The organism is Corynebacterium efficiens YS-314 (genome assembly GCF_000011305.1).
In the GTDB taxonomy this organism is placed as follows: domain Bacteria; phylum Actinomycetota; class Actinomycetes; order Mycobacteriales; family Mycobacteriaceae; genus Corynebacterium; species Corynebacterium efficiens.
The window spans coordinates 1,260,613-1,318,283 of sequence record NC_004369.1 but is presented as its reverse complement, the minus strand read 5'-3'; the positions used below and the strand labels follow the sequence as shown (position 1 = coordinate 1,318,283).

General features: G+C 60.1%; 55 protein-coding genes, 1 pseudogene and 1 other annotated feature (2 of these 57 only partly in view). Of the genes and pseudogenes, 23 read left to right on the top strand and 33 right to left on the bottom strand.

The genetic code is table 11. The annotated features are described in order from the left end of the window. The 3 genes in view from putP to CE_RS06325 are tightly spaced (at most 58 nt apart) and all read left to right on the top strand, a layout consistent with a single transcriptional unit that may run on beyond the window. Window positions 1-28, top strand: the 3' end of a protein-coding gene (gene putP, locus CE_RS06335; RefSeq protein WP_143758436.1) for a sodium/proline symporter PutP. It extends 1,550 nt beyond the left edge of the window; only the last 28 of its 1,578 coding nucleotides appear in the window; the start codon falls outside the window, past its left edge; its stop codon occupies window positions 26-28. A gap of 58 nt (window positions 29-86) precedes the next feature. After that, a complete protein-coding gene (locus CE_RS06330) occupies window positions 87-638 on the top strand; it encodes an HNH endonuclease family protein (protein WP_006769221.1) in 552 nt (183 codons plus the stop codon). Window positions 639-692: 54 nt separating this feature from the next. Then, complete coding sequence (locus CE_RS06325) at window positions 693-1,166, top strand: hypothetical protein (RefSeq protein WP_006769220.1); 474 nt, start codon at window positions 693-695, stop codon at window positions 1,164-1,166. Between the two features lie 266 nt (window positions 1,167-1,432). Here CE_RS06325 and CE_RS06320 read toward each other — a convergent pair whose 3' ends face one another. Further along, the gene (locus CE_RS06320; RefSeq protein WP_006769219.1) at window positions 1,433-3,643 is read right to left on the bottom strand and encodes a DEAD/DEAH box helicase; all 2,211 of its coding nucleotides are present in this window, start codon (window positions 3,641-3,643) and stop codon (window positions 1,433-1,435) included. A gap of 366 nt (window positions 3,644-4,009) precedes the next feature. Between CE_RS06320 and CE_RS06315 the strand changes: the two genes are divergently transcribed. Further along, window positions 4,010-5,407, top strand: coding sequence for an amino acid permease (locus CE_RS06315; protein WP_006769218.1), 1,398 nt, complete (start codon window positions 4,010-4,012; stop codon window positions 5,405-5,407). A 71-nt stretch (window positions 5,408-5,478) separates the two neighbouring features. Further along, on the top strand, window positions 5,479-6,423 hold the full coding sequence (locus tag CE_RS06310) for a formimidoylglutamase (RefSeq protein ID WP_006769217.1): 945 nt from the start codon (window positions 5,479-5,481) through the stop codon (window positions 6,421-6,423). Window positions 6,424-6,561: 138 nt separating this feature from the next. Here the strand turns inward: CE_RS06310 and CE_RS06305 are convergent, their stop codons facing one another. The 3 genes from CE_RS06305 to CE_RS06295 are packed head-to-tail and all read right to left on the bottom strand — an operon-like array spanning window position 6,562 to window position 7,994. Next, complete coding sequence (locus tag CE_RS06305; protein WP_006769216.1) at window positions 6,562-6,801, bottom strand: hypothetical protein; 240 nt, start codon at window positions 6,799-6,801, stop codon at window positions 6,562-6,564. Beyond that, window positions 6,798-7,061, bottom strand: a complete 264-nt coding sequence (locus CE_RS06300; protein WP_006769215.1) for a ribbon-helix-helix domain-containing protein — start codon at window positions 7,059-7,061, stop codon at window positions 6,798-6,800. Before CE_RS06300 ends, CE_RS06305 begins: the two co-directional genes overlap by 4 nt. A 42-nt stretch (window positions 7,062-7,103) precedes the next feature. Beyond that, complete coding sequence (locus CE_RS06295) at window positions 7,104-7,994, bottom strand: patatin-like phospholipase family protein (protein ID WP_006769214.1); 891 nt, start codon at window positions 7,992-7,994, stop codon at window positions 7,104-7,106. A 240-nt stretch (window positions 7,995-8,234) separates the two neighbouring features. Here CE_RS06295 and CE_RS06290 point away from each other — a divergent pair, with 240 nt between their 5' ends. The 8 genes from CE_RS06290 (at window position 8,235) to CE_RS14875 (ending at window position 15,231) form a co-directional block, all read left to right on the top strand. Next, window positions 8,235-9,752 carry a cytochrome ubiquinol oxidase subunit I gene (locus CE_RS06290; protein WP_006769213.1) on the top strand — a complete coding sequence of 506 codons (1,518 nt, stop codon included), beginning with the start codon at window positions 8,235-8,237 and terminating at the stop codon, window positions 9,750-9,752. A gap of 4 nt (window positions 9,753-9,756) precedes the next feature. Further along, window positions 9,757-10,779, top strand: coding sequence for a cytochrome d ubiquinol oxidase subunit II (gene cydB, locus CE_RS06285; RefSeq protein ID WP_006769212.1), 1,023 nt, complete (start codon window positions 9,757-9,759; stop codon window positions 10,777-10,779). Window positions 10,780-10,792: 13 nt separating this feature from the next. Then, a complete protein-coding gene (locus CE_RS15620; protein WP_011075366.1) occupies window positions 10,793-12,325 on the top strand; it encodes an ABC transporter ATP-binding protein/permease in 1,533 nt (510 codons plus the stop codon). After that, entirely contained in the window at window positions 12,294-13,862 is a 1,569-nt protein-coding gene (cydC, locus tag CE_RS06275; RefSeq protein WP_011075365.1) for a thiol reductant ABC exporter subunit CydC, read from the top strand. Before CE_RS15620 ends, cydC begins: the two co-directional genes overlap by 32 nt. 30 nt (window positions 13,863-13,892) lie before the next feature. After that, the gene (locus tag CE_RS15790) at window positions 13,893-14,186 is read left to right on the top strand and encodes a hypothetical protein (RefSeq protein ID WP_006769209.1); all 294 of its coding nucleotides are present in this window, start codon (window positions 13,893-13,895) and stop codon (window positions 14,184-14,186) included. Window positions 14,187-14,352: 166 nt separating this feature from the next. Continuing rightward, the gene (locus tag CE_RS06265) at window positions 14,353-14,751 is read left to right on the top strand and encodes a transposase (RefSeq protein WP_006769208.1); all 399 of its coding nucleotides are present in this window, start codon (window positions 14,353-14,355) and stop codon (window positions 14,749-14,751) included. Further along, window positions 14,748-14,933 carry a transposase gene (locus tag CE_RS14880; protein ID WP_011075362.1) on the top strand — a complete coding sequence of 62 codons (186 nt, stop codon included), beginning with the start codon at window positions 14,748-14,750 and terminating at the stop codon, window positions 14,931-14,933. The genes CE_RS06265 and CE_RS14880 overlap by 4 nt, the downstream gene beginning before the upstream one ends. 1 nt (window position 14,934) lies before the next feature. Beyond that, window positions 14,935-15,231, top strand: a complete 297-nt coding sequence (locus tag CE_RS14875; protein ID WP_006769206.1) for a transposase — start codon at window positions 14,935-14,937, stop codon at window positions 15,229-15,231. A 122-nt stretch (window positions 15,232-15,353) separates the two neighbouring features. Here CE_RS14875 and istB read toward each other — a convergent pair whose 3' ends face one another. The 7 genes and pseudogenes from istB to CE_RS06225 form a co-directional block, all read right to left on the bottom strand. Beyond that, complete coding sequence (gene istB / locus CE_RS06260; RefSeq protein WP_006769205.1) at window positions 15,354-16,022, bottom strand: IS21-like element helper ATPase IstB; 669 nt, start codon at window positions 16,020-16,022, stop codon at window positions 15,354-15,356. Window positions 16,023-16,084: 62 nt separating this feature from the next. Further along, a pseudogene (gene istA / locus CE_RS06255) lies at window positions 16,085-17,539 on the bottom strand (IS21 family transposase); the annotation flags it as partial. A gap of 18 nt (window positions 17,540-17,557) precedes the next feature. After that, window positions 17,558-17,986: an integrase core domain-containing protein gene (locus CE_RS15420; protein ID WP_231295125.1), complete on the bottom strand. Its 429-nt coding sequence runs from the start codon at window positions 17,984-17,986 to the stop codon at window positions 17,558-17,560. A 35-nt stretch (window positions 17,987-18,021) separates the two neighbouring features. Further along, window positions 18,022-18,645, bottom strand: a complete 624-nt coding sequence (locus CE_RS06245; RefSeq protein ID WP_011075361.1) for an IS3 family transposase — start codon at window positions 18,643-18,645, stop codon at window positions 18,022-18,024. A 267-nt stretch (window positions 18,646-18,912) separates the two neighbouring features. Beyond that, window positions 18,913-20,099, bottom strand: a protein-coding gene (locus CE_RS06240; protein ID WP_143758376.1) for an IS3 family transposase whose coding sequence is annotated in 2 segments (ribosomal slippage) — window positions 18,913-19,826 and window positions 19,826-20,099 — 1,188 coding nt in all. Because the reading frame shifts where the segments join, the coding sequence is not laid out codon by codon here. A 38-nt stretch (window positions 20,100-20,137) separates the two neighbouring features. Continuing rightward, window positions 20,138-20,746 carry an ATP-binding protein gene (locus CE_RS06230; RefSeq protein WP_011075359.1) on the bottom strand — a complete coding sequence of 203 codons (609 nt, stop codon included), beginning with the start codon at window positions 20,744-20,746 and terminating at the stop codon, window positions 20,138-20,140. Continuing rightward, window positions 20,743-21,624, bottom strand: coding sequence for a Mu transposase domain-containing protein (locus CE_RS06225; RefSeq protein WP_049783610.1), 882 nt, complete (start codon window positions 21,622-21,624; stop codon window positions 20,743-20,745). Before CE_RS06225 ends, CE_RS06230 begins: the two co-directional genes overlap by 4 nt. Window positions 21,625-21,919: 295 nt before the next feature. Between CE_RS06225 and CE_RS06220 the strand changes: the two genes are divergently transcribed. Further along, a complete protein-coding gene (locus CE_RS06220; RefSeq protein ID WP_006770550.1) occupies window positions 21,920-23,149 on the top strand; it encodes an IS110 family transposase in 1,230 nt (409 codons plus the stop codon). A 30-nt stretch (window positions 23,150-23,179) separates the two neighbouring features. On the opposite strand, the gene CE_RS06215 is transcribed toward CE_RS06220, so the two are convergent. Next, a protein-coding gene (locus tag CE_RS06215; RefSeq protein WP_173362560.1) for an IS3 family transposase occupies window positions 23,180-24,381 on the bottom strand; the annotation gives its coding sequence in 2 pieces (ribosomal slippage) (window positions 23,180-24,087 and window positions 24,087-24,381; 1,203 coding nt in all). A 24-nt stretch (window positions 24,382-24,405) separates the two neighbouring features. Next, a complete protein-coding gene (locus CE_RS06205; protein ID WP_011075357.1) occupies window positions 24,406-25,218 on the bottom strand; it encodes a DDE-type integrase/transposase/recombinase in 813 nt (270 codons plus the stop codon). 443 nt (window positions 25,219-25,661) lie between these two features. On the opposite strand from CE_RS06205, the gene CE_RS06195 reads away from it, so the two are divergent. Next, a protein-coding gene (locus CE_RS06195) for an IS3 family transposase (RefSeq protein WP_143758376.1) occupies window positions 25,662-26,848 on the top strand; the annotation gives its coding sequence in 2 pieces (ribosomal slippage) (window positions 25,662-25,935 and window positions 25,935-26,848; 1,188 coding nt in all). Here CE_RS06195 and CE_RS06190 read toward each other — a convergent pair. Together CE_RS06190 and CE_RS06185 are read right to left on the bottom strand one after the other, a co-directional pair. Next, on the bottom strand, window positions 26,755-27,570 hold the full coding sequence (locus CE_RS06190; RefSeq protein ID WP_011075355.1) for an ATP-binding protein: 816 nt from the start codon (window positions 27,568-27,570) through the stop codon (window positions 26,755-26,757). The two genes, CE_RS06195 and CE_RS06190, sit on opposite strands and share 94 nt — an antisense overlap. Next, a complete protein-coding gene (locus CE_RS06185; protein ID WP_011075458.1) occupies window positions 27,567-27,920 on the bottom strand; it encodes a hypothetical protein in 354 nt (117 codons plus the stop codon). Before CE_RS06185 ends, CE_RS06190 begins: the two co-directional genes overlap by 4 nt. Before the next feature lie 52 nt (window positions 27,921-27,972). Between CE_RS06185 and CE_RS06180 the strand changes: the two genes are divergently transcribed. From CE_RS06180 to CE_RS06170, 3 genes are all read left to right on the top strand, one after another. Further along, window positions 27,973-28,284, top strand: coding sequence for a transposase (locus tag CE_RS06180; RefSeq protein ID WP_006770565.1), 312 nt, complete (start codon window positions 27,973-27,975; stop codon window positions 28,282-28,284). Beyond that, window positions 28,245-28,373: a sequence feature (AL1L pseudoknot), on the top strand. Its footprint overlaps the gene before it by 40 nt. Then, window positions 28,335-28,712 carry an IS3 family transposase gene (locus CE_RS15840; RefSeq protein WP_011075354.1) on the top strand — a complete coding sequence of 126 codons (378 nt, stop codon included), beginning with the start codon at window positions 28,335-28,337 and terminating at the stop codon, window positions 28,710-28,712. Its footprint overlaps the feature before it by 39 nt. Window positions 28,713-28,736: 24 nt before the next feature. Beyond that, a protein-coding gene (locus CE_RS06170; RefSeq protein WP_173362560.1) for an IS3 family transposase occupies window positions 28,737-29,938 on the top strand; the annotation gives its coding sequence in 2 pieces (ribosomal slippage) (window positions 28,737-29,031 and window positions 29,031-29,938; 1,203 coding nt in all). A gap of 30 nt (window positions 29,939-29,968) precedes the next feature. On the opposite strand, the gene CE_RS06165 is transcribed toward CE_RS06170, so the two are convergent. Then, window positions 29,969-31,198: an IS110 family transposase gene (locus CE_RS06165; RefSeq protein ID WP_006770550.1), complete on the bottom strand. Its 1,230-nt coding sequence runs from the start codon at window positions 31,196-31,198 to the stop codon at window positions 29,969-29,971. A 295-nt stretch (window positions 31,199-31,493) separates the two neighbouring features. On the opposite strand from CE_RS06165, the gene CE_RS06160 reads away from it, so the two are divergent. After that, the gene (locus CE_RS06160) at window positions 31,494-32,015 is read left to right on the top strand and encodes an IS3 family transposase (RefSeq protein WP_162096718.1); all 522 of its coding nucleotides are present in this window, start codon (window positions 31,494-31,496) and stop codon (window positions 32,013-32,015) included. 3 nt (window positions 32,016-32,018) lie between these two features. Here CE_RS06160 and istA (CE_RS06155) read toward each other — a convergent pair whose 3' ends face one another. Both istA (CE_RS06155) and CE_RS14850 read right to left on the bottom strand, forming a co-directional pair. Next, entirely contained in the window at window positions 32,019-33,356 is a 1,338-nt protein-coding gene (gene istA / locus CE_RS06155) for an IS21 family transposase (protein WP_011075351.1), read from the bottom strand. A 70-nt stretch (window positions 33,357-33,426) separates the two neighbouring features. Further along, the gene (locus tag CE_RS14850; protein WP_081462110.1) at window positions 33,427-34,881 is read right to left on the bottom strand and encodes a DEAD/DEAH box helicase; all 1,455 of its coding nucleotides are present in this window, start codon (window positions 34,879-34,881) and stop codon (window positions 33,427-33,429) included. Window positions 34,882-34,912: 31 nt separating this feature from the next. On the opposite strand from CE_RS14850, the gene CE_RS06150 reads away from it, so the two are divergent. Further along, entirely contained in the window at window positions 34,913-36,127 is a 1,215-nt protein-coding gene (locus CE_RS06150) for an IS4-like element ISCef4 family transposase (RefSeq protein WP_011074783.1), read from the top strand. Between the two features lie 173 nt (window positions 36,128-36,300). On the opposite strand, the gene CE_RS15225 is transcribed toward CE_RS06150, so the two are convergent. The 4 genes from CE_RS15225 to CE_RS06145 all read right to left on the bottom strand — a co-directional run bounded on the left by CE_RS15225 (window position 36,301) and on the right by CE_RS06145 (window position 41,433). After that, entirely contained in the window at window positions 36,301-36,645 is a 345-nt protein-coding gene (locus tag CE_RS15225) for a hypothetical protein (protein ID WP_143758433.1), read from the bottom strand. A gap of 23 nt (window positions 36,646-36,668) precedes the next feature. Then, window positions 36,669-37,604, bottom strand: coding sequence for a hypothetical protein (locus CE_RS15220; protein ID WP_011075349.1), 936 nt, complete (start codon window positions 37,602-37,604; stop codon window positions 36,669-36,671). After that, window positions 37,594-39,615, bottom strand: a complete 2,022-nt coding sequence (locus tag CE_RS14845) for a hypothetical protein (protein WP_006769823.1) — start codon at window positions 39,613-39,615, stop codon at window positions 37,594-37,596. The genes CE_RS15220 and CE_RS14845 overlap by 11 nt, the downstream gene beginning before the upstream one ends. 393 nt (window positions 39,616-40,008) lie before the next feature. Further along, entirely contained in the window at window positions 40,009-41,433 is a 1,425-nt protein-coding gene (locus CE_RS06145) for an alkaline phosphatase (protein ID WP_006769824.1), read from the bottom strand. A 358-nt stretch (window positions 41,434-41,791) separates the two neighbouring features. On the opposite strand from CE_RS06145, the gene CE_RS06140 reads away from it, so the two are divergent. Further along, window positions 41,792-42,994 carry a pentapeptide repeat-containing protein gene (locus tag CE_RS06140; RefSeq protein WP_006769825.1) on the top strand — a complete coding sequence of 401 codons (1,203 nt, stop codon included), beginning with the start codon at window positions 41,792-41,794 and terminating at the stop codon, window positions 42,992-42,994. A 70-nt stretch (window positions 42,995-43,064) separates the two neighbouring features. Here the strand turns inward: CE_RS06140 and CE_RS06135 are convergent, their stop codons facing one another. The 6 genes from CE_RS06135 to CE_RS06110 form a co-directional block, all read right to left on the bottom strand. Beyond that, entirely contained in the window at window positions 43,065-44,372 is a 1,308-nt protein-coding gene (locus CE_RS06135) for a plasmid pRiA4b ORF-3 family protein (protein WP_006769826.1), read from the bottom strand. Between the two features lie 135 nt (window positions 44,373-44,507). After that, a complete protein-coding gene (locus CE_RS06130) occupies window positions 44,508-45,179 on the bottom strand; it encodes a YczE/YyaS/YitT family protein (RefSeq protein WP_006769827.1) in 672 nt (223 codons plus the stop codon). 278 nt (window positions 45,180-45,457) lie between these two features. Beyond that, window positions 45,458-46,861: an NAD(P)-binding domain-containing protein gene (locus CE_RS06125; protein ID WP_006769828.1), complete on the bottom strand. Its 1,404-nt coding sequence runs from the start codon at window positions 46,859-46,861 to the stop codon at window positions 45,458-45,460. 428 nt (window positions 46,862-47,289) lie between these two features. Beyond that, the gene (locus CE_RS06120) at window positions 47,290-47,604 is read right to left on the bottom strand and encodes a hypothetical protein (protein WP_006769829.1); all 315 of its coding nucleotides are present in this window, start codon (window positions 47,602-47,604) and stop codon (window positions 47,290-47,292) included. A gap of 137 nt (window positions 47,605-47,741) precedes the next feature. Then, window positions 47,742-49,328, bottom strand: coding sequence for a hypothetical protein (locus CE_RS06115; RefSeq protein ID WP_006769830.1), 1,587 nt, complete (start codon window positions 49,326-49,328; stop codon window positions 47,742-47,744). A 65-nt stretch (window positions 49,329-49,393) separates the two neighbouring features. Beyond that, complete coding sequence (locus CE_RS06110) at window positions 49,394-50,524, bottom strand: helix-turn-helix domain-containing protein (RefSeq protein WP_162096717.1); 1,131 nt, start codon at window positions 50,522-50,524, stop codon at window positions 49,394-49,396. 548 nt (window positions 50,525-51,072) lie between these two features. Between CE_RS06110 and metE the strand changes: the two genes are divergently transcribed. Further along, window positions 51,073-53,337, top strand: a complete 2,265-nt coding sequence (gene metE / locus CE_RS06105; protein WP_011075342.1) for a 5-methyltetrahydropteroyltriglutamate--homocysteine S-methyltransferase — start codon at window positions 51,073-51,075, stop codon at window positions 53,335-53,337. Here metE and CE_RS06100 read toward each other — a convergent pair whose 3' ends face one another. Together CE_RS06100 and CE_RS06095 are read right to left on the bottom strand one after the other, a co-directional pair. Further along, window positions 53,338-54,702, bottom strand: a complete 1,365-nt coding sequence (locus CE_RS06100; RefSeq protein ID WP_006769833.1) for a DHA2 family efflux MFS transporter permease subunit — start codon at window positions 54,700-54,702, stop codon at window positions 53,338-53,340. Window positions 54,703-54,705: 3 nt separating this feature from the next. Continuing rightward, complete coding sequence (locus CE_RS06095; RefSeq protein ID WP_006769834.1) at window positions 54,706-55,884, bottom strand: MFS transporter; 1,179 nt, start codon at window positions 55,882-55,884, stop codon at window positions 54,706-54,708. A gap of 224 nt (window positions 55,885-56,108) precedes the next feature. Between CE_RS06095 and CE_RS06090 the strand changes: the two genes are divergently transcribed. Continuing rightward, window positions 56,109-56,594 (top strand): hypothetical protein, encoded by a 486-nt coding sequence (locus CE_RS06090; RefSeq protein ID WP_006769836.1) that lies wholly within the window; start codon window positions 56,109-56,111, stop codon window positions 56,592-56,594. Window positions 56,595-56,600: 6 nt separating this feature from the next. On the opposite strand, the gene CE_RS06085 is transcribed toward CE_RS06090, so the two are convergent. The 3 genes in view from CE_RS06085 to CE_RS15785 are tightly spaced (at most 17 nt apart) and all read right to left on the bottom strand, a layout consistent with a single transcriptional unit that may run on beyond the window. Beyond that, window positions 56,601-56,999 (bottom strand): ATP-binding protein, encoded by a 399-nt coding sequence (locus CE_RS06085; RefSeq protein WP_231295157.1) that lies wholly within the window; start codon window positions 56,997-56,999, stop codon window positions 56,601-56,603. Window positions 57,000-57,016: 17 nt separating this feature from the next. Further along, window positions 57,017-57,346, bottom strand: a complete 330-nt coding sequence (locus CE_RS06080; RefSeq protein ID WP_006769838.1) for an STAS domain-containing protein — start codon at window positions 57,344-57,346, stop codon at window positions 57,017-57,019. Next, window positions 57,347-57,671 carry the end of a glycosyltransferase family 2 protein gene (locus CE_RS15785; RefSeq protein WP_143758432.1) on the bottom strand. Its footprint extends 548 nt past the window's final position, so only the last 325 of its 873 coding nucleotides appear in the window; its start codon lies beyond the right edge, outside the window; the stop codon is at window positions 57,347-57,349. It abuts the gene before it with no gap.

Genomic DNA, 57,671 nt, shown 5'->3' with positions numbered 1-57,671 from the left:
TGCCCAGGAGATCAAGAAGGGCCGGTAGCACAACCAAAAACCCCTGAGCGGGAACCCCTCGAGGACACGGCGAGTCTAACCAGGATGTGACAACATTTACCCGGTTACTCGCCGTTTTCACCTTTCTGCTCCTGCTCTATACCGCGCTTCCCTACCTCACCACCTCCGGAACCGAGCTCCCCGCCGTGGAGCCGGTACCGCAACGGGTCCGCATCATCGGATACGACCGCGACCAGATGTTCGGCACCTGGCTCCCGGGGGTCCGGGAGTCCATTGTGGAGGCCGCCGGAGCGACCGACCCCTACACCGGTGAACCCCTCGACCTCTCCACCGCCGAGGTCGACCACATCCTCCCCCTCAGTGCCGCCTGGGATCTCGGCGCCCACAGGTGGACCGCACTGGAACGCATCGAGTTCGCCAACGACCCCGTGAACCTCGTGTTGGTCAACAGAGCTGAGAACCAGCAGAAATCTGATCAGCTGCCCAGCCAGTGGCTCCCTACCGACCGCTCGGTCCGGTGCTGGTATGTGGGCAGACTCTTCACGGTGGCCGCGGCTTATGACCTCCCCCTGCCGGAGCCGGACATCCGGGCGGGCAGGCGGAGTTGCGGGTTAGCGATTCTCCAAACGCCTGATTAGGGTTAATTCCAGGTAAAAAGTCCATAACCCACGACCGAAAGGCACCCACCCCTCGTGACCACCGTTGTGATCATCCTGCACGTTCTCGCAGCCATCCTCTTCCTGGGTCCGGTAACGGTAGCCACCTCGTCCTTCCATGTCCGCGCAGCCGAAGCCCACACCGGTGACACCGAAGCCGCCGGGGCCACCAAGACCCTCTACAGGATCTCCCAGAACTACGGCGTCTTCTCACTCCTGGTCCCGCTCCTGGGTGTGGCCGTGATGTTCACCGATGTCGGGTACTACTTCCAGCAGTACCAGTTCCATGCCGCGATCGTCCTGTCCCTGTTGGCCTGGGCGGTGCTGCTGTTCCTGATCTTCCCCCGCCAGAAGACCATGATGGGTGCCCTCGGATTCCTGGAGCCCGATGAACTGGCCGCCAAATCCTACGAGATCGAGGACTGGGGCAAGGCCAGGAGCCAGTTGTCGATGTTCGGTGGCATCTGGGCCCTGCTGTGGGTGCTCACCGCCATCACCATGTTCCTCTGACCCCGGAAAAGCATCCCTTTCCTGTGGGAATCACCACAGCATGCGAGGCTCGTGAGGGACCGGATGGGCCGACAACCATGAACGTTTTCGTTGGTCTGTGCCGGGCATGCTGACGATTTCGGCTCTTTCCACCACAGAACAACGATTCTGTTCACACCACCGTCTGGCATACAGCCGACCCCCACATCGCCCAACACGACAACAAGCGACCCTCCTCCACCGGGGAGAAGGGTCGCTTGTTGTTGGTCAGTCAGCCTGGCGGGAAACTAGTCCCTCCAGCCGCCGCGTCCACCGCGATCATCACGGTCACGGCCGCCGCGGAAACCACCACGGCCACCACGATCGTCACGGTCACCACGGAATCCACCGCGTCCACCGCGATCATCACGGTCACGGCCGCCGCGGAAACCACCACGGCCACCACGATCGTCACGGTCACCACGGAATCCACCGCGTCCACCGCGGTCGCCGCCACGGTCATCGCGCTCGAAGCGACGTGGTGGACGTCCACCGGAGTCGCGTTCGATGTTGATGAGCTGGCCGGAGATACGGGTGTCACGGAGGTTGTCCAGGACACTCTGTGGCAGATCCTTCGGCAGTTCGACCAGGGTGTGGTCGGCTGCGATGGTGATGCGTCCGAAGTCCTTGGAGTTCAGACCACCCTCGTTGGCCAGGGCACCGACGATGGCACCCGGGCGGACGTGCTGGCGCTTGCCCACCGCGATGCGGTAGGTGGCCAGGTTCGCGTCGTCACGGTCGAAGCGGGACGGACGGTCGCCACGGTCACGGCCACGGCCACCACGGTCGTCGAAGTCGCGGTCACGGCGGCGGTCGCCACGGCCACGGTCGCGGTCAGCGGCCTGCTCGGTGAGGAAGAAGTCATTGCCGGCCTGTGCCTGGGTGGCCAGTGCGGCGGCGACATCCTCGAGGGGTACGTCGTTCTTCTCGGCATACTCCTTGATCAGGGTGCGGAAGAGAGCGACCTGGGGGTTCTCGAGTGCCTCGGTGATGGAGTCGGCGAACTTGACCTTGCGGTACTCGTTGACCTCGTCCACGGTCGGCAGTTCCATCTCCACCAGTGGGGCGTTGGTGGCCCGCTCGATGGAGCGGAGCATACGGCGCTCACGTGGGGTGACGAACAGGATGGCCTCGCCGGTACGTCCTGCACGGCCGGTGCGGCCGATGCGGTGGACGTAGGACTCGGTGTCGTTCGGGATGTCGTAGTTGAGCACATGGGAGATGCGCTCGACGTCGAGACCACGGGCGGCGACATCGGTGGCCACCAGGATGTCCAGGCGGCCATCCTTGAGCTGGTCGACGGTGCGCTCACGCTGGGCCTGGGCGATGTCACCGTTGATGGCAGCTGCAGAGAAACCACGGGCACGCAGCTTCTCGGCGACCTCTTCGGTCTCGTGCTTGGTGCGCACGAACATGATCATCGCCTCGAACTCGGTGACCTCGAGGATGCGGGTCAGTGCGTCCATCTTGTTGCGGTGGGCAACAGACAGGAAGCGCTGGGTGATGTTGGTGGCGGTGCGGGTCTCGGACTTGACCGAGATCTCCTGCGGGTTGTTCAGGTACTGCTTGCTCAGGCGACGGATGCCGTTCGGCATGGTCGCGGAGAACAGTGCCACCTGCTTGTCATCAGGGGTGTCGGCGAGGATGCGCTCGACATCCTCCTGGAAGCCCATGTTGAGCATCTCATCGGCCTCATCGAGGACGAGGAAGCGCAGACCGGAGATATCCAGTGAGCCCTTCTCCAGGTGGTCGATGATACGACCCGGGGTGCCGACGACGATGTGGGCACCGCGACGCAGACCGGACAGCTGGATGCCGTAGGCCTGTCCACCGTAGATCGGCAGGACGTTGAGACCACCGAGGTGGTCGGCGAAGGACTGGAAGGAGTCAGCGACCTGGAGCGCCAGCTCACGGGTGGGGGCAAGCACGAGAGCCTGGGGGCTGCGCACGGACTTGTCGATGCGGGAGAGAACCGGCAGCGCGAAGGCTGCGGTCTTACCGGTACCGGTCTGTGCGAGGCCGACCACATCGTGTCCGTCCATGAGGACGGGGATGGTCTGTGCCTGGATGGGGGAAGGAGTTTCGAAACCAACCTTGCGCACAGCGTCAAGAACCTGCTGTGGCAGTCCGAGTGCATCGAAGCCGGTGGAGGCTTCCGTAGAGGATGACTCGTGTGAAGACTGGGTTACGTCTTCCGAGGAGTCCTCATTCACATTCTCATTGATTACATTGCTCGCGCTGTCCGCTGCTTCGGCGGAGTCGGCGTCCTCAGAAATTTCCGCAACCCTGGTGATCTCTTCGCTACCCTCAGACACAGCGGTGCCTTCAACAGTGTTGGTGGGGGTGTCGAGAGCGAAGTCAGCTGCTGCTGAGTCACCCTGCGGGGTTTCCTGAGATTCCGACGAAATGACGTTATCCGGCTGTTCTACGTCGCCGTTGACGTTATCGGTATTTCTCATTGTTTCTCCAACTTACGCCACCGGTCGGAAAAACTCCATAGCCACCCCACGTCGACACGCGTCACACCCTGCACCATGAGCTGCGAAAATGAAACGCAGGTCACGCTTTTGTCCCAAAAATGCTTTTCGACGCCCACCCCACCGCCCCAATAACCCCCGAGAAGGTGACACCCATCACCGGGAGCATCCCAGTGGGACATTCCCTACTGCCCCGCCTATTAGTCTGATCATAGTATTCGTGCGTCCAGGGAGTAAGGTGGCTTTCGTTCAAATCCCGTACCGCTCGAGCCCCTTATACAGGTGATCCCTGACCGATCCCTGTCCGGCACGGCGGGAATGTCCCTTTGAAACGGAGACCGCATTTCCATGAATGCCTCCCCCACCGTGACTGATCAACTGGTGCAGACCAGAAAATTCAAGGGTCTGCGTGCTCGTCACATCCACTTCATCGCGCTGGGTTCCGCCATCGGCACGGGCCTGTTCTACGGTTCCGCCGGCGCCATCCAGGCCGCCGGCCCCTCGGTGCTGCTCGTCTACCTGCTCGGTGGCGCCGTGGTGTACTTCATGCTCCGGGCACTCGGTGAGATGTCGGTGCGCCACCCGGTCCGCGGCTCCTTCGCGGTGTACACCCGCGCGCACCTCGGCGGCTGGGCCGGGTACATCACCGGGTGGATGTTCGCCTTCGAGATGCTCATCGTCTGCCTGGCGGATCTCACCGCCATCGGCATCTACATGAAATTCTGGTTCCCGGATACCGCGCAGTGGGTCTGGGTGGCCGCCACACTGCTCATCGTCGGTGGTGCCAACCTGGCCTCGGTGCGCTGGTTCGGCGAACTGGAGTTCGTGTTCACCCTGATCAAGGTCACCGCGGTCATCGCCATGATCGTCGGTGGCGCCGCGATCCTCGCCTTCGGCCTGGGCAACTCCCCGGAGGTCTCCGGGATCTCCAACCTATGGGAACACGGTGGGTTCTTCCCCAACGGCATTGAGGGCATGATCGCAGCCTTCATCCTGGTGCTCTTCGCCTTCGGTGGCACCGAGATCATCGGTGTGGCCGGATCGGAGGCCGAGGATCCGGAGAAGTCCATCCCGAAGGCCGTCAACACCGTCCCGGCGCGCATCCTGCTGTTCTATGTGGGTGCCATCCTGGTCATCCTGGCACTGAACCCGTGGCAGACGATCACCGGTGAGGAATCCCCGTTTGTGCAGATCTTCTCCACCCTGGGGGTCAACTGGGCCGCCGGTCTGCTCAACCTCGTGGTGATCACCGCCGCGCTGTCCGCCATCAATGCCGACCTCTTCGGCGCGGGTCGCGTGCTGACGGGCCTGGCCAAGGAGAACCTGGCACCGAAGATCATGGGCAGGGTGGCCGGCAACGGTGTGCCGATCATGACCACCGTCATCATGATCATCGTCCTGATCCTGGGCGTGGTGCTCAATGTGATCCTGCCGGAGCGCGTCTTTGAGATCGTCGCCTCCCTGGCCACGTTTGCCACCGTGTATGTGTGGCTGATGATTCTGCTGGCCCAGGTCGCCTCCCGCCGCCAGATGAGTGCGCAGGAGGTTGCCGGTCTGAAATTCCCGGTGCCGTTCTATCCCTTCGGCCAGTACTTCGCCATCCTCTTCATCGCCTTCACCTTCGGCATCATGGTCTGGTACGACAACTACCACCTGGCCCTCGGAGTCGGTGTCGGGTTCCTCGTGGTGATGACCATCCTCTACTACGCCACCGGCCGGCCGAAGGCGATCGCTCCGGCGCAGTAGGCCCTTATCCGTTTCTACCGGATTCCAGCAGGGCTGACACCCCCACGCCCGCTTCCCTACCGTGGGCGGGCATGGAAAACGAAACGTTTGGCACTGAACTTCCCGACACCTGGGTGGGTCGCATCGACGGTGACAACCCCGAACACGCGCTGTGGTACACCACGGTGAGCCCCCTTCCGGAGCCGGATGAGGTGGAGGAGGGCGTCGTCACGCTTGGTTTCGCCTCCGACGAGGGCAACCTGCGCAACCACGGCACGGCAGGCGCGGCGCTGGGCCCCGACGCGATCCGCGGGGTGCTCGGCCTGGTCGCCGTCCATGACGCACGGCCCCGGTATGACGCCGGCACGATCCGGGTCGGTGGGGATCTGGAGCGCGGGCATGATGAACTCAGCGACGCGGTGGAGACCATCGCGCGCGCCGGCCACCTGCCGATCGTGCTCGGCGGCGGGCACGAAGCCGGGTTCGGGTCGCACCGCGGGATCTACCGGGCGCGGGGTTCTTCGCCTGCGATCATCAACCTCGATGCGCACCTTGATCTGCGCGCCGCGGAGCGCCCCACCAACGGCACCCCGTTCCGGCAGGTCCGCGAACTGGTCGGCGAGGAGTTCCGTTATTCCGTGCTGGGTGTTTCCGTCCCCAACAACACCGACTTCTTGTTCAACGCCGCCCGCGAGTTCGGCACGGAGGTCACCACCGATGATGAGATCAACGCGATGAGCCCGCAGGAGGCGGCCGACCACGCGCTTGCGCTCGTCCGGGACGCCGAGCACATCCACCTCACCGTCGACATCGATGTGCTCTCCGAGGCGCTCGCCCCGGGCACCGGCTCACCGGCAGCGGTCGGGGTGGAGCTGGGCCGCATCCGGGCCATCTGCACCGGGTTGGCTGCTACCGGGCGTCTCACGCTTGTCGACGTCGTCGAGGTCAACCCACGCCTCGACCACAACAATCAGACGGCGCGTGTCGCCGCCCGCCTCATCCACGAGATCGCCGAAGCCCATCTCAAGGCCACCTAGGAAATGTGCTCACAGGCCAACAGATCAGCCCTTCAGGCACCCCGCAACCACGACATCGCCCACAGATGTTGGCCTCTGAGCGTCTCTCCGCCGCTTCCGCGAGAAAGCGGATACCCACCCGAAGGGCGCAGGTTGATCTTAGGGGAGCAGATTTTTCATATGCGGCCGAGCTTTCATGGAATGGATGATCAACTCATTGCCACTATCAAAAACCAGAAGGACGATTTCAAGCAACCGCCCGCTCTGGTCAAAACCTAGTCTCAACTGACGCGCCGGGCTATCCTCGTCCAGATCTTCAATCCACAGCGCCCAGGTCGCAGCGTAGATGGAGTCCTCTTCGGGAATTCCATGCTTCAGAGCGGACTTATGGACTTTCACGCCGCAGTCTGGTGAAGAGCATCACGAATGATTTCGGAGCGGCTCTTACCCTCCCTTAGGGCACGGGCATCGAGCGCAGCAATTTCTGCGGCGGTCAGACGTAGGGAGATGACCTGGGAGGCGCTGGCCCCTCGACCAGGCCGTCCACGCCCGCGTTTCCGTAGCGCGTCAACGTCAAAACCCGCCTCGGCTTCTGCGGCCCACTCATCGATCATTTCCTCCGTGACGGGGACCCCATTGATAGTTTCCTTACTACTCATACGCATAATGTATTACGAAAATCAAGAGGCCGCAAGAGGTTCTCAGCCCCGCAGGAACTCCATGATCGCCGGCCAGTCACGCCTTGTCTGACGCATGCCCGCATCGAAGGTGGCCCGGAGTTTACCCAGGTTGATCTCGGTGTTCTGGATGGCCATGTCCTCGGAGAAGAACACATAGGCCTGGCCGGCCTTCTCCAGGTCGAGGATGCGCTGTTTGGTCTCGTTGTAGCGCGCGGGCCTGGATAGAGTCGCCTGCGCCACCGCCGGATAGCGCCTGAGCACGGCGGTGAGCAGACCGGGGCGGGTGAACTCCGATCGCCAATAATCCCGTGGCCTGGAGGAGAGCACCAGGAAGCGCTCGAAACCGGCATCCAGGGCGGGCTGCAGCATCAGTCCGCCGGTCTCGCCGATGGCGCCGTCGACATAGGGGGTGCCGTCGATGACCGGGATCGGCATGAACCCGGGCATGGTCGACGATGCCCGCACCCGCTTCATCAACTGTGAGAGTTCCGTGGCTGATTCCCTCCCCCAGTACACCGTCTCCCCCGTGTCGGCCCGCACCGCGGAGATCTGGAACGGCGTGGGATTGTTGGTGAAGGTCTCGAAATCATAGGGGTGCTGCTGATCCGCACCCGGGGCGATCTCATACATGTGCTCGGCGTGGAAATACCCCTTGCCGCGCAGGAACGGGCGGATCCCGGAATGCCTGCGGTCGGCGGCGAAATCCACGAAACTCGCCTTCGTGCGGAAGCGGTCCCCGGACAGGTAGTTGACCGTGTGTGAGGAGCCGGCCGAGACTCCCCCGACCCACCCGACGTGGATGTCATGGGCGATGAGCTGATCCACCACCGCAGCCGTATATGCATTGCGGGTGCCACCGCCTTCGATGATGAGGGCGACCTCCGGGAAGTACTGAGGTGAGGATAAAGACATGAGGATGAGTCTACGCGCGCCACCTCCCCCCACCGGACACCCAAACGAAAGCCGACATGCCGAAAACTGTGCCGTTGACCACAAAAACACACCATAACCGCATTTAATTCAACCCCGAAAGAGGTCAACCGGGAACCGTCCCGGGGTAGGTTACGACCATGTAGGAGATGACGGTTTCATCAAACCATTACACAAGGAGACCGTCGCACCCGATCACCTATTGAGGGGAAGTGTTTTCACGTGGATGTCATCGACATCGCACGGTGGCAGTTCGGTATCACCACCGTCTATCACTTCATTTTCGTCCCGCTGACCATCGGCCTGGCACCACTGGTGGCGCTGATGCAGACCTTCTGGCAGGTCACCGGCAAGGAGCACTGGTACCGCGCGACCAGGTTTTTCGGCACCATCCTGCTGATCAACTTCGCCATCGGTATCGCCACGGGCATCGTCCAGGAATTCCAGTTCGGCATGAACTGGTCGGAGTACTCCCGGTTTGTCGGTGATGTCTTCGGCGGTCCACTGGCGCTGGAGGGGCTCATCGCGTTCTTCCTAGAGTCGGTGTTCCTGGGGCTGTGGATCTTCGGCTGGGGCAAGATCCCCGGTTGGCTGCACACCGCGTCGATCTGGATCGTCGCCATCGCCACGAATATCTCGGCCTATTTCATCATCGTGGCCAACTCCTTCATGCAGCACCCGGTGGGTGCGGTGTACAACCCTGAGACCGGCCGCGCGGAGCTGACCGATATCGTCGCGCTGCTCACCAACCCCACCGCCCTGGCGGCGTTCCCGCATGCGGTGGCCGGTTCCCTGCTCACCGCCGGCACCTTCGTGGTGGGCATCTGCGGGTGGTGGCTGATCCGCGCCTCGAAGCAGGAAAGCCACCGCATGTTCCGCCCCGCCCTGTGGATGGGCTGGTGGACCACGGTCATCGCCTTGATAGCGGTGGCCGTCACCGGTGATATCCAGGCCAAGCTGATGTTCCAGCAGCAGCCGATGAAGATGGCCTCGGCGGAGTCGCTGTGCCACACGGAGACGGATCCCAACTTCTCTATCCTGACCATCGGCACCCACAATGACTGCGATTCGGTCATCCACCTCATCGAGATGCCCTGGGTGCTGCCCTTCCTGGCGGAGGGTCGGTTCACCGGGGTCACCCTGGAGGGTGTGCAGGATCTGCAGGCCAAGGCGGAGAGCCTGTACGGACCCGGTAACTATGCGCCGAACCTGTTTGTCACCTACTGGTCCTTCCGCGCCATGATCGGCCTGATGGTCGGGTCGCTGGCCATCGCCTTCATCTCCTGGTTGCTGCTGCGCAAGGGCCGCACGCCCACCGGGAGAATCGCCCGGTGGTTCGCCTGGGGCAGCCTGGCGGTGATCCCCATGCCGTTCCTGGCCAACTCGGCCGGGTGGATCTTCACGGAGATGGGCCGCCAGCCCTGGGTGGTGCACCCGAATCCGGAGTCGGTGGGTGATCCCCGCACCGAGATGATCCGCATGACGGTGGATATGGGTGTCTCCGATCATGCGCCGTGGGTAGTGTGGGTGACCCTCATCGGTTTCACCCTGCTGTATTTCATCCTGTTTGTCATCTGGTTCTGGTTGATCAGACGTGCCGTGCTGATCGGCCCGCCGCACGAGAGCGGGCCGGTGGGGGATGCGTCGCAAAGCAACCAGCCGGGACCGTCCGCCCCGACCGGCGCCGACCACCCGGCGCGCCTGGAACCTGTCCGTTTCACCGTCCGCGAGGAGGCATAACATCATGACCCAGCTGCCTGAACTGTGGTTTGTCCTGATTGCGGTGTTGTTCACCGGGTATTTCGTCCTGGAGGGTTTTGATTTCGGTGTGGGTCTCCTCCTGCCGTTCCTGGGCCGTGATGAACGCACGCGCGGCGCGCTGCTCAAGACGATCGGGCCGGTGTGGGACGGCAATGAGGTGTGGCTGATCACCGCCGGTGGTGCGCTGTTCGCGGCGTTCCCGGAGTGGTATGCCACCCTGTTCTCCGGGATGTATCTGCCGCTGTTTCTCATCCTGGTGGCCCTGATCCTGCGCATTGTGGGTCTGGAGTGGCGCAAACAGGTCAACGACGCAACCTGGCGCCGGTGGTGTGACGCGGCGATCATCATCGGGTCCTGGGGGCCGGCTCTGCTGTGGGGACTGGTGTTCTCCAATATCATCGCCGGCATGCCGATCCAGGCGGATTTCACCCTGGATTCCCTCGACGCCCTGGCCGCGATGCTCAACCCGTATGCCCTGCTGGGTGCGGCCGCCTTCACCGCCCTGTTCACCCTGCACGGTCTGGCGTTCATCCGCCTCAAGACCACCGGTGATGTCCGCGACCAGGCACGGAAGGCCTTCTGGCCGGTATTCGGGCTAGCGGCGGTCACCGCTGTCCCCTACGCCGTGTGGACGGTGCTGGCCCATGACGGGCAGTGGTGGATCGCCGGCATCGCGGTGCTCTGCGCGGTGGCGGGCATGGGCTTCATGCTGGCCAACCGGGATGGCCTGGCGTTCCTGTCCTCGACCATCTCCGTAGTGGCGGTGGCGGCACTGCTGTTCGTAGCACTGTTCCCCAATGTCATGCCCACCACCCTGGTGGATGGTGCCTCGCTGGATATCTGGAATGCCAGCTCCAACCCGTACACCCTGCGCATCCTCACCTGGACCGCGCTGATCCTCACCCCACTGGTGCTGGCCTACCAGGGCTGGACGTACTGGGTGTTCCGCAAACGCATCCGCGCGGACCGCATCGACGCGCCCGCGCCCGCCCTCCAGGAGGCCTGAGGGTGCGTGAGCTGTGAGTAAACCCCTCGATCCCCGGCTGGTGCGGTTGTCTGCGCCGACCCGCCGGTGGATCATTATCATCGCGATCCTGACCGCCGCGAAGTCCGTCGCCACGGTGGTCATGGGCGTGCTCATCGGTGTCACCACCGCCGGAGCAATCGAGCACGGCATCGAACAGACCACTCTGAACACACAAGCCCTCACCGCCCTGGTCCTCACCGTCCTCATCCGCGGTGCCCTCGCGTGGGCGGAGGCCCGATTCGCGGAGCGGGCGGCCAACGAGGTGGTGGTAGATCTGCGCGCCCGCACCCTGACACACCTGGCCCACTCCGATCCCCGGACGGTGGACCAGGGCCGGTGGCGTACCCTGCTGGGCCACGGCATCGAGGGCCTGGGTCCGTATCTCACCGGCTATCTGCCGGCATTGGCGGCCACGGTGATCGCCACGCCGCTGATGCTGGCGGTGGTGTGGTACCTGGATACCGGGTCCATGCTCATCGCGCTGGTCACCCTGCCGCTGATCCCGGTGTTCATGTGGCTGGTGGGCACGCTCACCGCGGGGCTGACCGAGCGTCGTCTGGCGGATCTGTCGGCCCTGTCGGATCAGCTGCTCGATCTCATCGCGGGGTTGCCCACGCTGCGGGTGTTCCGCCGGCACCGCGATATGGCGCGCGAGGTGGATCGTCTCTCCCACAACCACGCCACCTCCACACTCCACGTGCTCAAGATCGCGTTCCTGTCCAGTTTCGTCCTGGAATTCCTGGCCACGCTCTCCGTGGCGATTGTGGCGGTGACCATCGGTTTCCGTCTGCTCGCCGGTGAGCTCAGCCTGGTGGTCGGGTTGACGGTGCTCATCATCATCCCTGAGGTCTACGCCCCCATCCGCCAGGTCGGTGCACGCTTCCACGACGCGCAGGACGGGTTGGCGGCGTCCGGGGAGATCCTCGATCTGCTCAGTAGTACGCCCGCGGATACGCCCTCGCGGGGGGAGGTCGGGGCGTCGACAAGCATCCGGGTGGTCTTCGACCAGCTCACCGCCACCGGGCGCGACGGTGACCGCCCGGACCGTCTCAGCGGTGTGGCCGAACCCGGGCAGCTGACCGTGCTGTGGGGGCCGAACGGGTCGGGGAAGACGACGGCACTGCTGGCGGTGCTCGGCATTGCCACGGAAGGGGTGACCGGGCGCGCGGAGGCGCTCACCCCGGAGGGCCCCGTCACCGGTCCGGCACTGTGGGAACACTGCGTCTACCTGCCGCAACGCCCCGTGCTCGATCCCACGAGCATCGGCGATGAGGCCGCCCTGTCCCTCGGGCAGCGCCAGCTCGTCGCCTTCAACCGCGCGCTCGGGCGCTCCCCGCGCCTGCTGCTTCTCGACGAGCCGACCGCCCACCTCGACGCCGCCAGCGCCCGGGATCTGCTCGTGCGCGTGCGCGGGCTTTGCGACGCCGGTGCCACCGCCCTCATCGTCTCCCACGATCCCCTCGTGGCCGACTTCGCCGACAAGATTGTGGAGGTTGATTCCCGTGCAGCTCATCCGCACGCGTGACCTGGTCAGCCCTGTCCTGGCCGGAACACTGACCCTGGTGGCGTCCATCGCGCTCACCGTGGTGTCGGCGTGGCTGATCACGCGCGCCTGGCAGATGCCACCGGTGATGGACCTGACCGTGGCGGTCACCGCCGTGCGCGCCCTGGGCATCACCCGCGCGGTGTTCCGCTATATCGAACGGCTGGTCTCCCACGATGTGGCCCTGAGCAGTGCGGCACGCGCCCGCTCGGTGGCCTATGAACGGCTGGCGGGATCCGGGGCGTCGGTGGGGGCGATGTCGCGTGGTTCCCTGCTCACCCGGCTGGGCTCGGATATCGATGCCGTGGCCGATGTCATCGTCCGTGCCATCGTGCCCGTGGGTGTGGCGGCGGTGACCGGCGTGCTGTCCGTGAGCTTCGCTGCCCTGCTCAGCTGGGAGGTCGCACTCGTGCTCGCCGTGGGTCTGGTGCTGGCCGCCGTGGTGCCCTCCGGCCTGAGTGCGCGGGCGGTGCGACAGGCGGAGGCGTTGCGCGCGCGCAGCGTGGAGGCCTACACCGCAGCCGTGGACCGGGTGCTTGCCGACGCCGTGGCCCTCCGCGTCGGCGGCGGGATGGAGCCTGCCCTAGCTCAGGCTGATTCCGCGGCCCGCTCCTATGCCCGCGCCGGTGAATCCGGGGCCTCGGCCGATGCCGTCGGGGCGGCCAGTTCCCTGTGGATCCACGGGCTGACCATCACCGGTGTGCTTCTGGTGGCGGGTACGGCCTACCTGGATGGTGGCCATTCCCCGCAGTGGCTGGCGGTGCTGGTGCTGCTGAGCCTGGCGGCCTTCGAGGCGGTGTCCGTGCTGCCGAATGCGGCCGTAGCCTGGACCCGTGGTGCCGGTGCCCGGGCACGGTTGGAGGAGGTGCTGCGGGGGTCTGGTGCGTTGGGTGTTGTTCCGGCGGCTGGGGCTGTTGTCTCGGACGAACCCCGCCTGGTGGCCCGCGATCTCAGCTACGGCCGGGATACGGACCTGGGCGTGATCAACCTGGATCTGCCCTTCGGTGCCCGGCACGAGATCATTGCCCCCTCCGGGTCGGGTAAGACGACCCTGCTCATGACCCTGGCCGGCATTCTTCCTCCCCGCGGTGGCGAGGTGAGCGTGGACGGGTACTCCCCCGCTTCCGTGTCCGGGACCGTGGTGCTGTTCAGCGCCGAGGACGCCCACGTCTTCGCCACGACCGTCCGCGACAACCTCGCCCTGGGTGCCGCCGATGCCAGCGACGAGGAGATGATGGAGGTGCTGGAGGCGGTGGGTTTGGCGGATTGGGTGGCAGAACTCCCCGGCGGCCTGGACACCGTGCTCGGCAGCGGCGCGGCCAGCCTGTCCGGTGGCCAACGACGCCGCCTGCTCCTGGCCCGCGTCCTGCTCACCGACGCCCCCATCCTGCTTCTCGACGAACCCGTCGAACACCTCGACGCTGGTGGCGCGGCCGAGATGCTAGAGATGTTGAACCGCGACGCTTTGCCCGGCCGCCGGGCGCGACGAACCGTGGTGGTGGTGCGGCATCCGAGGTGAGCAGGTGGTGGTTTCGGTTAAGGTCGAATCATGGGCACCTTCACCGTCATCCGCTCCGCCGACCGCGACATCTGGCGGGATTCCGCCGTGATCTCCAGGCAGTCCTTCCCCGCCACCGGCAGCTTCGACCTGGAGGCCAACGCCTTCGGTCTGCTCATGGTGCACAACGATGACATCGTCTCCCCCGGCGAGGGCTTTGACATGCACTTCCACATCAAATGGCCCCTTCATGAATCCTTGACGTGTCGAAGAGGACTTCAAATCGAAAAACCTACGAGATATTTTCAACGAGATCGAACGTATGATTTTGATGTGCATCATTAGCGATTAGCGGTCCAATTTAACTCTCACCACAGCCTGCAAACTGTCATTTTCCACCGTCACCCCGTTAGATCCGTCCCACAAGCAAAAGATTAGAGCCCCCTCCAATTTCTTTGCATATGCACCTAGTACTTCGTTAACTCTTGTGGGGTGATCTTTGCGGGGCGTAATGTTTGATCATGAACACAAAACCACCACCCATACCCCAGGCGATCTCCAGGATTTCGTCGCCGAAATCTTCGCCTCCCTGGTCCGCAAAGACCAACGCGCCACCTCCAGCTACTACCTGCAGGAGTTGATGTTGGAGGGGCGCCGGAAATCCATGCAACCCATGGGCGAACGACTGGGTATTGATCACCAGCGACTCCAGCAATTCGTCTCCACCTCACCCTGGCCAGTCGAACCGGTCAGAAAATCCCTGGCCAACAGGGTAATTTCCCTTGTTCAGCCCGATGCCTGGGTTGTCGATGACACCGGTTTCGTCAAAGACGGATCACCCCTCACCCGGAGTCGCCCGGCAATACTTAAGGCACACTGGGCAAAGTCGGCAATGTTCAGATCGGGGTGAGTGTGCACGCCGTGACCGACGTGGCGTCGTGTCCACTTAATTGGCGGTTGTTTCTCCCCGCCAGCTGGGATGAGACCACCACCGACTCGGAGGAAGAACGCACCCTCATCCGGCAACGCCGGGCCAAAGCCCTGATCCCTGCTGATATCGGGCACCGCCGGAAAGTGGGAACTAGCATGTGAGATGATCGACGAACTTAAGGCTTGGGGTGTGAACCCACCGGTGGTGGTCGCGGACGCTGGATACGGTGACAACGGATTATTTCGCACCGCACTGACCACCCGCGGGCTGGATTATGTTGTGCAGGTCAAAGGATTAACCAGCGTGCACCCCGGTGACGTGGTCTTTGACACCCCAGAGTATTCCGGGTTCGGCCGGCCGAAGAAACCTTCGGTACCGGACCCCACCTATCCAGGCCCAGGAACTGGCCCAATCACTCCCGGTCGCACAGTACCGCCCCGTGTCCTGGCGACAAGGTAGCAAAGGCACCTTGACCAGTAGGTTCGTGGCAGTGCGGGTGCGCTGTGTTTTGTCAACTTTTTGCCTGCCAAAAGAGCGCAGAAAACCCGGCCACCTCAGCGGGTTTTCCGGCCATGTCAGCCTCAGGTCATCAGCGCGTGTTTGACCCGGTAGGACTCGCCGGTGAAGTGCAGCAGCCGGCCGTGGTGGACGATCCGGTCAATGACCGCGGCGGCCATGTGATCGTCACCGAAGACGGCACCCCACTTGGAAAACGCCAGGTTCGTCGTCAGAATCAGGCTGCGCTTTTCGTAGGCGTCCGCGATGACCTGGAACAACAGACGGGCCCCGTCGGTGTCGATGGGTAAATAGCCGAATTCGTCGATCACCAGCAGCTTGTTCCTAGCCAGGCCGGCCAGTTCCTTGTCGAGCCGGTCGGCGTCCTTGGCGCGGCGTAGATGCGCGACCAGCGAGGCGGTGGTGAAAAACCTCGCCGGGATCCCCGCCTGACAGGCCTGGGCCACCAGTGCGCAGGCCAAATGTGTTTTCCCGGTGCCGACGTCGCCGTAGAAGACCAGATCCCCGCCGGTATCGATGAAGTCCAGCCGCCGCAGCTGGTCCCGGCCGTAACCGTCGGGGAAGCTGATGTTGGTCCAGTCGTAGCCGTCGAGGGTTTTGACCATCGGCAGCTTCGCCGCCCGCAGCAGTCTGGTGGTGCGGGCGGTGCGGCGGGACTGCTGCTCGGCGATGAGCAGTCCGTGGAGGTACTCGCGTTGTTTCGGGGTGCCTTTGTCCGCCCACTCCGCCAGCACAGTCGCGGTCAGGGAGGTGGCTTTGCCGGCGGTGATGATGTCGGCGGCGGTGATCGGATCCGTTATGCCCCCACCTGCGCCGTCGGAGTCCGTGCTGGCTGCGTTCGGGTGTTGCGGGCCACCAGATCGTAGACCGTCAGGTCCACCCCGGTGTCGACGGGTTGACTCCCGCCGGCGAGGCGTCGGGCCAGCATCCCTAATCCTGGGCCGGCGGGGTCCTGGCCAAGGCTGATCAACCGTTCAGCGGCGTCCACCGCGCTGGTAAAGGAGGTGGCCGTGCTGGCCTGGTCGATGCCTGCCAGCAGTCGGGCGCGGTCGGTGGGCGCGGCGGCATCCAGCACATCACGCACCGGGTCAGGCATCAGCGCGCGGACGGGTGAGTTGCCCCAGGCCCCGGGCTTGGCCACCAGTGCCGGCAGCAATGATGTGGGGGTGAAGATGGTCTGATCCTGGTGGTCATAGGATCGGGGGAAGGTCACCACCGGCCGGGCGTGCTCGTCGAGGATGTCGATGACGTCGTGGCGGATCGCCACCGTCAGCAGTCGGCCGGCAAACGAGGGGCCGGCGAGGTAGAAATTGTCCTCGACAGTGATCGTGCCGGTCTTATCGGCCTTCCGTGTTTCATAGCGCACGGGATCAAAACCAATCCCGGGAAGCGCGAGGCAGGCGTCGACGTCGGCGGCGAATAATTCGAGGATCGGCTGCTGTTTACGCCAGTGCGGGGCCAGCGCCAGCTGCTGGCACTGGGCCAGGAAGGTGGTGTTGAGCCCGGCCAGGGTGACGGCGACGGGTTCGGGGACCATGAGGTTGCGGCGCAGGAACCCGACCGCATTTTCCACGTTGCCCTTCTCGTTGCCCGAGTAGGGGTTGCAGTAACGCGCTGAGGTTCGGTAGTGCAGCTTGAACGCGGAAAACAGCTTCGACTCAATGACCTTGTCCCCGGTGCGTCGGCCGACGCCGGTGGCGTTGTCAAAGATCAGTTGCCGGGGCACACCCCCGATGTGGTCGAAGATGGTGCGCAGACCGTGGCAGACGCATTCGGCGGTTTCCCCGCGGTAGGCCTGGACAAAGCGCATGTTCGAGTACGGGAACGTGACAACGAGGATGTGCAGTGTCACCCGTTGCCCGTCGATGACGGCGTCGGCTTGTCCGAAGTCGACTTGGGCGGTGCCGGGGTGCCAGGCCAGTTCGATGTATCCGTCGCCGGGGAGGCGGTGGGCCTGGCGCCAGGCTTTGATGCAGCGCTGGACCGGTGAATACGAACCGGTGTAACCGTATTCGGCGACGAGGCGGTCAAAGACGCGTTTGCTGGTGTGGCGTTGCTTGCGTGGGCGGGTCTTGTCATCTTCGAGCCAGCCGTCGATGATGGCGTCGAGTCCGTCGAGGACCTTCGATCCTGGGCGTTTGGCTGGTGTCGGTGGGGTCGGGGAGAAATCCTCGAGGCGAGTGTATTTGGCCACCGAGTCGCGGCTGACGCCGAGTCGGCGGGCGATCTCCCGGCCGGAGACTGAACCGCTACGGCTTTGTTGCCGCCGTTAGATTGGCTGAGCCAGCCTCTTAGGTGACTCGGTGATTGTAGCGTGCCCGGCCCAGTAGGTCTCCTCGTGCTCCGCGGGTGGGACCATCCCGAGGGTGGAGTGCAGTCGACGGGTGTTGTACCACTGCACCCACGACATGGTCGCCAGCTCCACGTCCACGATCGACTCCATCCTCTCCGGGGTGAAGATTCGGGAGCCGATGCATTCGGTCTTGTAGAGCCCGTTGATCGACTCCATCAGGGCGTTGTCGTAGGCATCCCCCACACTCCCAATCGACGGGGTAATGCCCTGCAGGGCGAGATTTTCCGTGAACTTCACGGCGGTGTATTGGCTGCCCGCATCCGAGTGGTGCGTTAGCTCGCCCCGGATAACGGGACGTTGGGCACGGTCACGTTCCCACAGCGCCAGGCGCAGCGGAATACGCACCAGCTCCACTCCACGGGAGGTCTGCGCGTGCCAGCCTACGATGCGGCTCGCGAGTAGACGTCGACGATAAACGCGACGTACACCCAGCCAGACGCAGTGTGTACATAGGTGAAATCCGCGATCCACACCCGGTTGGGCGCTTTGGCGGTGAAGTCCCGGTTCAGCAGGTCCGGGGTACGGTCCTCGGGGCCGGGAACCGTGGTCCGCGGTTTCGTCCGACGCCTGGAGATACCGTTCATCCCGGCCAGACGCATCAACCGGTCGACGGTGCAGTGCGCCACCGCATGCCCTTGCCGGCGCAGGTACGCGACCATCTTGCGCCGCCCGTACAAGGATTCCGGTGTGCCTTTCAGATCGTGGAGTGCGTTCAGGATCTGCGCGTCGCTGACGATCCGTGTGGCCGGTGCCGCCTTCTTCCAATAGCGGTAGGTTCTTGCCGCGACCTGCACGCCCTGCTCACGCAGGACACAGCAGATCAGCTCGACGGCGAAGCCTTCTTCTCTCATCTGATCGATGAAGTCGGCGATCAGTGGTTTCGGGGGTCGAGCTCCCCGGCTGCCAAATGGGGTGAAATGGTACTGCAATTCCGGAGCACTGGTACTGCGTTCTGATCCCGTGGTACCGGCAGGCTCCCTCAAAAACAGGAAACCCGCCAGCATCAGGGACAGGGCCGTGCTTTTAGCTACTGACCATCGTGGGCAGCGATCCGCTCCCGACTGGTGATCTCACGCATATCCACCGTGCCTAAGGTGATCTTGCGAGACGATCTCGATAAACGGTTGACAATGGAATCCCCGGAGTTCTTATCCGGTAACACATCCAACCAATGCCCCGGAGTCGACTGCGACCCGATGATCGTTGCGTGAATATTCTCCCGATTCGCTAGAATGGGCCCGACCCCCGGATGGTGGACACGGAGGATTTAATCAGGAAGCAGATTTCAGGATAGCAGGACCGCGCTCTTCAAACACCGCAGGCGCGAGATATTTACACCAGGAATGTCTGCGTACCGTGTTGTAACGAGTACACCAGCGGAAAACATCCCGTCGGCAGATCAACTGGTTTATGAATGTCTTGGAATCCTGAAGAACTTCCCGCTTCATCGCGGCATTGAAGGACTCGGCCAAAGCATTATCCGCACTGGTTCCAATTGATCCCATCGACTGCCTGATCCCCAGGTCTTTACAGGCGCCCTGGAATGCATGAGAGGTATACACGCTCCCGTGATCCGAATGAAAGATCGCCCCCTTCAAGTCTCCACGCTGGCCCTTAGCCATGGTCAGTGCATCCTGGACCAAGCTGGTGCGCATATGATCTGCGATGGAAAAGCCCACCAACCTGCGGGAATAACAGTCAATGACCGTAGCCAGGTACATATTCGACCCGTCCGCGATCGGCAGGTAGGTAATGTCCCCGACATAGAGCTGGTTAGGCTTGTCGGCGGTGAATTTCCGGCCCACCAGATCAGGGAACACTGGTTTCTTCTGATCTGACACGGTGGTGGTGACCTTGCGCTTCTTGGTGTAGCCAAACAGTTTGAGTTCACGCATGACCCGCGCAACTCGCTTGTGGTTCACGGGGGTTTGATCGGCCTGGTCCTTGAGTTCGGCCGTGATCCGTTTGGCCCCATAACAACCCTTTTCGGCGGTGAAGACCGTCTTGACCCGGGCACCGAGGAGGGCGTCAGAGATAAGTCGTTTTCTCCGGGCTGAGCTGCTGTTTTTCCATTTGTAATAGGAGGACCTGTTGAGTTTCAGCACCTCGCATAACCGCTTAACCGAATGGTTTTTCTGGGCGTCATCAACGAACCGGAAGCGGATCACCAGTTCGTCTCTTCCGCGAAATATTTAGCGGCCTTCCGCAGGATATCGCGCTCTTCTCTCAGTCGGCTAACTTCCCGTTCCAGCTGGCGGATCCGCTCAGCCTCAGTCACCGAGGCTGGTGAAGGCGTTTCGCTGGGAGTTGCGGTGCCGTATTTTTTTACCCAGTTCGCTAACGTGGCGCGATTGATCCCAAGGTCAGTGGCGATGGTCTGAATCGAAGCCCCCGGGGAGTTCTCATACAAGGCGACGGCGTCGCGCTTGAACTCCTCTGTGTAGGTCTTGCTTGGCATGGTGGCAGATTACCTTTCTGTCCCAGAATGTTGGGATGTTAGGTGTCTACCAAACGGGGGTCAGGTCCAATCGCAAACAGGTCACTTGCAGTGCGTTCATCAACACCCACGGTGAGAAAATCATCCAGAATCAACACATCAACACCAAACAAGCCTGCCAGCATGTCCTCGTGTTCCAACGTGTCGATCCGAGTGACCGCCAAACGCCTAGCCAGATCATCCATGCGCCAATACGCCACCGAATAGCCGTTATGGCACGCAGAAATCCCCACCGCACAGGTCAGATACGTCTTCCCGGACCCCGTCGGCGACAAGATCAACAAGTTGGTCGGATCTGCACCCCAATCATGATTACCCAGACGCTTCATCGTCATCGGATTAAGATTTCGACCCTGTTCATAGCGAATTTCCGCGATCGAGGCATCCATAATAGGAAACCTCGCTTTCCTAATCGCCTCGGAAATACGTTTAGCCTCTCGATCCCTGGCCACCTGCTGGCCAGCCAACCGAAACGCCTCCTCCGGGGTTAGCACATCAGGATTATCGTCATCGATGTTGGCGGTGACGATCTCTTCAAAGGCCCTAGCCAAGCTACTGGCCCGCAGACTGCGAAACAACGCGTGATCATCATCATTAAACAGTGTCACTGGTTGCCCTCCTGCTCATCATCAAAAGACAAAGACGGAATATCATCGACCTCATAGGCGCTGGATGAGCGCAGAAACACACCCGTATCCAGATCCTGGACTGGTTGTGGTTTCACCAGATCAGGAGCCGGCGTCGGCGCAGATCCAGCAACGCTGCGTTTGTGGGTATCGCGGTTGGTGATAATCGATGACTGCAGCTTTTTGATCACCGAATACGTCGGGTACAGATCAGCATCAAGAAGCTCTTGGCAGGCCTGTTCCAACCCGCTGCGGCTTTTCCCGCCCAGCGTTTTCAGGATGTTTTGGCAGTCCAACCAGCCATGGGCATGATGGGCGTGCCGATTGATCATCATCTCGATCACCGTGGTGGTCGCGGGACCAACCAGGCGTGCCTGGTTGATAAACCACTGGTCACTCCACAACTCTGCAGTATCCAGGTGTGCTGGTGGGACATGATCGGCGTGGGTGGAATATTGCCCGAAGCGCCCATGGAGTCGACGGTGCGTAGCCACAACCTGATCTCCGGCAAAGACCGTGATGTCGGTGTTGGATAACCGGGCTTTGACGGTGGATCCCACAAGTTTCCAGGGCACCGAGTAGTACTGCTTATCGCAGGAAATATGGTAGTTGCGCTGGACTTTTAGCTCCTTCCACTCATAGGAGGTGTAGTCCTGATCCGGCAGTGGGATCAGCAGGTGGCGTTCTTCAGCCTGGAATTGCTCGTTCCTGCGTGTCCCATCTACCCGGACGATGTCGTAGTTGATCTCATGGACCTGATCAGCAACGATGTCCTCAATCTGGTCGATGCTGTGGAAGGGGCCTTCCATTTCCAGCACCCCCAGGATGCGGCTGTAGGCGATTTGAACGGATCGTTCCACGGGCCCGACCCCCGGAAAGTGGACGCTGATAATGGGAGTACGGGATCGGAGCCATCCGAAATGACCCCAAAGTGGACTGGCCACACTGTGTGCCTTGCTCGTGATCTGTCTTTCGGAGTAGTTCCGGTCCCGTACCGCGATCCGGAGTTTCGGTCATGACCTTATAGGAGCGTGACCGTTTCCGTGACCACCCTGGCAGGTGTCATGGTAGTAGTCCCATCAGCGTCTTGTCTGTCTGAAGCTCCGGATATGTGGATCCCCCGTGTCCCACCGCTTCAGAAAGCCCGTGAACATCATGCCCACACCAACCATTGACCTTGCTGGCCCCGTAGCCGGCATCGATACGCACACCGATACCCACACCGTGGCCATCGTGACCGAGACTGGTAAACATCTGGCGACCGATACCTTTCCCACCACCAGCAACGGATACCAGCAGGTCACCGAGTTCCTCTCAGCTTACAGCGTCGTAGCTGCGGGGATAGAAGGTACTAACTCCTACGGAGCTGGTCTGACCCGGCATCTTATTGGCCATGGACATGTAGTTTTCGAGGTTTTGCGTCCTACCCGTGCCCTTCGACGCCGGGATGGCAAATCAGACCCTGTTGATGCACTCGCCGCCGCCCGGCAGGTGCTCACCGGTCAAGCACTCAGCATCCCGAAAGACACCACCGGGCCAGTGGAGTCACTGCGCATGCTCCAGATTACCCGCCATCAACTGGTCGCCACGGCGGCAAAACTATTGACTCTCATCAAGTCTCTGCTGGTCACGGCCCCCGTGACTGTTCGGCAGCGTTATGCGACGATGACGACCACCACCCTGGTTATGACATTGTCGCGGTGCCGCCCACCCGCAGATGTCACTGATCCCGTCAATGGCACCTTAACCAGTTTGAAGAGCTTGGCTACCACCTACAACATGCTGCGGGCGCAATGCGATGAACTCGATAACAAGATCACCGATCTGGTCGAGGTCATCAATCCCGCGATGACACAAATTTTCGGCTGCAGGGCTGTTACTGCCGCAGAATTGCTGGTGAGCCTCGGTGAGAATCCACAACGGATCCGATCACAGGCTGCGTTGGCTCATCTGTGGGGCGTTGCACCTATCCCGGCGAGCTCAGGGCGGACGAACCGACACCGGTTAAATAGAGGGGGTGATCGCCAAGCCAACGCAGCACTGCACCGCATAGTCCTGGTCAGGATGCGTCACGATGAACGCACCAGGGACTATGTTCAACGTCGAATCAAAGAAGGGTTGTCGAAGAAAGAAATCATGCGGTGCTTAAAACGCGCCATCGTCCGAGAGATCTATCAAGTGCTGTGTCTGGGGCGACCTGTGAGACAATCCAGTGGGTTGCGTAGCGATGAATTCAGAGCTCTGCGCTCGAAAAAAGGGCTTTCACAAACCCAAGTCGCCAAGAAACTTGGATGCGCTCCAGCAAGAATTAGCGATATTGAAACCGGCAAGCGTCGACTATCGGAGTTGAAGTTAACCTACGAAGAATTCCTTAAAACTGCTTGACACACCATAGGAGCATCACGAAGGATTTAATCAGGAAGCAGATTTCAGGATAGCAGGACCACGCTCCTCAAACACCGCAGGGGCGAGATATCTGCACCAGGAATGCCGGCGCACCGTGTTATAGCGGGTACACCAGCGGAAGACGTCCCGGCGACAGAGCAACTGGTTCATGAATGTCTTGGAATCCTGGAGGACTTCCCGCTTCAGTGCTGCGTTGAAGGACTCCGCGAGGGCGTTGTCAGCACTGGTCCCGATTGATCCCATCGACTGCTTAATCCCGAGGTCTTTACAGGCGTCCTGGAATGCGTTCGACGTATAAACACTGCCGTGGTCCGAGTGAAAAATCGCACCCTTGAGGTTTCCGCGCTGGCCCTTGGCCATCAGCAGCGCATCCTGGACCAAGCTCGTGCGCATGTGATCTGCGATAGAAAAACCCACCAACCTGCGGGAATAACAATCAATAACCGTGGCCAGGTACATATTCGACCCATCCGCGATCGGTAGGTAGGTAATGTCCCCGACGTAGAGCTGGTTCGGCTTGTCGGCGGTGAATTTCCGACCGACAAGGTCAGGAAACACTGGTTTCTTCTGATCGGACACGGTGGTGGTGACCTTGCGTTTCTTGGTGTATCCACACAGTTTCAACGAGCGCATGATCCGGGCGACCCGCTTGTGATTCACGGGGTCATGATCTATCTGATCTTTGAGTTCGGCCGTGATCCGTTTGGCCCCGTAGCAACCATTTTCGGCGGTGAAGACAGTCGTGACCCGTGCACCGAGGATGGCGTCGGATATGAGTCGTTTTCTCCGGGCTGAGCTGCTGTTTTTCCATTTGTAATAGGAGGACCTGTTGAGTTTCAGGACTTCACATATCCGCTTAACCGAATGGTTCTTCTGGGCGTCGTCAACGAACTGGAAGCGGATCACCAGTTCGTCTCTTCCGCGAAATATTTGGCTGCTTTCCGCAGGATGTCACGCTCTTCGCGCAGTCGGCTGACTTCCCGTTCTAGTTGGCGGATCCGCTCAGCCTCGGTCACCGACATCGACGAGGGCGACTCCGCGGTGCCGGTTTTGGTGCGCGCACCTGTCCCGTACTTCTTTAACCAGTTATGAAGGGTAGCCCGGTTGATCCCGAGGTCAGCGGCAATGGTCTGAATCGAAGCCCCTGGGGAGTTCTCATACAAGGCGACAGCGTCGCGCTTGAACTCCTCTGTGTAGGTCTTGCTTGGCATGGTGGCAGATTACCTTTCCCAGCATCATGCTGGCATCAGGGTGTCTACCATCCGGGGGTCAGGTCCCACCCCGGCCTTTTGTTTCGGGGCTCGGACATCAGTCGGCATCACGGCAGTGTTGTAGAACTTGGCCAATGCTTCATACTCAGCACTCACGGCACGGGCGGGGTCGTTTTTCTTCGGCCGGTAGATCGCTGCGGTGTCATTGTCAGGGACCAGGACAAACGGGGCCCCGCCGAAGTAGCGCAGTGCAGCGATATGGCAATTCAGCCAGGCCTTGATATCCATGGTGAAACTGGGGTGGACATACATCATCGATGAGTACGGCAAAACCGCGGTGAAGAAATGCACCTTGCGTGCCTGGCCGGTGATCCGGTCGGTGATCTTGATGGTATCGCCTGCCCAATCAACCTGCATCGTGCGTCCTGGCTGGTGATGCAGCGTGCGGTAGAGGTCATGGGCGTCGACATAGGCATGGAAACGCTGGCAGTAATGCGAGTAGGAATAGGGCTGTTTAGCTGCACTGCCTGCTTCGACGAGGTAGTAGCGCCAGTCCAGCAGGAGGGTGTGATGCGGATTGGTTTTCAGCCGGTGCAAGGTGGTGGCAAAGTCTGGTGCCAGGTACTTCGATTCTTGCGGCAGCCCACGGAGGGGATTTTTCCACTCCTCGAGTTCCTCATCGGTGATCTGGCTCAGTGAGTGCAGCGTGATCTGATGGGCGTCGATGAGCTTATGCGCTGCGGAGATGTCTCTGCGCGAGCATTTCAGCCTGGTGCTGATGGTGGTATAGGAATCACCGAATAGGACTGCGGTGATGATGTCCCGGGTAGAAGCCATGGTTCCTCCATGGAAGTAAGGGGGCGTGTCACGGCTATCAGCGGATGTGCTGTAGCCGCCACCTTTATTTCTACCTGCGGTACCACTGGATCAGAATGGGGTACCACGATCCCCGGAATCCCGGTACCCCAAAACCCCATTTGGCACCTGCCAAATGGGGTGAAATGGTACTGCAATTCCGGAGCACTGGTACTGCGTTCTGATCCCGTGGTACCGGCAGGCTCCCTCAAAAACAGGAAACCCGCCAGCATCAGGGACAGGGCCGTGCTTTTAGCTACTGACCATCGTGGGCAGCGATCCGCTCCCGACTGGTGATCTCACGCATATCCACCGTGCCTAAGGTGATCTTGCGAGACGATCTCGATAAACGGTTGAGGACCTGACCCCCGTTTGGTAGACACCTAACATCCCAACATTCTGGGACAGAAAGGTAATCTGCCACCATGCCAAGCAAGACCTACACAGAGGAGTTCAAGCGCGACGCCGTCGCCTTGTATGAGAACTCCCCGGGGGCTTCGATTCAGACCATCGCCACTGACCTTGGGATCAATCGCGCCACGTTAGCGAACTGGGTAAAAAAATACGGCACCGCAACTCCCAGCGAAACGCCTTCACCAGCCTCGGTGACTGAGGCTGAGCGGATCCGCCAGCTGGAACGGGAAGTTAGCCGACTGAGAGAAGAGCGCGATATCCTGCGGAAGGCCGCTAAATATTTCGCGGAAGAGACGAACTGGTGATCCGCTTCCGGTTCGTTGATGACGCCCAGAAAAACCATTCGGTTAAGCGGTTATGCGAGGTGCTGAAACTCAACAGGTCCTCCTATTACAAATGGAAAAACAGCAGCTCAGCCCGGAGAAAACGACTTATCTCTGACGCCCTCCTCGGTGCCCGGGTCAAGACGGTCTTCACCGCCGAAAAGGGTTGTTATGGGGCCAAACGGATCACGGCCGAACTCAAGGACCAGGCCGATCAAACCCCCGTGAACCACAAGCGAGTTGCGCGGGTCATGCGTGAACTCAAACTGTTTGGCTACACCAAGAAGCGCAAGGTCACCACCACCGTGTCAGATCAGAAGAAACCAGTGTTCCCTGACCTTGTCGGTCGGAAATTCACCGCCGACAAGCCTAACCAGCTCTATGTCGGGGACATTACCTACCTGCCGATCGCGGACGGGTCGAATATGTACCTGGCTACGGTCATTGACTGTTATTCCCGCAGGTTGGTGGGCTTTTCCATCGCAGATCATATGCGCACCAGCTTGGTCCAGGATGCACTGACCATGGCTAAGGGCCAGCGTGGAGACTTGAAGGGGGCGATCTTTCATTCGGATCACGGGAGCGTGTATACCTCTCATGCATTCCAGGGCGCCTGTAAAGACCTGGGGATCAGGCAGTCGATGGGATCAATTGGAACCAGTGCGGATAATGCTTTGGCCGAGTCCTTCAATGCCGCGATGAAGCGGGAAGTTCTTCAGGATTCCAAGACATTCATAAACCAGTTGATCTGCCGACGGGATGTTTTCCGCTGGTGTACTCGTTACAACACGGTACGCAGACATTCCTGGTGTAAATATCTCGCGCCTGCGGTGTTTGAAGAGCGCGGTCCTGCTATCCTGAAATCTGCTTCCTGATTAAATCCTCCGTGTCCACCATCCGGGGGTCGGGCCCTGACAATGGAATCCCCGGAGTTCTTATCCGGTAACACATCCAACCAATGCCCCGGAGTCGACTGCGACCCGATGATCGTTGCGTGAATATTCTCCCGATTCGCTAGAATCGCAAACAGGTCACTTGCAGTGCGTTCATCAACACCCACGGTGAGAAAATCATCCAGAATCAACACATCAACACCAAACAAGCCTGCCAGCATGTCCTCGTGTTCCAACGTGTCGATCCGAGTGACCGCCAAACGCCTAGCCAGATCATCCATGCGCCAATACGCCACCGAATAGCCGTTATGGCACGCAGAAATCCCCACCGCACAGGTCAGATACGTCTTCCCGGACCCCGTCGGCGACAAGATCAACAAGTTGGTCGGATCTGCACCCCAATCATGATTACCCAGACGCTTCATCGTCATCGGATTAAGATTTCGACCCTGTTCATAGCGAATTTCCGCGATCGAGGCATCCATAATAGGAAACCTCGCTTTCCTAATCGCCTCGGAAATACGTTTAGCCTCTCGATCCCTGGCCACCTGCTGGCCAGCCAACCGAAACGCCTCCTCCGGGGTTAGCACATCAGGATTATCGTCATCGATGTTGGCGGTGACGATCTCTTCAAAGGCCCTAGCCAAGCTACTGGCCCGCAGACTGCGAAACAACGCGTGATCATCATCATTAAACAGTGTCACTGGTTGCCCTCCTGCTCATCATCAAAAGACAAAGACGGAATATCATCGACCTCATAGGCGCTGGATGAGCGCAGAAACACACCCGTATCCAGATCCTGGACTGGTTGTGGTTTCACCAGATCAGGAGCCGGCGTCGGCGCAGATCCAGCAACGCTGCGTTTGTGGGTATCGCGGTTGGTGATAATCGATGACTGCAGCTTTTTGATCACCGAATACGTCGGGTACAGATCAGCATCAAGAAGCTCTTGGCAGGCCTGTTCCAACCCGCTGCGGCTTTTCCCGCCCAGCGTTTTCAGGATGTTTTGGCAGTCCAACCAGCCATGGGCATGATGGGCGTGCCGATTGATCATGTTATGCCCCGGGTTTAATGGAGGGTAGGAAATTGGAAAAGGAAACCCTCGCATGCCCATCAAATACACCGACGAACTTAAACAACGCGCCGTCGAACTCGTCATCCACGCCCAAGCTAATCCCGACACCGCCCACGGGGCCGTCAGGAGAGTCGCTGACGAACTCGGCGTCTCGAAAGAAGCACTGCGTGTCTGGGTCCGCAAGCACAAAGACACCGGCCTGGACACCCCAGCACAATCCGTTGACCTCGAAGCTGAAAACCGCAGGCTAAGGGCAGAACTAGCAGAAGCCAAACGCGCCAACGACATCCTCAAGAAAGCCTCAGCTTTTTTCGCGGCGGAGCTCGACCGCCCACACAAATAATCGTCAAATTCATTGACACCTACCGTGCTCAATTCGGGGTCGAGCCAATCGTGCGGGCGTTACGCAATACGTCTGCGAAAATTGCCCTGAGCACCTATTACGCTTTCAAATCCAGGCCAGCATCAGCCAGATCTATCCGGGATAAACAGATCAGCCAGTCGTTGCATCAAATTTTCGAGGATAACTATTCCTGTTACGGGGTTCGTAAAATGTGGGCGGCGATCAACCGTGAAGGCCACCTTGGCCATGTTGCCCGCTGCACCGTGGAACGACTCATGGCGATCGAAGGGCTTAGAGGGATCCGACGAAGGAAGAAGAAACCCTCCACACGCAGCGCAGATGCCGGTGATTGTCCAGTGGATCTGGTCGACCGGGACTTCGAGGTGGGACCTGACCCCCGGATGGTAGACACCCTGATGCCAGCATGATGCTGGGAAAGGTAATCTGCCACCATGCCAAGCAAGACCTACACAGAGGAGTTCAAGCGCGACGCTGTCGCCTTGTATGAGAACTCCCCAGGGGCTTCGATTCAGACCATTGCCGCTGACCTCGGGATCAACCGGGCTACCCTTCATAACTGGTTAAAGAAGTACGGGACAGGTGCGCGCACCAAAACCGGCACCGCGGAGTCGCCCTCGTCGATGTCGGTGACCGAGGCTGAGCGGATCCGCCAACTAGAACGGGAAGTCAGCCGACTGCGCGAAGAGCGTGACATCCTGCGGAAAGCAGCCAAATATTTCGCGGAAGAGACGAACTGGTGATCCGCTTCCAGTTCGTTGACGACGCCCAGAAGAACCATTCGGTTAAGCGGATATGTGAAGTCCTGAAACTCAACAGGTCCTCCTATTACAAATGGAAAAACAGCAGCTCAGCCCGGAGAAAACGACTCATATCCGACGCCATCCTCGGTGCACGGGTCACGACTGTCTTCACCGCCGAAAATGGTTGCTACGGGGCCAAACGGATCACGGCCGAACTCAAAGATCAGATAGATCATGACCCCGTGAATCACAAGCGGGTCGCCCGGATCATGCGCTCGTTGAAACTGTGTGGATACACCAAGAAACGCAAGGTCACCACCACCGTGTCCGATCAGAAGAAACCAGTGTTTCCTGACCTTGTCGGTCGGAAATTCACCGCCGACAAGCCGAACCAGCTCTACGTCGGGGACATTACCTACCTACCGATCGCGGATGGGTCGAATATGTACCTGGCCACGGTTATTGATTGTTATTCCCGCAGGTTGGTGGGTTTTTCTATCGCAGATCACATGCGCACGAGCTTGGTCCAGGATGCGCTGCTGATGGCCAAGGGCCAGCGCGGAAACCTCAAGGGTGCGATTTTTCACTCGGACCACGGCAGTGTTTATACGTCGAACGCATTCCAGGACGCCTGTAAAGACCTCGGGATTAAGCAGTCGATGGGATCAATCGGGACCAGTGCTGACAACGCCCTCGCGGAGTCCTTCAACGCAGCACTGAAGCGGGAAGTCCTCCAGGATTCCAAGACATTCATGAACCAGTTGCTCTGTCGCCGGGACGTCTTCCGCTGGTGTACCCGCTATAACACGGTGCGCCGGCATTCCTGGTGCAGATATCTCGCCCCTGCGGTGTTTGAGGAGCGTGGTCCTGCTATCCTGAAATCTGCTTCCTGATTAAATCCTTCGTGATGCTCCTATGGTGTGTCAAGCAGTTTTAAGGAATTCTTCGTAGGTTAACTTCAACTCCGATAGTCGACGCTTGCCGGTTTCAATATCGCTAATTCTTGCTGGAGCGCATCCAAGTTTCTTGGCGACTTGGGTTTGTGAAAGCCCTTTTTTCGAGCGCAGAGCTCTGAATTCATCGCTACGCAACCCACTGGATTGTCTCACAGGTCGCCCCAGACACAGCACTTGATAGATCTCTCGGACGATGGCGCGTTTTAAGCACCGCATGATTTCTTTCTTCGACAACCCTTCTTTGATTCGACGTTGAACATAGTCCCTGGTGCGTTCATCGTGACGCATCCTGACCAGGACTATGCGGTGCAGTGCTGCGTTGGCTTGGCGATCACCCCCTCTATTTAACCGGTGTCGGTTCGTCCGCCCTGAGCTCGCCGGGATAGGTGCAACGCCCCACAGATGAGCCAACGCAGCCTGTGATCGGATCCGTTGTGGATTCTCACCGAGGCTCACCAGCAATTCTGCGGCAGTAACAGCCCTGCAGCCGAAAATTTGTGTCATCGCGGGATTGATGACCTCGACCAGATCGGTGATCTTGTTATCGAGTTCATCGCATTGCGCCCGCAGCATGTTGTAGGTGGTAGCCAAGCTCTTCAAACTGGTTAAGGTGCCATTGACGGGATCAGTGACATCTGCGGGTGGGCGGCACCGCGACAATGTCATAACCAGGGTGGTGGTCGTCATCGTCGCATAACGCTGCCGAACAGTCACGGGGGCCGTGACCAGCAGAGACTTGATGAGAGTCAATAGTTTTGCCGCCGTGGCGACCAGTTGATGGCGGGTAATCTGGAGCATGCGCAGTGACTCCACTGGCCCGGTGGTGTCTTTCGGGATGCTGAGTGCTTGACCGGTGAGCACCTGCCGGGCGGCGGCGAGTGCATCAACAGGGTCTGATTTGCCATCCCGGCGTCGAAGGGCACGGGTAGGACGCAAAACCTCGAAAACTACATGTCCATGGCCAATAAGATGCCGGGTCAGACCAGCTCCGTAGGAGTTAGTACCTTCTATCCCCGCAGCTACGACGCTGTAAGCTGAGAGGAACTCGGTGACCTGCTGGTATCCGTTGCTGGTGGTGGGAAAGGTATCGGTCGCCAGATGTTTACCAGTCTCGGTCACGATGGCCACGGTGTGGGTATCGGTGTGCGTATCGATGCCGGCTACGGGGCCAGCAAGGTCAATGGTTGGTGTGGGCATGATGTTCACGGGCTTTCTGAAGCGGTGGGACACGGGGGATCCACATATCCGGAGCTTCAGACAGACAAGACGCTGATGGGACTACTACCATGACACCTGCCAGGGTGGTCACGGAAACGGTCACGCTCCTATAAGGTCATGACCGAAACTCCGGATCGCGGTACGGGACCGGAACTACTCCGAAAGACAGATCACGAGCAAGGCACACAGTGTGGCCAGTCCACTTTGGGGTCATTTCGGATGGCTCCGATCCCGTACTCCCATTATCAGCGTCCACTTTCCGGGGGTCGGGCCCGTGGATGCACCGAACAAGCTGTGGGTCGCGGACATTACCTATATCTCAACCTCGCAGGGCTGGGTATATGCCGCTTTTGTGTTGGACGCCTTTTCACGAGAGATCGTCGGTTGGCAGATCACCAATCACATGCGGGCATCCTTGGCTAGGGATGCACTCGATATGGGGTTATCTGCCCGTCTTCGCGCTGGTGAGGACGTTTCCGGGTTGATTCATCACTCGGATCGTGGAGTGCAATACCGCAGCATTGTCTACGGTGAAACCCTGGCAGAATCTGACGTCGTTGCTTCGGTTGGATCACGTGGTGATTCCTACGATAATGCCATGGCAGAGGCGTTGAACTCAGTGTTCAAAGCTGAGCTTATTGATCGGCAGATCTGGCCGTCCTTAACGGATGTGCTCGTGGAATCCTCAAGGTGGATCGGGTGGTACAACAGTCGCCGGCTGCACTCGTCTGTGGATTACCGACCGCCGCGGGAGGTACACCAGGACTGGACGAAACGTCAGGCTCAAGCGGCCTGATATTTAAGTAAATGACCCTCTACAAAACCCGGGGCTTGACATCATCATCTCGATCACCGTGGTGGTCGCGGGACCAACCAGGCGTGCCTGGTTGATAAACCACTGGTCACTCCACAACTCTGCAGTATCCAGGTGTGCTGGTGGGACATGATCGGCGTGGGTGGAATATTGCCCGAAGCGCCCATGGAGTCGACGGTGCGTAGCCACAACCTGATCTCCGGCAAAGACCGTGATGTCGGTGTTGGATAACCGGGCTTTGACGGTGGATCCCACAAGTTTCCAGGGCACCGAGTAGTACTGCTTATCGCAGGAAATATGGTAGTTGCGCTGGACTTTTAGCTCCTTCCACTCATAGGAGGTGTAGTCCTGATCCGGCAGTGGGATCAGCAGGTGGCGTTCTTCAGCCTGGAATTGCTCGTTCCTGCGTGTCCCATCTACCCGGACGATGTCGTAGTTGATCTCATGGACCTGATCAGCAACGATGTCCTCAATCTGGTCGATGCTGTGGAAGGGGCCTTCCATTTCCAGCACCCCCAGGATGCGGCTGTAGGCGATTTGAACGGATCGTTCCACCCCGGCCTTTTGTTTCGGGGCTCGGACATCAGTCGGCATCACGGCAGTGTTGTAGAACTTGGCCAATGCTTCATACTCAGCACTCACGGCACGGGCGGGGTCGTTTTTCTTCGGCCGGTAGATCGCTGCGGTGTCATTGTCAGGGACCAGGACAAACGGGGCCCCGCCGAAGTAGCGCAGTGCAGCGATATGGCAATTCAGCCAGGCCTTGATATCCATGGTGAAACTGGGGTGGACATACATCATCGATGAGTACGGCAAAACCGCGGTGAAGAAATGCACCTTGCGTGCCTGGCCGGTGATCCGGTCGGTGATCTTGATGGTATCGCCTGCCCAATCAACCTGCATCGTGCGTCCTGGCTGGTGATGCAGCGTGCGGTAGAGGTCATGGGCGTCGACATAGGCATGGAAACGCTGGCAGTAATGCGAGTAGGAATAGGGCTGTTTAGCTGCACTGCCTGCTTCGACGAGGTAGTAGCGCCAGTCCAGCAGGAGGGTGTGATGCGGATTGGTTTTCAGCCGGTGCAAGGTGGTGGCAAAGTCTGGTGCCAGGTACTTCGATTCTTGCGGCAGCCCACGGAGGGGATTTTTCCACTCCTCGAGTTCCTCATCGGTGATCTGGCTCAGTGAGTGCAGCGTGATCTGATGGGCGTCGATGAGCTTATGCGCTGCGGAGATGTCTCTGCGCGAGCATTTCAGCCTGGTGCTGATGGTGGTATAGGAATCACCGAATAGGACTGCGGTGATGATGTCCCGGGTAGAAGCCATGGTTCCTCCATGGAAGTAAGGGGGCGTGTCACGGCTATCAGCGGATGTGCTGTAGCCGCCACCTTTATTTCTACCTGCGGTACCACTGGATCAGAATGGGGTACCACGATCCCCGGAATCCCGGTACCCCAAAACCCCATTTGGCACCGACACAGACTTCTCCACAATTTTGGCAGTAAAGTAACTGGAGCACTCGTGCCCCGCAATCACAACGTGATACCGGCTCGATAAAGAGCTTACCTACTGCTCTTTCTTCATAACTTCCACCAGGAATTTCACTACAGGAGGGGTCCGTGCAAGCCCACACCCCTGGAACATTTCTGAAGAAATAGTGAGCGCGAAACCCTGGATCATCTCCGGCTGGAAACTCTGATAGTCCTCTGAAAATCTTAGTGAGCGCGCTAACAGCCTCATTCTCGCTCGATCCTGGGAAGAGCTCAATCCCTAATTCTTTGAGTGTGAACGCCTTTCCTAATCGTTTTTCAGAGGTAAACGCAACCCGAATACGATCAATGAGCTTCTCACTACGGGCGTAGTCGCACGCCTCAATGGGGTCCCGCTTAGAAATTCCCCTCAAGATATCTTCTGGCGCTGATTCCAATTTCGCAGCTTCTGGTTCAGGTACCTTCACGCTTCCCTCAATGAAATCGAAGGAATCGACCGAGAGATTGAAGAAACTCTCGATAAAAGTGCGATCTCGGCCCGGATCCAAAGAGGCAGATGATGCCACAACACGCAGCTGTGATGGTTTTCGGTCTAAACCAAGCCGCCTCATCAGATTTCGCAGAAGGTAGGCCACTTCGGTACCAGCGGTTCCTCTGTATGTATGCAGTTCATCGACCACGATCGTGAACACATTATGTGGATTTTCTAACCATTTGCGGGTTTGCTCGAAAAACGACTGTTCTTGCTCTCTTAAGAGCATCACATTGAGCATGGAGTAGTTAGTGATCAAAATATCTGGAGGGAAATCCATCATGTCCCAGCGCGAATTCAGTTCAGCCCCGTCGAGACGAGGAACGAAATACCTGGATTCTTTCTCAGGCTCCTTCGAGTCGGCTATTAAAGCTGCGTGAGCCCTCTCATCAAGGCGCTCAAACACTTCCCGCAGGAGCTTCTTTGCTGAGCTGTCAGATCTATCGCCTGTGCCAGGAGTCGCGCCGGTATACTTACCGAAGTAGAAGCGATGCCCTCCCCGGTTCTCGTCTAACCAATCACGGGCCGCATCACTGTCCAGAGTTCTCCGGAGTCGTGTTAATTGATCTTCGACCAGCGCGTTCATAGGGTATAGAATTAAGCTTCGAACTGCAGCTAAACGTCCGGTTTCTCCAGCTCTTTGCGATTCAAAGGGAGCCGAATAGGACTCCCACCAACGATTATGCGCACCTCTACTACCGCTCCATTCTCGAGACTCTTCGAGTAATCCAGCTAACACCGGCAAAAGGAATGCCTCAGTTTTACCAGACCCTGTACCGGAAGTGATGATTGTGTTCTTTCCACGGGTGGATCCAGACTTAAGCGCAATGCCGTTAAGTTAGTGGGTGTAGTGTTGTGCTATGCCTCGACATGGACGGACACAACCTGATACTGATCGTCGGTTATCGGATTTAATCTCGGTGGGCCTGCTCACCCGGGTGTTTCCGGCCGATGTCGTGGACGAGGTCGTCGCGCAGGCCGGTCGTACCCAGCAACGATCCCGCATCCTGCCCTCCCGGGTAATGGTGTATTACACCATCACAATGGCTTTGAACTCCGATGGATCCTATGAGGATATCTACGCCGATCTCACCGATGGACTGTCCTGGGCCTGCAGGTGGGAGGAACAGGCAGTACCTGCTCCGTCACGCTCCGCGATTTTCCAGGCCAGGGTCAGGCTGGGACATGAACCGATGGCAGCGTTGTTTGCCCGTGTTGCCCAACCATTGGCCCGGCCGGGGTGGGAGGGGGCCTGGCTGGCGGGCAAACGCCTGTTGGCTGTTGATGGCACCACCTTGGATGTCCCGGATACGCCAGCCAATGTCGAGCATTTCGGGCGTCCCGGCACCGGACGTGGTCAGGCCGGGTACCCGCAGGCCCGTGTCGTGGCGATCGCGGAATGTGGATCACATGCGATCCTGGACGCGGTCATCGGCGGGCTGGGCACCGGGGAAACGACCCTGGCTGATGAACTGATCGACCGGCTGGATCCAGGCTCAGTACTGGTCGCTGATCGGGGGTTTTATAGTTTCCACCGGTGGGCTACCGCCCAGGACCGTGGTGCGGATCTGGTGTGGCGGATCCGGAACAATGTGAAACCACACCATGTGCGAACCCTGGAGGATGGAACATGGTTGGCCACGATTACCCCGAGCAGTGGGCCGGGGTGGCGGCAGGTTGCCCCAAGGATGGTGCGGGTGGTGGACTACCACATCGATACCGGTGACGATGAGGCTGGCATTGTCGACCAGCAGCATCGGTTGTTGACCACCTTGTTGGATCCTGATGAGGTGTCGGTGGAGGATCTGATCGCGGCGTATCACGCCCGGTGGGAGATCGAGAACACTTTCGATGAGTTGAAAACCCATCAGCGTGGACGAGAAAGGGTGTTGCGGTCAAAGTCCCCGGAGTTGGTGCGTCAGGAGATCTGGGGGCATCTGTGCTGCCACTACGCGATCAGGACACTGATGGCTGATGCGGCCACTGCCAGTGAGCACCCTCCGGTGCGGGTGTCATTTGTTAAGGCCTTGAAGCTTACCCGTCGTTCGGTGATCCAGGGCTCTTTTCCCCCCTGACGACCCGCACACCGCCCGAAGTTTATGGGATCGGGCAGTGTCTTGGCTGGCCAGGTACCTCAACCCACCGCGACGAAGGCGGAAGAATCCGCGGGTGATTAAACGAAAGATGTCGAAATGGCCGGTGAAACGATCCCATCATTGTGGTCGGCCACTCGGCCCAGTGGTCACCGTCATCCCACCACTAACTTAACGGTATTGGACTTAAGCGCTTCCTCTTGGTGTTTATAAAGAGAACGCCCGGCCGGAATCAGTCCACAATTAGCAAATTCTGCGAGTTCTACCGGTGCACCTGCAGCTTGTACTGAGTCAAGTAAACTACGCCGCACAGAGACATACTCAGGTCGCATTTCAACCAAGGGCAAGCGGTAGGCCCCACCATCTCTGTCCATCAGCTCCCGGCGTTCTTTTTGCAAACGTTTATCCGCAAGAGCAAAGGGCGTATCATAGTACCTGAAATAGGCTTCGCGTAGTCTATCAAAAGTGCCCATTACATCTATGGAAGGTGAATCTGCCATGTGGAACTTCTCCGCCCTTTTAGTCAGTTGTTCAGAAGATTTAACATTACATTCGTAAATACTCTAGTTGGGACATTACTGTACGTTTTTTCTCCCCGAGCTTTCGAGTTGAATACCGGCAGGCGCCCGCTACAGAAGACTAGGATTTGCTCATGTATTTTTGGTAAGTGAACCGAATTGGCGAGGGAAACTTCACAGTTATTTTCCCGGTGCTTATTGAACTCGACAGCGAATGGATCGACTCCCAGCCTGCGAAACTCCCTAAACTGGCCCTCCGGGAGTGTAGTTCTCACCCAAGAGTCCTCTTTTCGAGTCCAGTAAAGAGGTTGGCCGTATTGCACCACTCGATAAAAGCCCGATTCCAGGAGGGAAACTGGGGTGCTGACACGATCCCACTTGAAATTCCTCGTAGCATTGAATCGATCAATTTCTGAATTGTATGCAGGGGGATCACTTGCTTCTTCTATAGCCCGATTCGTAAAGCGAAGGCCTTCCGACATCGTTATCGCAGCCGTACCTAGAAGTTTCGCCCCGGTTTCTCGCCTAAGGTTTTCGATCTCCTCTTTTCCGGTGAGCTGAACGAGCAGCGTAGTGGGCAGGGGCAGACCGGAAACATATTCAAGGTCCATCTCGATCAAATCAATCTTTAGTCCTCGAAGGACCGATTTCCAATTAGGAACCCTGTACCCGGCCAATCCGAACACGCCATTTGAATGCGGCACGCGGAATATCCGGGCACTATTGATCTCCCATGTCCGTTCATGCCAATCAATTTGACAGTGCCCCAAAGCTTCGAGGGCAGCAAACCAATAGTTGACCTGCTTCCGCCCCAAAATTTCTCCATGAGATGGGAGCAGCCACCTGAAAGCTGTCGCGATCTGGGAAAAACTTCCCTGTTGAAGGGCGCACATCCATTGAAATATTAGATCTCCAGGAGCTGCTTTCTCTTTAACTGACACGTGAAGAGCCCTCTCCTAGTACCATCGTCCACCGGTTGGGGTGCTTTACTCTATTAGCTGCATGCCATTCATATGCGAGGTCCACAGAAGAATCGACATGAAAAACCTCAGACGCGTTTGACCGCGGTCGCCAAATTCGCCAATTATGTCCATCTCGCTGAGCAATCCATACAACATCCGGTGCAACCCATGTTTCGAAAGTCGGGTTGTATTTTCCATTTAAGGCTGAACTTAAGAATCTAGGATCCGATTTCCTTCCTACATTTCTTATATTGCCACCTGCAATTAGGAAGAGCGTCTCATCGGCGGAGGCATACAGGACCTCGGGCTCTATTGTCTCTCGAAGATAAACGGGCGCATACCTGATCAGTCGATCGGCCTCATTAGGCCGATACGAATCAGATTTCTTATCACCAAAATCGGTGATCTCCCGATTGCTGGTTTTGAATTCGAAGAAGTGGCCCTTTACGCTAACTGTGTGGTAGCCAGCCTGGAGTCCGAATTCCCTTAGTCGGAGAACTCCACTCGTTATACTCACAGTGCTGGGCTTACCGCTTATCTCTATGGAAAATGATTCGCGGTCCTGGACGGGAATACCTACGATATCGGGTTCTGCCCCGGTTAGGTAAAGATCACTGACGAGGTTAGTAGACAATCTAAGACCACCCCGCATCTTTGGACGTTTACTGATACTCAATGATCGCTGAGCACCGAGGTTGAACGCTCGTCGAAATCGAGAGAGCTCATCTTCGCTCTTGAAACCAGCGATACTGACCAGAATCGCAGACCCCATTTGTCTTTTGAGACTTGGAATCTCGAGCACTTCCACTCGGTTATGAAAATACGAACCAAAGAACCGCTCTATTTTGCGCAATAAATGTTGTTCACAGCAAAGTACATATGCCTCGCCTGACATGGGATCTTCTACAGTGAGAAGCCCTCCCGTGACGGGGTCATCTCTTAGAAAGAGAATAGGACTTGCTCGGAATACGACCCCCCGTTTACCTACTGCGAGAGCCATACCCTTCATGATCGAAGTCACTGTATACGACTCTGGGATCTGAGCTAAGCGCCATTCCGGATCGAGGAGTTTAAACAGATCCAGGATGAAGTTACCCATCCTCAAGGATTGGGCGGGGTCATCCTCGGAAATCTCTATAGCCCAGGCTATTTCCTCTTCATAGGGATTAATCGATAAGTGAGCGGTACACCCTGTAGATCGTGACTCCACAGAAGTCGCTATCTGTTCACCGTCCCAACTTTCGGCCAGCTGATGAACAACTTCGGCTAAGAGTTCTTGATCGCTATGACTATTGAGAAACTTTCGGAAGAAGCTACTGAATCTCCTAGTAGGCGAATCCCATTTTTGGAGCTTATCTAGCAAGACCTGCGGGTGTGGTATCTGCCGGTTGGATAAATCAAGGTCACTAAAAAACTGGAATAGAATTCGTCTGTCACTTCCCTTAACCATGGCCTGAGAAAGCGCATAGCCGATCCGTTTCCTCGATGGAAGCGTTCGTATAGTAGATAGACCTACTGTGCCTCCTCGACTCTCAATCCAGTTATGTAGTAACTCCCAAAAATCAACAAGAAGGAGACTTGATTTTTCTCTGAGCTTAGTCACGAAGGCATCTGTGTAACCGTCTTTCAGCAGCAACTCCGCTAAAGGATCGTAGTAATTTCCCGCCCCTCGGTCTTGAGATTTCTCCATCCGACTGGCGGCTAGAACAGTCATAGCCAAGAGGGGAAGAACTGGCGGGGCTTGAACTCTATCCCCGAGCTTCCACCGTTTGACTAATTTCTCTACCTGTTCAAAAGGGACATTGTCCCGCGCAGGGTCGAGATACTCTAAGATTGCACTTCTCAAGCTCTCAACAGCATTCGCCTGATCACTGTAGATATTCGATAATTCCGCTTCATCCACGTAGATGAGGACCGGATGGTTTGGCCTGGAGAAGAAGTACTTTTCCAACTTCCCCTGCCAGGCAGCATAGTTTTGCAACAGATACATTCCAAGTCCTCCTACAGTGCAACTTTCCGATCCTGCTCCCTTACAAGAATCAATAGATCTCCACACTCCGAAAAGCCGTCAAGGTCGGTCGGGTTTTGTCAGGAGAACACAATCGGTTTCGATTTATCCTTCAGTCTAAACACTCGCGCTTCCCTTTCTTGCACAGAAGGCCGAACATACTTTTGATAACTAGAATCACTGAGCTATAGATCTTCATTTGCCTCTACCAAATCGCTTCTAGGACGAGCATAAATGCTATCTACACTTACCCTGACAACCCAGTTTCAGAACAGCTCGTGTAAGCGAAGTGACCAGATAAAACGCCAAAAGGCGGAGCAGCCTGAGCTGCTCCGCCTTAGGGGGGAAACCTTCAGAGGTTAGTGCGACAGGAAATTAATCCTTGGTCCACCACTTGTCGAGGGTCAGGCGTGCGATGGTGATGTTGTCGATGAAGTCGCCACGCACGGGGTCGGTGCCGGTGACGGCAGCCTTGATGTCCTCGGAGCCGGCGCCCTTGAAGAAGAAGGGCACGACCTGGTTGGTGTGGTTGCCGGAGTACCAGCCGTGTGCCGGGACCTGGCCAGCCTCGCCGGTCAGTGCCTTCCAGTTGGGCTCCTCGTCCTTGCCGGAGAGGTAACCGGTCTCGTGGTCGGCGGTGACGATCAGGAGGGTTTCATCCCAGGAGGAGTTCTCCTCAACCCAGTCGACAACAGCCTCGACGGCCTTGTTGAAGTCCTGCTGCTCCTCAATGTTGCGGGAGATGTCGTTGGCGTGGCCGGTCCAGTCGATGGCGCCGCCCTCGATCATGAGGTGGAAGCCGTCCTCGTCCTGGCCGAGGACGTTGAGTGCACCCTGGGACATGGTGGCGAGATCGATAACGTCGTTCTGCGGGACCGAGTAGGGGGCGTCGGAGAAGCCCGCGCGACCCTGCTGCAGGGTGGAAGCGACCTTGGCCAGGCCGAAGTACTGGGCATCCTCTTCAACCTCGCCGTTGGCCAGTGTCTCGAAGTCGGCGTTGTCCTCGACGTAGGTGAAGTCGGTCTCACCGGTGGAGAGGGCGTTGAAGTCGGTCTCGGAGATGTACTGGTAGCGGGGGGTGTCGCGGAGGTTGTTGGAATCGTCGTAAAGCGGGTGGCCAGCGCCCATGATGACGTCCAGGTCCGAGTTCAGCATCTCGGTGGCAACGCCGTGGTAATCGTTACGGTCTGCGTTGTGCGCAGCCCAGGCAGCCGGGGTGGCGTGGCTGAACGGCACGGAGGAGACGACGCCGGCGGCCTTGTCGACGGACACAGCGCGCTCAGAGGTGTTCTCGATGCGGTTGTCCTCGTGGTCCAGACCGATGGTGCCGTTGGTGGTCTTCACACCGGTGGCCATGGCGGTGCCGGCCGCTGCGGAGTCGGTGATGGAACCGGTGTTCACGTAGTTGTGATCGTTCCAGGCCTGGATCGGATCGTAGGCCCCACCGTGCTGGTAGGTGGTCATGGCCAGCTTGTTGAAGTCCTCGTAGACCTGAACTGCCTCGCCCGGCAGCTCCTCAAGGGTCTCAGCGTTGGCCTCGCCCTCAACCTGGTACTTGGTCTGGCCGGTCTCGAACAGGTTGGTGGCAGCAACATGGTTGTACCCCATGCCGTCACCGATCATGTAGATGATGTTCTTGGGCGCGGACGGTACTTCCGGGGCGGTGGAGCCGAAGTTGAACAGGTCGGAGGAACCGAAGCTGCTCTGGGCACCGACACCCGGTGCCAGGAGGCCAGCGAGGACGACGGCGGAGGCGGAGACAGACGCGACAGTGCGCAGTGCGAGGCGGGAAAGTGCCACTTTGTGAATCCTTCTCGAATAAGATCATCGAATAATTAGCCACACCAACACAGACGCAGGAGACATGTGAACCAGTCCAGCGCCGGGCAGGGGTGGGGGGATAAACCGCAGATCAGAGGCATGGTGTTATCTCTGATGCGGATATCCATAAGTTAAGGCTCATAGATTTCCGACAGGTTAACCTGAAAACAATTGTCAGTAAATGTCTGATGAAAGGGCGGGCATGTCACCCCGGCATCGTGACCGGGCTTGACGACGACCAGATGTTCGCCGCTGTGTTCGCATGTCCGCTGAACATGTCCACAGTCCCCGATAAACTCCAACCAGGTTGGGCAACACATGGAATGGAGGATGCGACATGGAACTGCAAGAAGCGCATTGGGAGTTGCATGAACGGTTCATCAGGATTGTTGATCTCCTGGGCGATCACCGCAGCCTCGTGGAGCGGGAAGCCGCGGTCTACGCCCTGTCCGCACTGGCGGATGACTGCGTGAGCCTGGGCGACAGCGACCTCGACAGGGCACACAGATTGCAACAGGCCTGCCTCAACCTCATCTGTGCCCAGCTACGGGATCCGCTCACCGGTGATGACCCCACCCCGGAGCTGTTGGTGTTCAAACACCGCGTGCAGGATCTGATCGTGAACCGGTTCCGCCCCAGATTCCTCGGTGGGATCGCCGACTGGTCGCATCTCTGGCTGGATCTGACCTACTGCCACCTGCATGATCTCGGATTCTCGCTGGCCACCCTGTCAAAACCGGTGAATTTCTCCCATGCCCACTTCCACGGCAACACCTCCTTCAACGAGTCTGAATTCCACGCACCCGCCGTGTTCACCCACGCCCGCTTCAACGGGTTGGCCTCAGTGCAGCGTGTGCAGTTCCATCACACCGCGAGGTTCACCGACGCGGAATTCACGGCCCTGGCGGTGTTCAACGAATCCCAGTTTGATCGTGATGCCTCCTTCGACGGGGTCTGTGTCACCGGTTCCGCCTGGTTCCGGGCGGTGACCTTTGATGCCGACGCTGATTTCACCGCCGCCCAGTTCTGGGATACCGCGCATTTCCAGGATTCCGACTTCGCCTCCTACACCACCTTCTCGCAGGCGCAGTTCACCTCCACCGCCCGGGTGGAGAAGTGCACCTTCCGCGACGGCGTGGACTTCTGCGATGTGTTCTTCGGTGGGTCGGTCTCCTTCAACAAGTCAGAGTTCATCGATTCCGTCTCCTTCGATGATTCCTTCTTCACCACCTCTCCCCTGTTCCGCTCCGCGATGTTCAACGAGGTGCAGTTCCACCGCACGCATTTCCACTGCCCCGTGCTGTTCGGCCCCTTCCAATTCACCGCGACCACCGATTTCTCGGACGCGGTGTTTTGCAGCGGATTCGGGCTCCACCCGGACCAGGGCAGCAACATGGAGCTGACCCTGGAGGGCACCTGCTTCGGCTATGACGAGGACACTGTATTGAAGGAACTGGATAACGCGATCCCGAGCGCACTGCTGAAAACGGCTACGTTTGACCACCACTGCGATTCGCCCCTGCAGATCCGGGGTCGGTGATTGTGTGCTTTCACCGAAACCCCCTACAGCGCACCGGGCACCTGACCATGCGGAGGTACCTGGCGGACAGCTACCTGACGACCACGATGCGGCGTGCCAGTGCCGCCACCGCAGCCACCATCTCCTCGGGGACCTCACTGTCCCAGGGGTCCGCGGCCACTCCCTCCGCCAGGAGCTGCAACACCTCGTAGGTGGGACTGCGAAACGGAACCCGGTTCGGGTCGCCCAAACGACCCTGATTCCTCCAACCCATATCAAAGAGCACCTCGCTGATCAGGCCCGGCCACTGCAGATAGGGTGCTCCACTGCCCGCCACCACGAGAGCCACCCAGCCGGCATGCTTTTCAAAAACCGTTTTCCCAAGGGGCAGCTTGGTCTGTAGCTGCTTTTCCCAGGCGCCCGGATCGAAGCGGAGTGCCTGCGCCTTCTTTGTGGGTGCAACCATGCCGGTGGACACCCGCACCAAGCCTAGAGAACGGCAGAACTCACGGATCTCCGGTAGAGGAGTCACCGATTCCGAGGTGATCCTCCTCGGCCACCAGGTATCCAATCCGGTGCGGGCAGCATACTCACGAACCACCGCTGGCGGCAGATATTTGGCGGTGGTGAGCTTCACCCCACCATCAAGCAGCTCCATGAGCTCAGTGAACGGCCGGAGCATCTCCGGGGTGAGCCCCGGACCAGAGGTGTCAGCGTCGTACCAGATATCCAGATTGAGGAGTTCCTCCAGATGCTCCCCCTGGAACGGAGGCAAAGTGTTGATCACCTGCTTCAAGCCCGGCGCCATCCGGCTGAAACCCGCCCGCAGCATGATCTGTATCTCCCGGGTTGCCTCTTCGGGATCAAAAGCCGCCGGATGCCAGTCACCGAGCCAGTGCCGATAATCATCCGCATCGATATGGGTTGGTTCGAGCTGCTTCTTAAACCCTGATTCCACCCACGGCACCACCACCTCGAGTGTCACCATCCCACCCATGTCTTCCGGTGGGCAGGCACGGGCACCCTCGAGGCACCGTGACTGGTCCGATGGGGTGTCCAGGATCTTTTCCACCGTGATGGTGTGGTCCCAGCTATCACCGAAGTCGTAGTGATAACCGAGCTTGTCACCCACCGCGGTAAGGACCTGATCGACCCGGAAATCACTCTCCAGAAACCCGGAGCCTTCTTCCTCAAACATAAACTCCGTGATGAACGGGTAATGGTCCTGGTCTTCAACAAACTCGTGGAGGTGGGAGTTCTGCCACCCCATCGCCCCCTGGAGCACGAGGTGGAAAACATCCAGGGTCATGTCCCCGGGAATCTCGATTCTGCGCCAGATCTCCGGAGTAGTGTCATTGAGCACCACTTTGAGTTGAAACCCGACCGGTTTGTCCGGCACAGGATGGATGGTAGGTGGCAGCCGTTTTGGGAATCCGAATGGATCGAGGTCAGCATCGTCCGGGAATGAGATCACTCCCTCATTTTACGTGATTCGGGGAGCAACCACACAGCCCTCGGTGTGATCCTCCGGCGGCTAGAGGGTTCGGCGGAGGTGGGTGTCGTAAAGCCGTTGGTAGAGCTTGACACAACCACCCACCGCGAAAGCCGCGAAGATCGTGCCCTCGCGCACCCCGACGAGCTCGCCGACGAAAATGAGGCCGATGGCGACCGCAATGAGAATGAGCGACCAGTCGAACAGCTGCTTGACCGTGCCGAACCTCCACCCCGACGCGATCGTAATCGCCGCGACAATCCCCTCCCCCGGTGAATAGAGAATGCGCGGGAGGATCTGCAGGAACACCCCGAGCGACACCGCGACGGCACCAACAATCACCGTGACCCCCTGCCACACATAATTCGACGGCTGGATGAAATCCATCATGTACAGCGACACATCGCACAACACCCCGAAGACCACGGCCACCAGGAACTGCCAGTACTGGAAGGTGACGAAACGGCTGCGCAGGATCACTTTCTGGGCGATAACCAGGACAATGCTGATCAGGATGGTCACCACACCGAAGGACAGGGATGAAGCCGCCGCGATGGCAGCCGGCACCGTGGAAATCGGTGTGGTTCCGAGATCAGCATGAACGGTCAGAGCGATGCCAATGGTCATGATCCAGACCCCGAGGAAGAACATCCCCCACCGCACCGGCGTGCTATACCGCGTGGAGGGATCCCTCGCTGACTTGTCTGCGACCATAAGAGATTATCTTAAACCAGCGATGCCGGTGACGAGGCCACCCGATGCGGTTGGAATCTGTTGGCCTGTGAGCAAGTCGGTGCTCACAGGCCAACAGCTGCGGGGTTTCCGGGCGGGGCGATGGCGGTTTCCTGCCTATCTGTTGGTGTGTGAGCAACTCGGTGCTCACAGGCCAACAGATCCGCCGCCCAGGGCCCCTACGCAGCACAACGCTCCGCATCTCCAACGGAGAGAATGCGGGGCGGGGGTTTCAGGCGTCGTAAAGCACAGGCCGCAGGCTAGCGGGCCTGGCCCTCACGGATCTGGCCGCGGAAGACCTGGCGTGCCTCGTCCTCATCGGGCTCGCTGAGGTAACGCTCCAGGCTGTCGTCGAGCTCCAGCATCCACGGGGTGTGGTGCTCGGCGGCCTTCGTGCCGGTGATCACGGAGGTGTAGGTGGCATCACGGAAGTTCATGATGTCGTCCTTCTTCGACTGCAGCCACTGGCGCTGGATCTTGGCCACCTCGTCGAGGTCGAACATCGGGTAGTCGGTCTGCTCGATGAGGTCCTTGACGTAGTCGCACTGGAAGTCGATCTGGTCGAACTCGTCCTCCATGGCGTTGAAACGCTCAAGCCACTGATCCATGTGGGCGCGCTGCTCCTCGGCGGTGGGCAGCTCGATGCGGCCGAGAATGACATCGCGGGCGTACCAGGCCTGGGCGTCGAACATGTTGAAGGTCAACCACTGGTCCTGCGAACCCAGCCAGAACAGCTGATTGTTCTTCTCGGAGACCACACCACGGTAGAGGGTGTCCGGGTAGATGTTGTTCGGGGACTCCAGGGCCAGACTGGACGGCAGGAACGGGTAGTGGTGCTTGTAACCGGTGCACAGGATGACGGCATCGAAGTCACGCTTCTCCCCGTTCTTGAAGTGCGCGGTGGAACCCTCGAAACGCTCCACCAGGGGCAGCTCCTCCATCTCCTCCGGCCAGCCGTGGCCCATCGGCTTGGTGCGGTAGCTGTAGGTGATGGAACGGGCACCCATCTTGTATGCCTGGGAACCGATATCCTCGGCGGAGTAGGATGCACCGATCAGGAGGATATCCTTATCGGCCAGGGTTTCCGCACCGCGGAACTCATGGGCGTGCATGACCTGGCCGGGGAAGGTCTCAATACCCTCGAAATGCGGGATGTTCGGGAAGTTGAAATGGCCGGCGGCAACAATGACATTGTCGTAGGTGTCGCTGGTGGTCTCACCGGTGCGCAGGTTCTCCACGCGCACGGTGAACAGCTTGGTGCCCTCATCGAAATCGACCCAGCGCACGGCGTGGGCGAACTTGACGTATTTCTTCACATCCGACTGCTCGGCGCGGCCGTTGATGTAATCCCACAGCACCTCGCGGGGCGGGTAGGAGGAGATGGGCTTACCGAAGTGCTCGTCGAAGGTGTATTCCGCGAATTCGAGGATCTCCTTGGGTCCGTTGGACCACAGGTTGCGGTACATGCTGGAGTGGACCGGTTCGCCATAATGGTCGGTGCCGGTGCGCCAGGAGTAGTTCCACTGGCCGCCCCAATCATCCTGCTTCTCAAAGCAGACAAGTTCAGGGATCTCCTGTCCCTTCTTCTCCGCTGACTCAAATGCCCTCAACTGGGCCATTCCACTCGGGCCAGCTCCGATGATCGCTACACGCTTCTTGCTCATACTTGCCTTCCCGACCACCCCTTTCACAAGGCGGCCTCATTCGCAGTGCGTGCAGGGGGCCGGGATGAACATGCCTGTCACACCCTGTGTCAGGGCAGCAACTGGCACACCGCCGGCCACGCTAGGGCCACACGCTCTTATCATGGGACCTGAAACCGGCGGTTATGCGTATAGGTGCATAAACTACCGGGGCAAAAAAATAGGCTCGCCCATGCGGCCACACTCGTCAGTGGGGGCCTACAAGGCGACAGCCTTTTTCGCTCTAGTCCGTAGACAACCTTATCAAAGTTAATAAAGTTCGCAAGTTTCGCTTATTTATCAGCCAGGAAATACCTTCAGATCAGCGTCTTCGCGGACCGGCGCGATCGGGGACGGACCACCTGCCGGCGCACGTTCGATCAGGCTCAACCACATCCGATCACGCCCGATCACGCCACCTCGGGCCCGAAATCCCCATCCAGACGCCGGTTATGATCCCGCGACAGCATCAGGGCCGGAATGGCGGCAAGCACCATGAGGAACACACCCCAGATATTGATGGGCATATACAACACGGCACCACCCATCAGGAGAAACATGAAGCCCATGGCCCTGCCCACATAGGGCCCGAAGGGATAATCCTCGGGATTGCCCACGAAGACGGGTAATCGCATGAAGGGATTCCACCGCGCCAGGTAAAGCGTGGTACCGATGGCCATCATCGAACCGACAATAAGGATTCCAAGTCCGGGTAGTAGTTCCATGGAGCCATTCCACCAGAATGTGTTCTGGGACACAACCCTGGAATTTGCTTTTATTCCAACTTTATGCAGACTCTTATGTCAATCCATCATTAATGCCAGCAACGTGGGCCTCCCGCCCTGAGCGGGGCCTGTGGGGTTCACCGGATGGCCTTGTCCACCATCATCGCCAGGATCCGCAGCGCTCCCCCGTTGATCACCTCCAGGGCCCGTTCCGCGATGAACCGTTCATTCACGGTGGGCGCGAACTTCTCCAGCATGGCCATCACCACCGCCAGCCTGGGGAATCTGCGGTCACGGCTCAGTCGGTGGAATGCCACCGCATACAGGGAGCTCTGCGCCATGGAGATCCCCCGCTGGATGAGTTGATTGTCCGGAAACTCCTGCAGTCTCCCGTATCCACTGATGGCCAGTTGCAGCTGCCGTGCCTGGCGCTCCCGTTTGCCGGTGTCATCCACGGGCACCTCGCGCAGCAAGGCCAGGGTCATGGCGTGCAGTGCCACCGCCTCATCGAGTTCGAGGTAACCCAGGTTGGTGTCCGCGGTCTTGCGTGCGGCCAGGTCCATGAACCGACGTTCCGCCCGGTTTTTGCGTTGGTCAACGGAGTCATCGGGATGGTCGTTGCGAAGTTTCTTCACATAGGCCTCCGCCTCCGGCAACATCTCCTCGAAGAGTTCACCAAAGGCCGTGGCCAGCTCCTCGGGACGGAAATCCTCCACCAGTTCGGCATCGAGAATCTGCCCCTCGTCGGCGGCCCGGGCAGCAGCATCCCCGCCCCGTTCGCCCGCGGTGAGTTCCGACGGCAGCCACCCATCGCGTCCCCTCCCCGGTCCCCGGAGGTTCACAAACGGCTGGATAATATGCACAGCTCCATCCAGCATCCGCTGGGTGGGGCGGGCGACCATCCTGATCACCCGGTGGGAGGGACGCAGGGCCGGATCCTCCAGCACATCCACCACCTCGGATAACACCCCGCACAGTTCAAGGTCGGCGGCGCGGTTACCCAGCATGAAGGTGCAGTCGGCGGCCAGGCCCGCGGCCATGGCCTCCGGATCATCCGTGGTCCGGATCCCTGCCAGCAGTGCACCCGCCAGACATTCCTCGGCGGCAACCAGCAGCGACAACCGGTGGATCCACCCATCGGGTGCCAGGGCCTTGCGGGTGGTGTCCTTCAGCTCCGCGGGATCCGCGGCGAGGAAACCGGCGGCACCGAAGACCACGGCCTGCCGCAGTTCATGGACGAGGTGGGACAGTGCCTCAATCTCCACCCGGTCCGTGGTGGTGCTCCGTCGTCGCTGCGCCAGCAGTTCATTGAGGTGGGGGCTGCCGGGGATCTCCAGGCGCCCGAGGTCCTCCACCGCATCCTGGTAGAGCGGTGCCGAGGTGTCGGCGATGTCCTGGATCCGGTTGTTCCACACCGCCGCCATGGCCTCGGCGATCAGGACCCGGCGCGCGGGGATCTCCGGCTCAATATGGGCGAATACCAGGGGGTCTTCCGCATCATCGATGAAGACCGAGACCACGGCATCATCGGCGAAGTCACCATTCAAACCCAGCAGTGTGAGCCCGTGGGCCACGGAGTCCACCGATAACCGGCCCGCGGTCATGTGACCGAGGATCTCCCACCGGGTGATGGCGGCCTCCCCACCGATCGCGACCGTGATGGGACCGTCGGTGAAGAACTGTGGTCCGCGTTCACTGAGCGTGGCATTGTGTTCGGCAGTCATACCGCCATGCTAACCGCTGTTATCCGGCGACAGCCATGGATCAAGCAACCGGCCACGGCGTCGGGCTATTCCACCACGCGTAATTGCGGGGCCTCGATCCGGTCGACCTGGGGTGGGCGGAAATAGGTGGGTTCGGAGGTTGGTTTCACCACATGCAGTGCGGTGGAGAACGTCAATCCGTGGATCTCCTCCACGGGCAGGTGCAGGTCATCCGCCGCCTGCTGGGGGCTGAACCGTTCCGGGGTGAACACCTGGGGGAACACCGAGGAGGTCTCATGGACGGGCAGGCCATCGGGCTCGCCGTGCTTGTAGCCGAGGGTGTGCAGTTCCAGCAGCATCCGTCGATAGGCAGCGTCGGACAGCCGCCCGGCGCGGTGGGTGGCCACCGCAGCCAGCATCGCCGAGACCCGGTAGTCGTTTTTCAACTCCAGCAGCTGTTCCACCGAGGGGTTGTGGGGCAGCCTCTCCAGGATCGCGGTGCGTGGCAGGAGCAGTTCGAAGGCGAAGAGGTCGGCCTCACGTTCCTGTTTCGCGGCGGGTGGTTCATTGCTGTGCAGGGTCAGATGCCCGAGCTCGTGGGCGATGTCGAAGCGGAACTGTTCGGGGGTTTTCCGCCGGGCGATGAAGACGAACGGCACCCGACCCGACCAGACGGAGAAGGCATCGACCTTCTCGGCGAGCGCGGGCAGACTGTAGGCCCTGATGCCGAAATACTCCACCAGGTGCACCATGTTGGGGATGGGTTGGGTGTCAATGCCCCAGGAGGTCCGCAGGAGTGCCGCGCCGGTTGCGGGGTCAGCTCCGCCCAGGTCAAGCAGTTTCAACTGCGGCAGGACGAACCGGCCGGCGACCCACCCCGCCAGCTCAACCGCATGGGAGGCGGCGGCGAGGGCGGCACCGCGGTGCCTGGCTGTGGCCCGGCGCCCGGCCCGGAAATTGATGTTGGCCGCCGGGATGTCCACGGGGTCACGCTGGGTGAAGAACTCCACCGGGAAACCCAGGTGGGCGGAGAGATCGGCACCCCGGGCCAGCGGAGCGCCGGAGCGCTCATAGCCACTGACCGTGCGGGGATTCACGCCGAGGCGTACCGCCAGGTCCGTCTTGGTCAGGCCCCGGCGTCGACGGGCCAGTTCAATGCGGTGGGGGTTGAGGAATCTGGGGCGCACACCCCAGTTCCGCGGGTGCGAAGTAGGCATGCTCATCCTCCTGGAGTTGTCGGCTTCATCGCCGCCAGACCGGGTGCCACCGGGTGCGGCGGAATGTCATCCATCACGTAAAGCAGGCCACGGAACCCGTCCCTGACCTGCTGTGATCCTCTCTCAATGATACCTGATTGTGATCAGATGGGAAGGGGTTTTTCCCGTCCCCACGCGCGCCCACGCGTATTGACACCGTCTCCGAGCGACCCCCTTCCCCGGCGAACGGGGTGAATATAATTCCCTGGCGCCCCTTGACAGACCATGCTGTCTGGGGTTGGGTTGGACACGCAATCGGTTTACCTTTTGTCCTCTCCCTGGAGCCCCGGATGATGAGGATCGCACCATTTCCACAGCAGGTGGCGCGGTAGGTAGGACCACCTCGCGATCAGGCGGGGAAACCCGGGGCAGCCCTTCTGCACACGCACAGATACGCATGCAGCCGCTCCCCGGGATCCCCTGCCCACCGCAAGGTCGGTCCCCACAAGGATTGCCGTGCGTCCTAGCCGGGATCTGCACGTTCGGCTCAAGCAGAAGGACTTTTCCAAGTGACTTCTTTTTTCTCCTCCACCATCGCCGGTGTTCCGCGGATCGGCGCGCACCGCGAACTGAAATTCGCCCTTGAGGGTTTCTGGTCCGGCACCGTGTCCGGCCGCGAACTCGGCCAGACCGCCACCACGCTGACCAATGATTACTGTGACCAGCTGGCCGCCGCCGGCCTGGACAGCATTCCGACCGCGGGGCGTTCGTACTATGACGCGATGTTGGACACCACCGCCCTGCTGGGTGTCTTCCCCGAGCGGTTCCAGAACCTCGATGACCACCCCAATGACGGCCTGCCCGCCCACATCGACCGTTATTTCGCCACCGCCCGCGGTACCGCGGAGCTCCCGGCGAGCGCGATGACCAAGTGGTTCGACACCAACTACCACTACCTGGTGCCCGAGTTGTCGGCGGATACCCGCTTCATCCTCGATGACACCGCTCTGCTCACCGATATCCACGATCAGCTCACCCGTGGCCATGATGTCCGCCCGGTCCTCATCGGTCCCCTGACCTATCTGTCCCTGTCCCGCACCACCGACGGGTCTGATCCGCTCGATCACCTGGAGACACTCTTCGAGGTCTTCGAACGCCTGCTGGCCAAGCTGCCCACCCCCTGGGTGCAGCTGGATGAACCCTCCCTGGTCACCGATGTCGCACCGGAGGTGCTGGAGCGGGTCCGTGCAGGCTATGCCCGTCTGGCCACCCGGGGCGGGGTGTTTGTCAACACCTATTTCGGTGCCGGTGATCAGGCGCTGGACACCCTGGCCGGCCTCGGTCTGGGCGCGATCGGCGTTGATCTCGTCTCCGATGGTGTGACCGCGCTGGAGGCCTGGAAGGGCGAGGAACTGCTGGTCGCCGGCATCGTCGATGGCCGCAATGTGTGGCGCACCGACCTGTGTGCGGCCCTGGGCACCCTGCGTCGACTCCAGGCACGCGGCCCCGTCGCGGTGAGCACCTCCTGCTCACTGCTGCATGTCCCCTACGCCCTCACCGCCGAGACCGGGCTCAACCCGGAGGTGCGCGAGTGGCTCGCCTTCGGCGAGGAGAAGGTCCGGGAGGTGGTCGCGCTGGCCGATGCGCTGGCCGGCGAGATCAACGAGTCGCTTTTCGACGCCGCGGCCGCCGCCCTCGCGGACCGTCGCCACTCGGTGCTCACCGCCGCGCGGGATGCCGACATCACCGACGCCGACCGCAGCCGCTCCCCCTTCGAGGTGCGCGCCGCCGCCCAGGACGAGGCCCTGGATCTGCCCCCGCTGCCGACCACCACGATCGGTTCCTTCCCGCAGACCCGTGAGATCCGGTCCGCGCGTGCGCGTTACCGTGCCGGCCACCTCACCCCCGAGCAGTATGAGGACGCGATGCGCGCCGAGATCGCCCAGGTGATCCGGGCGCAGGAGGACCTCGGTCTGGATGTGCTGGTTCACGGCGAACCGGAACGCAATGACATGGTGCAGTACTTCGCAGAGTTGCTGGATGGTTTCCTCACCACCACCAACGGCTGGGTCCAGAGTTACGGCTCCCGCTGTGTGCGTCCGCCGATCCTGTTCGGCACCGTCACCCGCCCGGAGCCGATGACCGTGCGGTGGTTCGCCCACGCCCAGAGCCTGACCAACCGGCCGGTCAAGGGCATGCTCACCGGTCCGGTGACCATCCTGGCCTGGTCGTTTGTCCGTGATGATCAGCCCCTGGCGGTCACCGCCGACCAGATCGCCCTGGCGCTGCGCGAGGAAATCACCGACTTGGTGGACGCCGGCGCGAAGATCATCCAGGTGGATGAGCCTGCCATCCGCGAACTGCTCCCCCTGCGCCGGGCAGAGCAGGACGCGTACACCCGGTGGGCGGTCGGTGCCTTCCGCCTGTCGACGTCCACCGCCCCCGACCATGTCCAGATCCACACCCACATGTGCTACTCCGAGTTCAATGAACTGATCCGGTCAATCATCGACCTGGATGCGGATGTCACCACCATCGAGGCGGCCCGCTCGGACATGCAGGTGCTCGCCGCCCTGAAATCCTCCGGGTTCCACCTCGGTGTGGGGCCAGGTGTGTGGGATATCCACTCCCCACGTGTGCCGGAGCTGGCGGAGGTCTCACAGCTGCTGTCCTCCGCCCTGGAGTCCGTGGATCCGAGGCGCCTGTGGGTCAACCCGGACTGCGGTCTGAAGACCCGTGGTTGGGAGGAGACCACCGCCTCCCTGAAGGTGCTGGTCGCGGCAGCGGAGCAGGCCCGCACGGACCTGCTGCAGCGGGCGTCGACAAGCGCCTGATCAGCGGAATCGCGACACCGCCGCGAGCCCGGCGGCCAGCGGCACCACCGTCAACAGGATCGCGATCCCCATGGCCGTGCCGAAACCGGTGAGGGTCACCGCGAGCTGCATGGTCGCACCCAGGGTCGCCGCGCCGACCACGGCGCCGACCTGCCGGGCGGTGTTGTACACACCGGACACCGAACCCACCAGATCCTGCGGCACATCACGCAGGGAGATCGTGGAGTTCGGCGCCCAGCACATCGCATTGGCCACACCGAAGAGCAGGATCGGCAGCAGCAGGGCCCAGGGGGTCGCATCGGCGATCATGAACACCGCGAACAACGACATGGCGGTGATCATGGAGGCGAACCCGATCCTCGAGATCGTCCCCGGTGCCACCCGGTCGGTGAGCCGACCAATCACCGGGGACATGAGCACCGACAACACCCCCATCGGCACCAGCATGAGACCGGCGGTCTCCGGGGGCATGTTCTGCGCGGTCTGCAGGTAGAGCATGATGGGCAGGTTCACCGAGTAGACGGTGAAACCCAGGGTGAACACCGCGAAGGCGCCGCGGGAGAAATTATGCGTCTCGAACAGGCGCAGCGGCATCAGAGGGGCGGTCGAGCGGGTCTGCATCCACACAAACAACACCAGGGCCGCGATACCACCGGCCAGGGACAGCCAGATCAGCGGTCCGAAACCCAGTTCCGGTCCCTGTTGGAGTGCGACCACAATGCCGAGGACCGCAATGAGACTGACCACCCCGGAGAGGTAATCAATCCGTGAGGCGCCCCGGGGCAGGGTGGGCACATAGCGCGCCACCGCCACCAGCGAGATCAGGCCCAGGGGCACATAGACGAAGAACACTGCACGCCACCCGACCGCACCCACCAACACACCACCGACAACCGGCCCGAACAGACCGGCACTCGAGGCGACCGCGCTCCACACACCGGTGGCCGCTCCCCTACGACTGTGGGCGAAGATGCGGTGGATGATGCTCAGCGGCTGCGGGTTGAGCAGGCTGCCACCCAGGCCCTGGAAGGCACGCGCCAGGATGAGCAACTCGATGGTGGGTGCAAACGCGCAGGCCAGGGCCGCGGCGGTGAACAGCGCCATGCCCGCCAGGTACACGGTGCGCTGCCCGAAACGGTCACCGAGACGGCCGGTGATGAGCAGGGGCACGGCGAAGGTGAGCAGATAGATCGCCGATACCCACACCGCCTGGTTGAGGCTGGCGCCCAGGTCCTCCCGGATCCGTGGCAGGGCGACCGCCACCAGCGACTGGTCCAGCAGGGTGAGGAAAAGCCCGACGCTGAGCGCGCCGAGGGCCTTCCAGGCGCGGTTCTCCGGGATCGGTGGGGTCGTGGTAGCGGTCATGGCCTAGGCAGGTGTGTTCACTTGTTTGATGGGCAGGGTCTCCCGGCCGAACATCCAGAACACCGCGGCCAGCAGACCGATGACACCGCACAGCATAAAGCCGTACTGGAAACCGAAGGCACCCGCGATCGCGCCGACGAGGATGGGGCCGGTGATGGCGCCGAAGTCCTGGGCCATCTGGAAATTGGCCAGGACCTTGCCACCGGCGCGGTCGGAACCGATGACGTCGGCAAGCACCGCCTGCTGGGAGGGGTTGAGCAGACCCGCGCCCGCGCCGGCCAGCGCCGACAGGATGCACAGGGCCCAGATGTTGGTGGCGAACCCCAGGGTGGCGGTGAACAGTGCGTTGGTGATCAAACCGGTGATGATGAGGGGTTTACGCCCGATCCGGTCGGACAGATCACCGGAGAACTGCAGACAGAGGGCATTGCCCGCGGCGAAGGCGGCCATGGCGAAACCGGCCGCCACCCCACCGTTGGTGAAGATCGCCGCGGCGAACAGCGGCAGGGTGGCCACCCGGACACCGAAGTTGGACCAGCCGTTGGCGAACGCGCCCACCAGCGCGGAGCGGTAGGCGGAATCCCGGACGGCCTCCATGAACCGCAGCGGGGCCACACCGGAATCGGCCCTGGACCGCAGGGAATCATCCACCTTCGGCATCTTCCACCACACCACCAGCGCCGCGAGAGCCACGGAGGCACCATAGATGACAAACGGGGGACGCATACCCAGCGTGGACAGCGCGGCACCCACCACGGGGCCGATGATGTTGCCGAACAGGAACGCCGAGGCGTAGGTGGAGGAACACCGGCCGCGGATCTCCACCGGCGCCATCCGCACGATCAGGCCCATCGCGGAGACCGTGAACATCGTCGAACCAATACCCGCGATGCCACGCAGGGCCAGGATCTGCCAGTACTCCTGGGCGAAGGCGACGAGTCCCGTGGTCACCGCGACGATGAGCAGGCCCGAGAGGTACACCCGGCGGGATCCGATCCTGTCGATGAGTGTGCCCGACACCGGCGCGAACAGCAGACGCGCACCGGCGAAGATGGACACCACCGCGGACGCGGCGGCGAGGCTGACATCGAAGGTCACGACGAACTGCGGCAGGATCGGCGCAATGAGCCCATAACCCAGGGCGATGATAAATGCAGCGGCGACCAGGACCCAGATCTCCATGGGGATCTTCGGGCGCACTGTCTGCGCTGCCGGTGGTGCAGGCGTGGATGCGGGTGTGGATGCGGGCACCGGTTCAGGATTTTGTTGAGTATTCACCATTTCCTGATCAAGGCTAGCCCTGTTGGGGCAAATATTCCATTGAGCTGCACCGGGCGAGACTTATTCAAACATGTTTTCTACAACTATTCGAACGCGTGTCCGGTGGGTGTTCTATCCTCGACACCATGATCAAACACATCAACCGCTTCGCCCCGCTCCCCTCCCCCACCCGCCACGCCGAATATCTGCGCACCACCTTCCCCGAGATCACCGCCACCGTGAACTCCATGATGCGACACCCACGATCACTCGCGCGCCCGGTTCCGACCTGGCGTCCGCCCAGCACCCGCCTACCCGGGGATGAACCACTCACCCTGACGCTGTCCCGCATGCGGGTCGGGGACGCGGTCCGGGAGATCGTCCGCGGCACCGGCGAAACCCGTGCCCCGGCCTATCTGGTCACCGTGCGCATCACCGCCCCCTCAGGCCGACGCGTCCCCCGCACCGCCGCAGAGGCGTGGGTGCGCGCCCTGCTTGCCGACGACCACATCACCGCCGTCCATCAACTCACCGATGAACCGGCACCCACCTTCTGCTGGCTGGTAGATGCCCGCTTCACCCCGGTGCGGTCCCCCGCCTCGCTGTTCCAGCAACCGTCAGCGGCGGCCTAGCGCACGTCAGGAATGGCCGAGGTTGCGCACCAGGGTCCACCGGTTACCCGGCGGCACGCCATCACTGTGGAACTCGTGGAGGACGGAGCGCACCAGGGCCATGCCGCGGCCGGATTCATCATCATCAGAGGCCTGCGCAATTTCCTCCCAGTTGATATCCAACACCTCAGCATCATCCTGGAGGATCGCCTCCAACCGGTCATGATCCGCGGACAGTGTCACCCAGATCGACACGGGTCCCTCATTGTGTTTGACCAGGTTGGTCGCGATCTCACTGACCGCCAGCATGAACATCATCCGGTTCTCATCCGTGACATGGGGAGCCTCCTCCCAGAGGCCCTCCACGCCGTCCAGAATCTCATCGACAAATGACAGATCCGATTTACCCTGCAGGGTGCGGGTCACTCTCTGGGGAGCATCCATCAGACACTGAAAGCAGCATCGGCGGTCGGGTGGCTCCGCAGCACCCGATCCAGGTTGGTCAGTTTCAGGATGGTCATCACGCTGTCCGGCACCGCGGCAATACGCAGGTCACCGCCGGCGACACGGGCGCTTTTCAGGCCACCGATCAGCGCACCCAACCCGGAGGAATCAACAAACGTGGTCTCCCCCAGGTCCACCACGATCTGGATTGTGCCCTGCTCGATGAGCTCGGTGACGGTCTTGCGCACAATGGGGGCACCGATGGCGGTCAGACGCCCCGATACGGCGATCACAGCGTAGGTGTCATGGTGGGTGGTGGTCAGGTCCATTTATTCTCCTTCAGGTTTCTTGCTGATCTCCGCCGCGCCCACAGATTCGGGTTCCGGCTCAGCGGGTTCGGTAAAGCCACGGTAGAACGCCGCCTGAAGGATCACGCTCAGAACCACGAGGTCGTAGATCACCCAGAGGACGTTGACAATGGTACCCATGGAATCAGCCACACCGACGATCACGCGGCCGACACCGATGGCCATCGCAAGCACCAACACCACCATCGCGGTGAGCTGGGGCCAGATCTGACGGAAGGGGATTCCGCGTTCATCACGGCCGTCCTTCTTCGTGACAGCGAAATCAAGTGGACGGCCGAACCACACA

Coding starts and splice junctions, on each gene's coding strand:
- CE_RS06320 (WP_006769219.1), bottom strand. CDS start 3,643: ATGAGAAATACCGATAACGTCAACGGCGACGTAGAACAGCCGGATAAC.
- CE_RS06315 (WP_006769218.1), top strand. CDS start 4,010: ATGAATGCCTCCCCCACCGTGACTGATCAACTGGTGCAGACCAGAAAA.
- CE_RS06310 (WP_006769217.1), top strand. CDS start 5,479: ATGGAAAACGAAACGTTTGGCACTGAACTTCCCGACACCTGGGTGGGT.
- CE_RS06300 (WP_006769215.1), bottom strand. CDS start 7,061: ATGAGTAGTAAGGAAACTATCAATGGGGTCCCCGTCACGGAGGAAATG.
- CE_RS06295 (WP_006769214.1), bottom strand. CDS start 7,994: ATGTCTTTATCCTCACCTCAGTACTTCCCGGAGGTCGCCCTCATCATC.
- cydB (WP_006769212.1), top strand. CDS start 9,757: ATGACCCAGCTGCCTGAACTGTGGTTTGTCCTGATTGCGGTGTTGTTC.
- CE_RS15790 (WP_006769209.1), top strand. CDS start 13,893: ATGGGCACCTTCACCGTCATCCGCTCCGCCGACCGCGACATCTGGCGG.
- CE_RS06265 (WP_006769208.1), top strand. CDS start 14,353: ATGTTTGATCATGAACACAAAACCACCACCCATACCCCAGGCGATCTC.
- CE_RS14875 (WP_006769206.1), top strand. CDS start 14,935: ATGATCGACGAACTTAAGGCTTGGGGTGTGAACCCACCGGTGGTGGTC.
- CE_RS06245 (WP_011075361.1), bottom strand. CDS start 18,645: ATGCTGGCGGGTTTCCTGTTTTTGAGGGAGCCTGCCGGTACCACGGGA.
- CE_RS06220 (WP_006770550.1), top strand. CDS start 21,920: ATGCCCACACCAACCATTGACCTTGCTGGCCCCGTAGCCGGCATCGAT.
- CE_RS06205 (WP_011075357.1), bottom strand. CDS start 25,218: ATGGCTTCTACCCGGGACATCATCACCGCAGTCCTATTCGGTGATTCC.
- CE_RS06185 (WP_011075458.1), bottom strand. CDS start 27,920: ATGATCAATCGGCACGCCCATCATGCCCATGGCTGGTTGGACTGCCAA.
- CE_RS06180 (WP_006770565.1), top strand. CDS start 27,973: ATGCCCATCAAATACACCGACGAACTTAAACAACGCGCCGTCGAACTC.
- CE_RS06165 (WP_006770550.1), bottom strand. CDS start 31,198: ATGCCCACACCAACCATTGACCTTGCTGGCCCCGTAGCCGGCATCGAT.
- istA (WP_011075351.1), bottom strand. CDS start 33,356: ATGGCTTCTACCCGGGACATCATCACCGCAGTCCTATTCGGTGATTCC.
- CE_RS06150 (WP_011074783.1), top strand. CDS start 34,913: ATGCCTCGACATGGACGGACACAACCTGATACTGATCGTCGGTTATCG.
- CE_RS15225 (WP_143758433.1), bottom strand. CDS start 36,645: ATGGCAGATTCACCTTCCATAGATGTAATGGGCACTTTTGATAGACTA.
- CE_RS14845 (WP_006769823.1), bottom strand. CDS start 39,615: ATGTATCTGTTGCAAAACTATGCTGCCTGGCAGGGGAAGTTGGAAAAG.
- CE_RS06140 (WP_006769825.1), top strand. CDS start 41,792: ATGGAACTGCAAGAAGCGCATTGGGAGTTGCATGAACGGTTCATCAGG.
- CE_RS06130 (WP_006769827.1), bottom strand. CDS start 45,179: ATGGTCGCAGACAAGTCAGCGAGGGATCCCTCCACGCGGTATAGCACG.
- CE_RS06125 (WP_006769828.1), bottom strand. CDS start 46,861: ATGAGCAAGAAGCGTGTAGCGATCATCGGAGCTGGCCCGAGTGGAATG.
- CE_RS06120 (WP_006769829.1), bottom strand. CDS start 47,604: ATGGAACTACTACCCGGACTTGGAATCCTTATTGTCGGTTCGATGATG.
- CE_RS06115 (WP_006769830.1), bottom strand. CDS start 49,328: ATGACTGCCGAACACAATGCCACGCTCAGTGAACGCGGACCACAGTTC.
- CE_RS06110 (WP_162096717.1), bottom strand. CDS start 50,524: ATGCCTACTTCGCACCCGCGGAACTGGGGTGTGCGCCCCAGATTCCTC.
- CE_RS06100 (WP_006769833.1), bottom strand. CDS start 54,702: ATGACCGCTACCACGACCCCACCGATCCCGGAGAACCGCGCCTGGAAG.
- CE_RS06095 (WP_006769834.1), bottom strand. CDS start 55,884: ATGGAGATCTGGGTCCTGGTCGCCGCTGCATTTATCATCGCCCTGGGT.
- CE_RS06090 (WP_006769836.1), top strand. CDS start 56,109: ATGATCAAACACATCAACCGCTTCGCCCCGCTCCCCTCCCCCACCCGC.
- CE_RS06080 (WP_006769838.1), bottom strand. CDS start 57,346: ATGGACCTGACCACCACCCACCATGACACCTACGCTGTGATCGCCGTA.